The sequence below is a fragment of the Polaribacter sp. HaHaR_3_91 genome, assembly GCF_019278525.1.
Lineage (GTDB): Bacteria > Bacteroidota > Bacteroidia > Flavobacteriales > Flavobacteriaceae > Polaribacter.
The window spans coordinates 1,384,112-1,441,782 of the sequence record NZ_CP058986.1 but is presented as its reverse complement, the minus strand read 5'-3'; the positions used below and the strand labels follow the sequence as shown (position 1 = coordinate 1,441,782).

45 protein-coding genes and 2 tRNA genes (2 of these 47 running past the window's edge) are annotated in these 57,671 nt (G+C 31.3%); 20 read left to right on the top strand and 27 right to left on the bottom strand.

The genetic code is table 11. The annotated features are described in order from the left end of the window. The 6 genes from H0I27_RS05965 to H0I27_RS05940 all read left to right on the top strand — a co-directional run. Positions 1-2,499, top strand: partial view of an ATP-dependent Clp protease ATP-binding subunit gene (locus H0I27_RS05965; protein WP_218732943.1) — the 3' portion only. The gene continues 66 nt to the left of window position 1, outside the view; 2,499 of the gene's 2,565 nt are visible here — the last part of the coding sequence; its start codon lies beyond the left edge, outside the window; the stop codon is at positions 2,497-2,499. Positions 2,500-2,612: 113 nt separating this feature from the next. Further along, on the top strand, positions 2,613-3,083 hold the full coding sequence (locus H0I27_RS05960) for a hypothetical protein (RefSeq protein ID WP_218732942.1): 471 nt from the start codon (positions 2,613-2,615) through the stop codon (positions 3,081-3,083). Continuing rightward, complete coding sequence (locus H0I27_RS05955; RefSeq protein WP_218732941.1) at positions 3,080-4,462, top strand: M64 family metallopeptidase; 1,383 nt, start codon at positions 3,080-3,082, stop codon at positions 4,460-4,462. Before H0I27_RS05960 ends, H0I27_RS05955 begins: the two co-directional genes overlap by 4 nt. A 186-nt stretch (positions 4,463-4,648) precedes the next feature. Next, complete coding sequence (locus H0I27_RS05950; protein WP_218732940.1) at positions 4,649-5,809, top strand: DUF3095 family protein; 1,161 nt, start codon at positions 4,649-4,651, stop codon at positions 5,807-5,809. A 148-nt stretch (positions 5,810-5,957) separates the two neighbouring features. Continuing rightward, the gene (locus tag H0I27_RS05945) at positions 5,958-6,695 is read left to right on the top strand and encodes an NYN domain-containing protein (protein ID WP_218732939.1); all 738 of its coding nucleotides are present in this window, start codon (positions 5,958-5,960) and stop codon (positions 6,693-6,695) included. A gap of 369 nt (positions 6,696-7,064) precedes the next feature. Then, entirely contained in the window at positions 7,065-8,096 is a 1,032-nt protein-coding gene (locus H0I27_RS05940; protein WP_218732938.1) for a TlpA disulfide reductase family protein, read from the top strand. A gap of 73 nt (positions 8,097-8,169) precedes the next feature. On the opposite strand, the gene H0I27_RS05935 is transcribed toward H0I27_RS05940, so the two are convergent. The 7 genes from H0I27_RS05935 to H0I27_RS05905 all read right to left on the bottom strand — a co-directional run bounded on the left by H0I27_RS05935 (position 8,170) and on the right by H0I27_RS05905 (position 16,221). Next, positions 8,170-9,123: an acetyl-CoA carboxylase carboxyltransferase subunit alpha gene (locus H0I27_RS05935; protein ID WP_218732937.1), complete on the bottom strand. Its 954-nt coding sequence runs from the start codon at positions 9,121-9,123 to the stop codon at positions 8,170-8,172. 74 nt (positions 9,124-9,197) lie between these two features. Then, the gene (locus tag H0I27_RS05930; RefSeq protein ID WP_218732936.1) at positions 9,198-10,112 is read right to left on the bottom strand and encodes a DMT family transporter; all 915 of its coding nucleotides are present in this window, start codon (positions 10,110-10,112) and stop codon (positions 9,198-9,200) included. Next, on the bottom strand, positions 10,099-11,196 hold the full coding sequence (locus tag H0I27_RS05925; RefSeq protein ID WP_218732935.1) for an LptF/LptG family permease: 1,098 nt from the start codon (positions 11,194-11,196) through the stop codon (positions 10,099-10,101). Before H0I27_RS05925 ends, H0I27_RS05930 begins: the two co-directional genes overlap by 14 nt. A 39-nt stretch (positions 11,197-11,235) precedes the next feature. Continuing rightward, entirely contained in the window at positions 11,236-12,366 is a 1,131-nt protein-coding gene (gene tgt / locus H0I27_RS05920; protein ID WP_218732934.1) for a tRNA guanosine(34) transglycosylase Tgt, read from the bottom strand. Positions 12,367-12,687: 321 nt separating this feature from the next. Next, positions 12,688-13,578: a 23S rRNA pseudouridine(2604) synthase RluF gene (gene rluF, locus H0I27_RS05915; protein ID WP_218732933.1), complete on the bottom strand. Its 891-nt coding sequence runs from the start codon at positions 13,576-13,578 to the stop codon at positions 12,688-12,690. A gap of 77 nt (positions 13,579-13,655) precedes the next feature. After that, positions 13,656-14,900 carry an outer membrane protein transport protein gene (locus H0I27_RS05910; protein ID WP_218732932.1) on the bottom strand — a complete coding sequence of 415 codons (1,245 nt, stop codon included), beginning with the start codon at positions 14,898-14,900 and terminating at the stop codon, positions 13,656-13,658. A 1-nt stretch (position 14,901) separates the two neighbouring features. After that, positions 14,902-16,221: a DUF4270 family protein gene (locus tag H0I27_RS05905; protein ID WP_218732931.1), complete on the bottom strand. Its 1,320-nt coding sequence runs from the start codon at positions 16,219-16,221 to the stop codon at positions 14,902-14,904. A 248-nt stretch (positions 16,222-16,469) separates the two neighbouring features. Here H0I27_RS05905 and H0I27_RS05900 point away from each other — a divergent pair, with 248 nt between their 5' ends. The 3 genes from H0I27_RS05900 (at position 16,470) to H0I27_RS05890 (ending at position 19,380) form a co-directional block, all read left to right on the top strand. After that, positions 16,470-17,477, top strand: coding sequence for a kelch repeat-containing protein (locus H0I27_RS05900; RefSeq protein ID WP_254712619.1), 1,008 nt, complete (start codon positions 16,470-16,472; stop codon positions 17,475-17,477). Positions 17,478-17,625: 148 nt separating this feature from the next. Next, complete coding sequence (locus H0I27_RS05895; RefSeq protein ID WP_218732930.1) at positions 17,626-18,669, top strand: sensor histidine kinase; 1,044 nt, start codon at positions 17,626-17,628, stop codon at positions 18,667-18,669. A 3-nt stretch (positions 18,670-18,672) separates the two neighbouring features. Next, the gene (locus H0I27_RS05890) at positions 18,673-19,380 is read left to right on the top strand and encodes a LytTR family DNA-binding domain-containing protein (protein ID WP_218732929.1); all 708 of its coding nucleotides are present in this window, start codon (positions 18,673-18,675) and stop codon (positions 19,378-19,380) included. Between the two features lie 2 nt (positions 19,381-19,382). Here the strand turns inward: H0I27_RS05890 and H0I27_RS05885 are convergent, their stop codons facing one another. Further along, on the bottom strand, positions 19,383-19,985 hold the full coding sequence (locus H0I27_RS05885; protein WP_218732928.1) for an alpha-ketoglutarate-dependent dioxygenase AlkB: 603 nt from the start codon (positions 19,983-19,985) through the stop codon (positions 19,383-19,385). Between the two features lie 70 nt (positions 19,986-20,055). On the opposite strand from H0I27_RS05885, the gene H0I27_RS05880 reads away from it, so the two are divergent. The 8 genes from H0I27_RS05880 (at position 20,056) to H0I27_RS05845 (ending at position 29,334) form a co-directional block, all read left to right on the top strand. Continuing rightward, positions 20,056-20,934 (top strand): sugar phosphate nucleotidyltransferase, encoded by an 879-nt coding sequence (locus H0I27_RS05880; protein WP_218732927.1) that lies wholly within the window; start codon positions 20,056-20,058, stop codon positions 20,932-20,934. A gap of 442 nt (positions 20,935-21,376) precedes the next feature. Then, entirely contained in the window at positions 21,377-22,816 is a 1,440-nt protein-coding gene (gene aldA / locus H0I27_RS05875) for an aldehyde dehydrogenase (RefSeq protein WP_218732926.1), read from the top strand. A 99-nt stretch (positions 22,817-22,915) separates the two neighbouring features. After that, positions 22,916-24,214, top strand: a complete 1,299-nt coding sequence (fucP, locus tag H0I27_RS05870) for an L-fucose:H+ symporter permease (protein WP_218732925.1) — start codon at positions 22,916-22,918, stop codon at positions 24,212-24,214. Positions 24,215-24,218: 4 nt separating this feature from the next. Then, positions 24,219-25,367, top strand: coding sequence for an alpha-hydroxy acid oxidase (locus tag H0I27_RS05865; protein ID WP_218732924.1), 1,149 nt, complete (start codon positions 24,219-24,221; stop codon positions 25,365-25,367). Between the two features lie 118 nt (positions 25,368-25,485). Next, complete coding sequence (locus tag H0I27_RS05860; RefSeq protein WP_218732923.1) at positions 25,486-26,364, top strand: AraC family transcriptional regulator; 879 nt, start codon at positions 25,486-25,488, stop codon at positions 26,362-26,364. A gap of 253 nt (positions 26,365-26,617) precedes the next feature. Then, complete coding sequence (locus tag H0I27_RS05855; RefSeq protein WP_218732922.1) at positions 26,618-27,355, top strand: (Fe-S)-binding protein; 738 nt, start codon at positions 26,618-26,620, stop codon at positions 27,353-27,355. 11 nt (positions 27,356-27,366) lie between these two features. After that, the gene (locus H0I27_RS05850; protein ID WP_218732921.1) at positions 27,367-28,740 is read left to right on the top strand and encodes a lactate utilization protein B; all 1,374 of its coding nucleotides are present in this window, start codon (positions 27,367-27,369) and stop codon (positions 28,738-28,740) included. Between the two features lie 3 nt (positions 28,741-28,743). Further along, the gene (locus tag H0I27_RS05845; RefSeq protein ID WP_218732920.1) at positions 28,744-29,334 is read left to right on the top strand and encodes an LUD domain-containing protein; all 591 of its coding nucleotides are present in this window, start codon (positions 28,744-28,746) and stop codon (positions 29,332-29,334) included. A gap of 223 nt (positions 29,335-29,557) precedes the next feature. On the opposite strand, the gene H0I27_RS05840 is transcribed toward H0I27_RS05845, so the two are convergent. The 6 genes from H0I27_RS05840 to H0I27_RS05815 all read right to left on the bottom strand — a co-directional run bounded on the left by H0I27_RS05840 (position 29,558) and on the right by H0I27_RS05815 (position 38,207). Continuing rightward, a complete protein-coding gene (locus H0I27_RS05840; protein WP_218732919.1) occupies positions 29,558-29,989 on the bottom strand; it encodes a heavy-metal-associated domain-containing protein in 432 nt (143 codons plus the stop codon). A gap of 24 nt (positions 29,990-30,013) precedes the next feature. Next, a complete protein-coding gene (locus H0I27_RS05835; RefSeq protein ID WP_218732918.1) occupies positions 30,014-31,792 on the bottom strand; it encodes an efflux RND transporter periplasmic adaptor subunit in 1,779 nt (592 codons plus the stop codon). A 3-nt stretch (positions 31,793-31,795) separates the two neighbouring features. After that, positions 31,796-33,037, bottom strand: a complete 1,242-nt coding sequence (locus H0I27_RS05830) for a TolC family protein (protein ID WP_218732917.1) — start codon at positions 33,035-33,037, stop codon at positions 31,796-31,798. Between the two features lie 16 nt (positions 33,038-33,053). After that, complete coding sequence (locus H0I27_RS05825) at positions 33,054-36,800, bottom strand: efflux RND transporter permease subunit (RefSeq protein WP_218732916.1); 3,747 nt, start codon at positions 36,798-36,800, stop codon at positions 33,054-33,056. A 109-nt stretch (positions 36,801-36,909) separates the two neighbouring features. Beyond that, positions 36,910-37,323 (bottom strand): hypothetical protein, encoded by a 414-nt coding sequence (locus tag H0I27_RS05820; RefSeq protein ID WP_254713149.1) that lies wholly within the window; start codon positions 37,321-37,323, stop codon positions 36,910-36,912. A 796-nt stretch (positions 37,324-38,119) separates the two neighbouring features. Continuing rightward, positions 38,120-38,207: transfer RNA gene (locus tag H0I27_RS05815), tRNA-Ser, on the bottom strand. Between the two features lie 247 nt (positions 38,208-38,454). On the opposite strand from H0I27_RS05815, the gene aroC reads away from it, so the two are divergent. From aroC to H0I27_RS05800, 3 genes are all read left to right on the top strand, one after another. Next, entirely contained in the window at positions 38,455-39,519 is a 1,065-nt protein-coding gene (gene aroC, locus H0I27_RS05810) for a chorismate synthase (RefSeq protein WP_218732915.1), read from the top strand. Positions 39,520-39,594: 75 nt separating this feature from the next. Continuing rightward, positions 39,595-40,683: a heparan-alpha-glucosaminide N-acetyltransferase domain-containing protein gene (locus tag H0I27_RS05805; protein ID WP_218732914.1), complete on the top strand. Its 1,089-nt coding sequence runs from the start codon at positions 39,595-39,597 to the stop codon at positions 40,681-40,683. Between the two features lie 6 nt (positions 40,684-40,689). Next, a complete protein-coding gene (locus H0I27_RS05800; RefSeq protein WP_218732913.1) occupies positions 40,690-41,577 on the top strand; it encodes a carboxylesterase family protein in 888 nt (295 codons plus the stop codon). Between the two features lie 59 nt (positions 41,578-41,636). Here H0I27_RS05800 and H0I27_RS05795 read toward each other — a convergent pair whose 3' ends face one another. The 13 genes from H0I27_RS05795 to tuf form a co-directional block, all read right to left on the bottom strand. After that, complete coding sequence (locus H0I27_RS05795; RefSeq protein WP_218732912.1) at positions 41,637-42,659, bottom strand: phytase; 1,023 nt, start codon at positions 42,657-42,659, stop codon at positions 41,637-41,639. Positions 42,660-42,665: 6 nt separating this feature from the next. Beyond that, positions 42,666-45,515: a TonB-dependent receptor gene (locus H0I27_RS05790; RefSeq protein WP_218732911.1), complete on the bottom strand. Its 2,850-nt coding sequence runs from the start codon at positions 45,513-45,515 to the stop codon at positions 42,666-42,668. A gap of 225 nt (positions 45,516-45,740) precedes the next feature. After that, on the bottom strand, positions 45,741-46,052 hold the full coding sequence (locus H0I27_RS05785; protein WP_208888713.1) for a DUF3467 domain-containing protein: 312 nt from the start codon (positions 46,050-46,052) through the stop codon (positions 45,741-45,743). 197 nt (positions 46,053-46,249) lie between these two features. Then, on the bottom strand, positions 46,250-50,524 hold the full coding sequence (gene rpoC / locus H0I27_RS05780; RefSeq protein ID WP_218732910.1) for a DNA-directed RNA polymerase subunit beta': 4,275 nt from the start codon (positions 50,522-50,524) through the stop codon (positions 46,250-46,252). Between the two features lie 79 nt (positions 50,525-50,603). After that, positions 50,604-54,365: a DNA-directed RNA polymerase subunit beta gene (rpoB, locus tag H0I27_RS05775; protein WP_254712752.1), complete on the bottom strand. Its 3,762-nt coding sequence runs from the start codon at positions 54,363-54,365 to the stop codon at positions 50,604-50,606. A 195-nt stretch (positions 54,366-54,560) separates the two neighbouring features. Continuing rightward, the gene (gene rplL, locus H0I27_RS05770) at positions 54,561-54,935 is read right to left on the bottom strand and encodes a 50S ribosomal protein L7/L12 (protein ID WP_218732908.1); all 375 of its coding nucleotides are present in this window, start codon (positions 54,933-54,935) and stop codon (positions 54,561-54,563) included. 51 nt (positions 54,936-54,986) lie between these two features. After that, positions 54,987-55,505: a 50S ribosomal protein L10 gene (gene rplJ / locus H0I27_RS05765; protein ID WP_218732907.1), complete on the bottom strand. Its 519-nt coding sequence runs from the start codon at positions 55,503-55,505 to the stop codon at positions 54,987-54,989. A 19-nt stretch (positions 55,506-55,524) separates the two neighbouring features. Further along, positions 55,525-56,214 (bottom strand): 50S ribosomal protein L1, encoded by a 690-nt coding sequence (rplA, locus tag H0I27_RS05760; RefSeq protein ID WP_165732784.1) that lies wholly within the window; start codon positions 56,212-56,214, stop codon positions 55,525-55,527. Positions 56,215-56,234: 20 nt separating this feature from the next. Then, entirely contained in the window at positions 56,235-56,672 is a 438-nt protein-coding gene (rplK, locus tag H0I27_RS05755) for a 50S ribosomal protein L11 (RefSeq protein ID WP_218732906.1), read from the bottom strand. Between the two features lie 76 nt (positions 56,673-56,748). Continuing rightward, the gene (nusG, locus tag H0I27_RS05750; protein WP_068450834.1) at positions 56,749-57,300 is read right to left on the bottom strand and encodes a transcription termination/antitermination protein NusG; all 552 of its coding nucleotides are present in this window, start codon (positions 57,298-57,300) and stop codon (positions 56,749-56,751) included. 2 nt (positions 57,301-57,302) lie between these two features. Then, complete coding sequence (gene secE, locus H0I27_RS05745) at positions 57,303-57,500, bottom strand: preprotein translocase subunit SecE (RefSeq protein WP_068450831.1); 198 nt, start codon at positions 57,498-57,500, stop codon at positions 57,303-57,305. Positions 57,501-57,518: 18 nt separating this feature from the next. Continuing rightward, a tRNA-Trp gene (locus H0I27_RS05740) sits at positions 57,519-57,590 on the bottom strand. A gap of 75 nt (positions 57,591-57,665) precedes the next feature. Beyond that, a protein-coding gene (gene tuf / locus H0I27_RS05735; protein ID WP_218732905.1) for an elongation factor Tu crosses the window boundary here: on the bottom strand, positions 57,666-57,671 show its end. The gene runs 1,182 nt beyond the window's last position; the window shows 6 of its 1,188 coding nt (coding positions 1,183-1,188); the start codon falls outside the window, past its right edge; its stop codon occupies positions 57,666-57,668.

The window sequence follows — 57,671 nt, the reverse complement described above, 5'->3', positions numbered from 1 at the left end:
TTAGGGCAAGAATTTATTGGAACAGAACATCTTTTACTAGGTTTAATAAGACAAGGAGAAGGAAAAGCAATAGAAATATTAACAGCATTTGATGTTGATTTTGTTTTATTGCGTAAAAAATTAGAACAATTAAACCCTGTAACCCCAACGTTTACAGAAAGCACAGATAAGCCGAGTTTACGATTAACAAGACAAGCTGAAAAAGCCTTAAAAACAACTTTTTTAGAAGCTAAATTATATCAGAGCGAATCTATAGATACGGCACATTTATTACTTTGTATTTTAAGAAATGAAAACGACCCAACTACAAAGTTAATTCACAAATACCATGTAAATTATGATGAAGCTAAAACGCTTTACAAACAACTACATGTAGATGATATAGATTTACCGACAAACCCTATTGCAGAAACGCCTTCTGATGATGAATTTGCTTCAGAAAGATCGAATCCTTTTGACCAACCTCAAAAGGGAAAAACTGTAAAAAAATCGAAGACTCCGGTATTAGATAATTTCGGTAGAGATTTAACAGATTTAGCAGAAAAAGGAAAATTAGATCCGGTAGTTGGTAGACAAAAAGAAATAGAACGAGTTTCTCAAATTTTAAGTCGTAGAAAGAAAAACAATCCAATGTTAATTGGAGAACCAGGTGTTGGTAAATCTGCCATTGCAGAAGGTTTAGCTTTGCGAATTATTGAAAGAAAAGTGTCAAGAATTTTATTTGACAAACGTATTGTTTCTTTAGATTTAGCAAGCTTAGTTGCTGGCACAAAATACCGTGGTCAGTTTGAAGAACGCATGAAAGCCTTAATGAATGAACTTGAAAAAAATGATGATATCATTCTTTTTATAGATGAAATTCACACCATTGTTGGTGCTGGTGGAGCAACCGGTTCTTTAGATGCATCTAATATGCTAAAACCTGCTTTAGCTAGAGGAGAAATACAATGTATTGGTGCAACTACGTTGGATGAATTTAGAACGAATATCGAAAAAGATGGCGCGTTAGAACGTCGTTTTCAAAAGGTAATTGTAGATCCAACTTCAGTTGAAGAAACAATACAGATTTTACAAAATATAAAAAATAAATATGAAGAACATCACCATGTAAATTATACAGATGATGCTATTGAAGCTTGTGTAAAATTAACAAACAGATACATGACCGATAGATACCTACCAGACAAAGCTATTGATGCTTTAGATGAGGCCGGATCTAGAATTCATATTACAAACATCGTTGTTCCGCAACAAGTTTTAGAGTTAGAATCTAAGTTAGAAATTATTAGAGATCAAAAAACCAAAGCTGTAAACGGACAGAAATATGAAGAAGCTGCTAAGTTACGTGACGATGAAAAAAACATGGAAGCTGCTTTAAATTCTGCTCAAAACCAATGGGAAGAAGATTCTAAATTAAATAGAGAAATTGTAACTGAAGATAATGTTGCAGAAGTTGTTTCTATGATGACAGGAATTCCTGTAAATAGAGTTGCAGAAGCAGAAACTAATAGATTACACGAATTACCTGCCTTAATTAAAGGAAAAGTAATTGGACAAAATGAAGCGGTTACCAAAGTAGTAAAAGCAATACAGCGTAATAGAGTTGGGTTAAAAGACCCTAACAAACCAATTGGTTCTTTTATTTTCTTAGGACAAACTGGTGTTGGTAAAACACAATTAGCTAAAGTTTTAGCTCGTGAATTATTTGATTCTGACGATTCTTTAATTAGAATTGACATGAGTGAATACATGGAGAAGTTTGCTATCTCTCGTTTAATTGGAGCGCCTCCAGGATATGTTGGTTATGAAGAAGGCGGACAGTTAACTGAAAAAGTGAGAAGAAAACCATATTCTGTAGTTTTGTTAGACGAGATAGAAAAAGCGCATCCAGATGTGTTTAATATGTTGCTACAAATTTTAGATGACGGTCACATTACCGATAGTTTAGGTAGAAAAATCGATTTTAGAAATACCATAATTATTATGACTTCTAACATTGGTGCACGTCAATTAAAAGACTTTGGTGGTGGTGTAGGTTTTGGTACAGCTACTAAAGCAGCACAAGCAGATGAACACGCAAAATCCGTACTAGAAGGTGCTTTAAAGAAGTCTTTTGCTCCGGAGTTTTTAAACAGAATAGACGACGTAATTGTATTTAACGCTTTAGAAAGAGATGATATTCATAAAATTATAGATATCGAGTTAGATAAATTATTACATAGAATATCAGATTTAGGCTACACTTTAAATTTAAGCGAAAAAGCAAAAGATTACATTGCAGACAAAGGTTTTGATAAAAAATATGGAGCAAGACCACTTAAAAGAGCTATACAGAAATACATTGAAGATGCTTTAGCAGAAGAAATTGTAAACTCTAAACTCTATGAAGGTGACACTATAAATATGGATTTGGATGAGAAGGAAAACAAACTCACCATTACCATTGAAAAAGGTGAAAAGAAACCTGAAACAAGGACAGAGACCGAAAAGGAATCTTAAAAACTATAAAAATCCCAAACGAAAGTTTGGGATTTCTTTTTTCTATAAAAGAACATTTTACTCTCTATTGTCTTTTAATTGAAATAGGCTAACTTTGCTTATTTATAATTAAAATGAAATCTATTTACTTACTTTTATTTCTAGTTTTAGCAAGTTGTACTTCTATAAAAAAGAATACTACGAACAATTCTACCATTAAGGAAACTAAACCTATAGACTCTCAAATTATTTTCTTAACTTATAAAGTTTCTAAGGATAAAAATATAGAACTTACTTTTATTGATAAAATAATTACAGCAGGAAGTCTTAAAAAGAATTTCAAAAAAAGAACTAGTAGTAGTCCTGGAGATTTAATCTGTATTCAACAAGATGTAAATTCTGTAGCTATTGATAGTATTCAGATAGAAAATCCATTAATAAAAAACTTCGAGTACGCAGATGATTCTGGTAAATTAAGTCGAAAAACAATCGAATTAGACAGCACTACCCTATCTATTCGAATGGATTTAAAACCACAAACAAAATTTATAACACTTAAATTACTAAGAGAAACCAATAACAGTCTTTTAAAAATACAATTATGAAAAAAACACTACTCTTATCTATTCTATTTTTGTGCGCATCTGTTACCGCACAAACTTTTGATGTAACAACAATTACACAATCTGGCTCTAATGATAGTAGAATTAATGTTGTAATTCTATCAGACGGATATCAAAGTACAGAACTGAATCAATTTATAACAGATGCTACTAATTTTTCAAATGCTCTATTTGCAGAAACACCTTATAAAGAATATAAAAATTATTTTAATGTGCATGCCATAAAAGTACCATCTAATGAGAGTGGCGCAAAACACCCTCGTACAGCATCAGATGAAGCTACTTCTAACAATCAACCTGCAGCTACTATAGATAATTATTTTGAATCGACTTTTGATGCATATGACGTTCATCGACTTTTGGTTGCTAACAACGCTAAAGTAAACACTGTTTTAGCTAATAATTTCCCTAATTACGACATTGTTTTAGTGTTAGTAAACAGTCCGTATTATGGTGGTAGTGGTGGTGAAATTGCAGTAGCATCCTTACATGCGTCAGCTAACCAAATTGCTATACATGAACTAGGACACTCTTTTGCAAATCTTATTGATGAATATTACCCCGGAGATATTTATGTAAGAGAAGGCATAAACATGACCCAAGAGACGAACCCTACAAATGTAAAATGGAAAAATTGGATGAACCTAAATGGAGTTGGCATTTATCCGCATGGCACATCCGGAACGGCTGCAAGCTGGTATAAGCCTCATCAAAATTGTAAAATGGAATCTTTAAATAGTCCTTTTTGTTCAGTTTGTACAGAGGGAACTATAGAGCAAATACACTCTTTAACTTCGGTAATAGAAAACTATTCACCACAAAATACAGGTTCTATAGATTTATCTACACCTATAGATTTTACAATAAACACTATAAATCCACTTCCAAACACCTTAGACATTTCATGGACTTTAAACGGAACAGTAATAAATAGTGAAGACTATACGGTCTCTATTTCAAAAGAAGATTTAACGAGTGAAAATAATCAACTACTAGCAACTATTGAAGATAAAACTACATTACTTAAAGTTGACAATCATGAAACCGTACATTTTTCTACGACACTTTGGAATATCAATTCTAGTACTTTAAGTATCGATGATATCTCTACAAACAATTTTGACATCAAACTATTTCCAAACCCAACTCAGGATATTTTATATTTTGATGTTACCTACAATAATGAAGACTATAACGTGTTTATTAGTGATATTTCTGGAAAGCAATTGATTCAGAAAAAAATGAATAACGTAGGCGAAAATCAAAACATTCGAATAGGTGCATTGCATTCTGGAGTATATTTTATCAACTTTACGTTTGCAAACGGATTACATATCTCTAAGAAAATAATTAAAGAATAAAAACGTTCCTTTTTTAAAACATAAAATTAGTTTCAAAAAATCTCAAAATATACATTTTGAGATTTTTTTTTGTTTCAACCTTTTCATTATACTAACAAACCCACATCTTATTTAACTTCTTATTTATTTTAAAAAAAACTAACTTAGCAAACGACACATATATCTCATTAATCTGTATTTACAATAATGGAAAATATAAAATATTACACCCAATTAAAAAGTTCTAGTAAAACACTCGTTGATTTATTAGCAGATGAATCTGATTTCTCAGAATTACCAAATACTTGGCATGTAGTAGTTGTTGATATTAAAAATTCTACCAAAGCTGTTGATGAAGGAAAACATCATCAAATAAACTTAACAGCAACCGGAGCAATAATTTCTGTATTAAACACCATTAGAAAAGAGAAGAAAAACATAGAAATCCCATATTTTTTTGGAGGAGATGGCGCTACTTTTATTATACCAGCGTTACTTCTAAATAAAATTACCTTGGTTTTAGAAAATTACAGTCTTCATATTAAAAAAAACATCGATTTAATACTTAGGGTTGGACATATTTCTATAGAAGAATTATCAGAAAAAAAAGCTAATCTAAAAATAGTAAAACACCAACTAACAGATCAATTAGCAATTCCTATTATTTTAGGAAACGGTTTAAAAAAAGCAGAAGAAATCATTAAAAGTACTTTTACAAAAATAGAAGATATTGATTTTAAAAAAGACCTTTTAAACTTAGAAGGGATGGAATGTAGGTGGAAAGAAATAAACCCAAGACAAACCCAAAAGAAAGTGATTTGTTTATTGTTAGATACGGTAAACGAAAATGATCAAAGAGCTATTTATAGAGATGTACTTATAAAAATGGATACTATTTTTGGCACCTTCAACAATAGGCAACCTATAAAATCGAAAAATTTAAAATTAAATTTTAGCATTTCTAAAATATGGGAAGAAATGAAAGTTACACTTGCCAATAATAACTTTAAATATTTATTAAAAAATTGGTTTAAAACTTTGATTGGTAAATGGTACTTTAACATGTCTGAAGATGGAAAGCAATACTTAAATCAAATTGGTCAATTATCACATACTTTTATGTTAGACGGCATGATTAATACAATATTTACAGCAGAACAACCTAAAATAGATCTTTTTACAACCTACCTAAATCAACTAGAAAAAGAAAATAAAATTATTTATGGCATCCATGTAACACACGCTTCCGTAATGTCTTGTTACGTGTTAGATAGAAAAACAAAACACGCACACTTTGTAGATGGTACAGAAGGAGGCTACACATCTGCTGCAAAAATGTTTAAAGTAAAAATGAAAACTTTAAATTAGTTTTATTGTTCAATTATGACAAAAAACAAATATTTAGTACTTGTTGATTTTATCACCTCAAAAAACTAACTTTACTTTTTACTAATAATTAATAGAATAAAAAAAATACAGGATGTACTTCTGTTCTTTGTAATTACAAAATAAAAAAATGGCCCAAAACAATATAAATTTAGCAGTACTTATAGACGGAGACAACATACCGTCTGCTCACGTTAAGGAAATGATGGAAGAAATTGCAAAGTATGGCAACCCAACTATTAAAAGAATTTATGGAGATTGGACGAGTCCGCATTTGTCTAAATGGAAAAATTTACTGTTACAAAATGCTATTACTCCTATACAGCAATACGCATATACTACCGGAAAAAATGCCACCGACTCTGCCATGATCATTGATGCGATGGATATTCTATATTCAGAAAAAGTAAATGGTTTTTGCTTAGTTTCTAGTGATAGCGATTTTACAAAACTAGCAACTCGATTAAGAGAAGCAGGTCAGCAAGTTATTGGTATTGGAGAGAAAAAAACTCCAACGCCCTTTATTGTTGCTTGTGATAAATTTATCTATATAGAAATTCTTAGAAAGCAAACCGAAAAGAAAGAAAGTGTTAGCACAAAAGAAAATGAAAAAGATAGCGTTGACAAAATAACGTCAAAAGTAATTAAACTAATCTCTTCTACTATTTCAGATTTATCTGATGAAGAAGGTTGGGCATTTCTTGGTGATGTAGGTAGTTTACTTCAGAAAAAACAACCTAATTTCGATTCAAGAAATTATGGTTTTGACAAATTAACTCCGCTTATTAAGTCTATTGGTAAATTTGACTTAGACCAAAGAGAAAACTCCAAGAGCAGACACAAATTAATTTTTGTAAAAAATAAATAGTTTAAGGTTTTACTTAAGCAATTGCCTTAAACCAATAATTAAAAAAGCAACAAATTAAGAAATTGCAATAATATCATATTATAAAGCACCTTTTCTTCTACTATAAAACTCTAGATCTTATCAACTAAATAAGAACTAGAGTTTTTTTTTATTCTTTTCATTTCAGTATTCAAAAGTGCCAACTTTTTTATCCGAAGAAAAAAATCTTTAATTTTAGTAAAATCTAATAGAAGAGAATTTAAATAAAAAGGTTGCTAATTTTTTTAATTGCTATTCTAAAAGTAATTTCGATTGCATTCTTGTAAATTATTTAACTATTTTATTTACACATATACCATATATTTGTAATTAAATTTAAGCATAAAAAAAATGAAAAAATTAACACTTGCACTTTTTACACTATTAGCAATTGCTTCTTGTACAAAAGAACATTCTAAAGAATACGTTTCTTTATCTGGTAAATTAGAAAATAACACAGATTCTATTCTAACAATTTCTAGTAGAACAGGTATCCTTAAAACAATTACAATTAATAAAGATGGTTCTTTTAAAGACACCTTAAAAGTGCCAAAAGTAGATGTTTATACATTTCAAACTAGTGCTCAAAAAAGAGCTCCATTATATTTAAAAAATGGGTTTGACATTACGGTAAAAGGTGATTCTGAAGAATTCATGAAAAGTTTCAAGTATTCAGGAGCTGGATCTTCTAACTCTAATTTTATCATTGCACAATTAGAACAAAGTGAGAATATAGGAAACCCTGCAGATCTTTTTGCTTTAGACCAAGAAGCTTTCGAAGCTAAAATGACCTCATTAAAAAAAGATTTTGATAGTATTTTATCGTCTTATGATGATTTAGATAGTTCTTTAGTAGATATGGCTTCTAAACAAAACACACAAATGTTTGAGTACTTTGAAAAAACGTATGTATCAAATAAAAGTATGGGAAAAGGAAACGTTTCTCCTAAATTTGAAAATTATGTAGATGTTAAAGGTGGTAAAAAATCTTTAGATTCTTTTAAAGGAAAATATGTATATATAGATGTTTGGGCTACTTGGTGCGGACCTTGTATTAGAGAAATACCTTCTTTAAAAAGTATAGAAAAAGAATTTCATAATAAAAATATAGAATTTGTTAGTATTTCTACTGACGAGTCTAGAAGAAGTGGTGGTTCTTGGGAAGCTGCAGAAAAAAAATGGAGAGACTTTGTAAAAGACAAAGAATTAAGTGGTGTTCAACTTTGGGCAGGACAAGATTTTAGTTTTCAGCAAGCGTATCAAATTTCTGGTATTCCAAGATTTATTTTAATTGATCCACAAGGAAATATTGTAGAAGCAAATGCACCAAGACCTTCAGATCCTAGATTAAAATCTTTATTAGAGTCTTTAGATAATATATAATTAAATATAAATTCCTAAAAAAGGCGAAATCTACATGTAGATTTCGCCTTTTTTTGTGCTTAGTAATAAGAGATTACTCTTTGTAAACTCCCATTGCAGCATATTTATCCATTCTTTGAGAAACTAAATCCGTATCATTTAAATCTTTTAACTCATCAAATGCAGTAAGAATTTGTTCTTGTACCGCTTTAAAAGCTCCTTCTCTATCAGTATGCGCTCCACCTATTGGTTCAGCTATAATTCCGTCAATTAATTTTAACTTCTTCATATCTGTACCTGTTAACTTTAATGCAGCAGCAGCTTGTTCTTTATATTCCCAACTTCTCCATAAAATAGAAGAACAAGATTCCGGAGAAATAACAGTATACCAAGTATTTTCCATCATATAAACTCTATCACCTACTCCAATACCTACAGCACCACCAGAAGCTCCTTCTCCAATAACAACTGTAATAATTGGTGTTTTTAAACGAGTCATTTCTAAAATATTTCTAGCAATAGCTTCTCCTTGTCCACGCTCTTCTGCTTCTAAACCAGGATATGCACCAGGTGTATCTAATAAAGTAACCACAGGAATACCAAACTTCTCTGCCATTTTCATTAAACGCAACGCTTTTCTGTAACCTTCAGGGTTTGCCATCCCAAAGTTTCTATACTGACGCGTTTTTGTATTGTACCCTTTTTGTTGACCAATAAACATAAAAGACTGATCTCCAATTTTACCCAAACCACCAATCATGGCTTTATCATCCTTTACATTTCTATCTCCATGAAGCTCCATAAAGGTGTTTCCGCAAATAGCTTTAATATAATCTAAAGTATAAGGTCTATTAGGGTGTCTAGATAATTGAACTCTTTGCCAAGGTGTTAAGTTCTTATATATATCTTTCTTAGCTTTGTCTAATTTCTTTTCGATTTTCTTACAAGTAGCACTTACATCTACATCACTTTCTTTACCAATTATTTGGCATTTATCTAGTTGATCTAAAAGCTCTTTAATAGGCATTTCAAAATCTAAATATTCCATATTGTAATTATTTGATTTTAGTTGTTTGAATAGACAAACATACTATAAAATTAGTTGTTTTTTTTAAAAAGAAGTTACTTTTTTCTAACAGTCTTTGCTTTAATTTTATTTCTTATCACCGTTTTATTCTTTATAATTCCGTTTAATAAAACTACAAAGAGTACTATAAATGCTCCAAAATAAAATTCTGGATTCATTTTTTCTTTTTCACCAAATATAAATAATGCTAAAACAATTGCATAAATAGGTTCTAAATTAATGGTTAGCATTACCGTATATGGCGATATATATTTCATTATTTTAACAGAAGCTATAAATGCATACGCCGTACAGATACTACTTAAAATTAAAAGGTATATCCAATCTGAAGTTGGAATTATAAAAAAAGAGACAGAGAAACCATTTGTAACTAAAAGATAAACAGTTATAAAAAGCACCCCAAAAACTAATTGATATAATGATATTGTATTTGCAGCATATTCTTTAATAAAAAGACCATTAAACACAGAGAACAATGCACTTAAAAAAGATGCAATTAACGCATAGATAATTCCTAATTTATATTGACTCTCAAAATTAAAGATGATATAAAGCCCAAAAATAACAATTAAGCCCAACACCATTTCTAATGGATTAATTCTTCTTTTATAGAAAATAGGTTCTATTAAAGCGGCAAAAAATGCACCAGTACTTATAGTTACTAGCGCAACAGAAACATTAGAAACCTTTATGGCTTTAAAGAAAAAAATCCAATGTAGGGCAATGATAACTCCTGTTACAAAGAACTTTAAAAGTCCTTTTTTGTCAACTTTAAATGATTTTTTTTTGATAATAAAATAAAGTACAATAAAAAGTACCGCTAAAGACATTCTGTACCAAACTAACGGTATGGCATCTAAGCTAATTAATGCGCCTAAAATTGCAGTAAACCCCCAAATAAAAACGATAAGGTGTAACTGTAAATAATTGTTTAACTTATTTTCTTGCATTATAGTAGAGATAAATAGCTACGCAGCCAAAAACAATATTCGGAAGCCAAACATACAGTAGAGAGTTAACACCAGCAACAGCACCTAAAACCTCAGCTATTTTCATTAAGAAAACGTACATAAACATGAGCCCAATTCCTATAGCCAAATTGACTCCAGTACCACCTCTTCTTTTTCTAAAAGCCAAAGCAACAGCAATAATTGTTAAAATATAAGAAGCTATTGGTAAGCTTGTTCTTTTATAAAACTCTACTAGATATGCATTTAAGTTTTTAACACCTCTCTTTTTAGAAACACCAATAAATTCTTGTAATTCTCCAGAAGGCATTTCTTGTGCTAAGGCAGATTTATAAATTAAATCTCTTGGTGTAAAGTTAAAAACAGTATCTATTTTACTCCCTGAAAATATACTATCTCTGTCTTTAAAAATTTTACGTAATTTCCAATTAGATAAGGTAAAAGTAGAAGTAGAATCGGTTTTTTTATAACTTATTCTATCAGCAACTAGTTTCGATTTCATTTCTATACCATCATATACTTCTGATGTAAAATCATAACCTGAATTAGATTCTGTATCAAAACTACGTATAAAGATGTAGGTGCTATCTGTAAGTTGCAAACTAAATTCTCTTACATATTTTAACTCGTGCTTTTGCCTGTTACTTTTAATATACTCTCTTTCAAACTTTTTTCTTTCCTTACTACTATTAGGAACCACAAAATGATTCATTCCTAAAGAAATAATTGTTACTAAACTAGCTCCAACAAAATAAGGATATAAAAAACGTGTAAATGAAACTCTTGCATTTGTAATGGCAATAATTTCGGTATTATTAGATAGTTTAGAAGTAAATAAAATTACAGCAATAAATAATGCCAAAGGCATAAATGTATTGGCATAATAGATGATAAAATTCTTGTAATATTCATCTATAATTTGGTACAATCCTAAATCTGCATGCTCTAAAAAGTTATCAATCTTTTCTGATATATCTATGGCAATAGCAATAGGAATCAAGATTAATAAGGTGAACAAGAAAGTTACCAAAAATCGTTTTAATATGTACCAGTCTATTATTTTCAAAAGCGTAGCTTTATTTTGTAATTTAGAATATGTAAATAATTACAAACGTTTATCCATTTGTTTTACCATCATATCTTTCCACTCTCTAAAATCTCCTGCTAAGATATGTTTTCTTGCTTCGCGTGTTAACCAAACATAGAAACCTAAATTATGAATTGAGGCAATCTGTTTTCCTAACATTTCTTTTGCTGCAAATAAATGGCGTAAATAGGCTTTAGAATACATGGTGTCTACTCCTGTAATTCCCATATCGTCTATTGGACTAAAATCTTCTGCCCATTTTTTATTTTTAATATTGATAGAACCGTGTGCTGTAAACAACATTCCGTTTCTAGCATTTCTTGTTGGCATTACACAATCGAACATATCGATACCTAAAGCAATATTCTCTAAAATGTTAATTGGAGTACCAACTCCCATTAAATACCTTGGCTTATCTTCTGGTAAAATTTCTGTAACAACCTCCGTCATTGCATACATTTCTTCCGCAGGTTCCCCTACTGAAAGTCCGCCAATTGCATTTGCTTGCTGACCGGAATTTGCAATATATTCTGCAGATTGTCTACGTAAATCTTTATACGTACTACCTTGTACAATTGGCATAAAAGTTTGCTCGAAACCGTATTTATAAGGTAATTTATCTAAGTGGTTGATACATCTCGTTAACCATCTATGTGTCATATGCATAGATCGTTTTGCGTAATTATAATCACAAGGATATGGAGTACACTCATCAAATGCCATAATAATGTCTGCACCAATAGTTCTTTGCGTTTCCATTACATTTTCTGGTGTAAAATGATGCGTAGAACCATCTATATGACTTTTAAACTTTACTCCTTCTTCGTTTATTTTCCTTCTTCCAGAAAGAGAATATACTTGGTAACCACCAGAATCTGTAAGAATATTTCTATCCCAATTCATAAACTTGTGCAAACCACCTGCTTTTTCTAAAATATCTAAACCAGGACGTAAGTATAAGTGATATGTATTTCCTAAAATAATATCAGGATTTATGTCGTTTTTTAATTCTGTTTGATGTACTCCCTTTACGGTTCCAACAGTTCCCACAGGCATAAAAATAGGAGTTTCTATTACTCCGTGATCAGTAGTTATTACTCCTGCTCTTGCCTTACTTTTTGGGTCGGTAATTTTTAAGTCGAATTTCAATCGTTTAATTTTTGATGATTTTTGTAACTATAATTAATTACAAAACTTTAGAACCTATATAACTATCTGGTTCTCTCATTTATTTATTTTTTTAAATAAATTCCATTTCATTGCCTGCAAAGATACTATTATTTAAGAATTGATAAATAAAATGAACTGTTATAAAAAAGGCAAAAAGTTAAGGATTTATTTTTGTTGGTTAAAATGTGCGTTAAGGATTGCAGTGGCATCCTTTTTTAATAGTATTTATGCTTTTTGCATACATGCTATTAAAAAAGATATAGCGTAAAGCCTGACCTACAAGGTAACGCCCAAAAAAGATTACCAGCGTTTCTTTTTAGAGGAAGCACCAGCATTATTTCTTTTACTTTTTGGTGATGATTTTCTAAAAGAAGCACTTTTTTTATTGAAATCGTTTTTAGTAGGAGCTGCTTTTTTCTTAGAAACTTGCTTTTTAGGCTTCTCTTTTACTACAGATGCTTCTTGTGTTTTTGATGAACTCGAAATCATTTTATTAATTTCTTTCATTTCTTCATCTGTTAATTCTCGCCAATCTCCAGATTGTAGATAACCAAGTTCAACATTCATTATTCTAGTACGTTTTAACTTAGTTACTTCGTAATCTAAGTATTCGCACATTCTACGAATTTGACGGTTTAACCCTTGCGTTAAAATGATTTTAAAAATTTTATCGCTTACTTTTTCTACCAAACATTTTTTGGTCATAGTACCTAAAATAGGAATTCCACTCCCCATTTTATCAATAAAATCATCTGTGATAGATTTATCTACAGAAACAAAGTACTCTTTCTCGTGATTGTTACCTGCACGTAGAATCTTGTTAACGATATCTCCATCATTTGTTAAAAAAATTAATCCTTCAGACGGTTTATCTAAACGGCCAATAGGAAATAATCTTTCTGGGTAATTAACGTGTTTTACAATGTTATTTGGTTCTCTATCATCGGTAGTAGAAACAATACCTACTGGCTTATTTAAAGCAATATATAGCGTAACATTTTTAGGCTCTACTAATCGTCCGTCTAACTTTACAACATCTTTTTTAGCAACTCGGTTTCCTAATTGAGTTGGTTTACCGTTGATGGTAACTCTACCTTCATTTATAAATTTTTCCGCCTCTCTACGAGAGCACATACCAGAAGAACTGATATATTTATTAAGGTTTGTCGATTTTTGATTTGTAGTATCCAAAAGAAAATAATTTTGTGCAAAAATACAAATTATTTAAAGGGATTACCGCACTTATTTTAAATTACAAAGCTATTTGTTTAATCTATTTTCTTTTTATTAAACCATTGACCAACAAAGTTTAGGTTTAAAGTAATTTTATGAAAGTTTTCTTGAATTAAATTGCTATCTAAAGTACCTTCTCTACCGTAAGAATAAGAAATATTAAAATTATCATTACTATATTTTTTCATTGGTAAACCTAGTCCAAAAGACACAAAATAACTATCTATTTGTTGGTTAGAAATTTTTAAAAAACCTGTATTATAATTAATACCTGCTCTATATTTTACGTTAGACCAATAATTATATTTTGTTGATGTAGACACATATTCTACTCCAAAAGCATAGATAGATTGGTCTGCATAACTTTCGTTATTTTGCGGTTGAGAAGTATCGCTCCAAAGTAATTTTCGGTAATCTAAACTTGTTGTAATTTTTTTATTGATCACAGAAGTAAGTCCTACTCCGTAGGAAAATGGCAGTTCAAAATTCTCTAAATCATTTTCTACATCTTCTTCGATACTTATTGAGGTTCCGTTAGAAGATGTTTTATAAGATGTTCTTGTTTGTGTTCCTCCTAAAGATGAAGGCAATTCTAACGTAGCTCCAATAGTATTTTCTAAACCTTTAATTGATGGTAATTTATATTGAAGACCGGTTTTTAATTTTACTCCGCCGTAATGATTTTGATCACTGATAGAAACTAAAGAACCTGTATACGCTATACTTTCTTGATTGATAGACCCAAAAAGAAAAGCTACATCTACACCTAAAGATAAATTTTTAATCACTTTAAAACCTGTAGATAAATAAAATTTATTTAAACCTCCTTCTCCTGTAATTCTAGTAACATAAGTATCTGCAGAACCTTCAATAGCATTTTCTACATCTATATTATACCCTGTTTTTGTATACGGAAGCAAACCAATACTCATACCCCAACCTTGTTTTATAGGAAACGCAATAGCAAGGTGAGAGATGTTTCCATTGGTACTACTTTCACTAACACTATTTGTTTGTAAGGTAGAATATGTACCATTTAAACCAAATTCATATAAAAAAGATTTTGGTAAAATACTACTTAAACTCGCTGGGTTAAATAAATTTATTTCAAACGGATTAGCTTGTGCAATACCTGTGTTTCCTAAACCGGTTAAACCTCCTGTAGCTGTTTTATTTTCTACACCTAAACCAAATAATGAATAGGGTGTATTTGTATTACTTTGGGCAAACAAAGCGTGTCCTGAAACTACTAATACTAGTAATAATATCTTTTTTCTCATCTTAATAGTTTAAATATTTTACTGATAACTTTACTTCTCTATTAGTACTTGCGTTATTTTCTATAACAATGTTATTTACTTCTTTAGAATAGTTTTCCGACTGAATCATTAAGGCATAATTTAAATCGGTGTCTGAATATAAAATTTGCTCTACAAATCCACTTAAATTAACGTAGTAATAAGTGTCTTCATTAAATTCATCTGTATCTTCTATTAAAATTGCAGAAGCTATATTACCATCTATATCCGTAAGTTGTTGTATAATTCTATTTTTATGATCTACAATATAAACCGACAAGTATTCTGGTAGCGGATTGTCATCACTATAACTTCCTTTTAACGGGTTAAAGGTTAATTCGGCACTTAAAGTAGCAGCATTTTCATACAATTCAGAAAGTTTTTTAATAGACGGCATCTCTATTCTCGCTGTAATTCCTGTTCCAGATTGTGCAAACAATAAATTATCTGTAGTTGTACTCAGTTTTATTTCTTCACCATCTTCAAAATCACCTAAAACCGTACTAGACAAATCTGATTTTATTTCATTAAACTGCTGTGCTGCTGAAGAAATTACAAAATCTATGTAATAATCATTATCTTCACTGTCATCATCATTTATAGAATAATACAATCGCATCATAGAATTCCCTGTACCTGTTGTAGTTTGTGCATTAAAACCTAAAACATGGCTACTTACAGAAGTATCTGGTGCAATTACCAATCCTTTAAAATATTGTAGAAAATCGTCTGTATTATTAATATCATTGTCTACAATTTTATCAAAAATTTCTTTTCCTAAAACGTCATCCATTTTAACAAATAAAGAATCTGTAGATTTATTAGGTCTTGGCGTAAATGAAAGTTGTCCTAAAATAGCAGCATCGTATTCTAAGGAAGATGTATTATAAAAACTAGTAGCATCGTCTTCTGGCTCTACTGTTTCTGTAATTCTATGTAGTGTATAGGTTTGTACTTTTGTAGTATCTCCATAATAGTAATTATCATAATTTAAAATCATCCCTATAGAATCATACACCGCATCTGTACTTATAGAAAAATTAGAGGTTATTAATTCTAGATAAGATTTTGCAGATAAAGTACCCAAGTTTTCATCTACCACATTACCTACTAAAATTCTATTAGTGTTAGAAGTAATTATAGAATCTAATTTAAAAGTCCCTGTTTTTATAGAAAATGTATCTAAAACTCTAACCTGAATAGTGTTTTCAATAAAATCACCTCCTACTTCATAAGTAGTATCGTCGGTAGCGCAAGACGCTAAAAAGACCATACCTATAATACTAAAAATTAAATACCTCATTTTACTTTTTCAAGCAAAAATATTAGGAGAGCCGTCATCAGAAATCATAAAATATATAAACAGTCTTTTTTTATAGACTTACCACTAAAAAACACCGTTAAACCCTATAATTAACACCTTTTAAGAAAATTAACATTTGGTTTACATGTTTATCTATAAAATACCCTTGTTTGTCTATTTTGTAATGTTAGCTATTTATTAGCTTTTAAGTTTGCCTAATAATTAAGCAAATGAATAAATTAAATCTAATGAGAAAAACAAATTTAATACAAAGGAGTAGTATGCTCTTTTTAGCAACATTAATAATGTCTCTATTTTTTATAGGGTGTAGTGATGATGACGATGATGATGAGTACGGAAACTGGGTGGAGAGTTCTACTTTTGATGGTGATTCTAGAGCGAATTCTGTAAGTTTTACCATTGGTTCTAAAGGGTATTTAGTAACTGGTTATGATGGTGATGATTATTTAGCTGATACTTGGGAGTATAATTCTGATAGTGATTACTGGGTAAAGAAAGCTGCATTTCCTGGTACTGCAAGAAGTGGTGCTGTTGGTTTTACTATAAACGGTAAAGGATATTTAGGTACTGGTTATGACGGTGTAGATAAATTAAATGATTTTTGGGAATATGACCCAACGTCTGACACTTGGACTCAAAAAGCAGATTTTGAAGGTACTGCAAGATATGGTGCTATTGGTTTTGCTATTGGTAATGATGGATATATTGGAACCGGGTATGATGGTAGTGAGCAAAAAGATTTTTGGAAATACGATGTTGCTTCTAATACTTGGGAACAATCTGTAGGTTTTGGTGGACAAAAGCGTCAGAATGCCTCTGTTTTTACTATAGATGATGTTGCTTATATTGGTTTAGGAATTCATAATGGTGGTTACGAAGAAGATTTTTATGCTTTTAACGGAACTACCTGGACACGTTTAACAGATTTAGATGATGACGAAGATGATGATGACGATTATAGCATTCTTTTAAGCAGTGGTGCAGCATTTTCTTTAGACGGAAAAGGATATGTAACTACTGGTATTGCTGGTTCTATCAACACCAATGCTTGGGAATATAGCCCTGCAACAGATACTTGGGAAGAATTACCTGTATTTGAAGGATCTGCAAGACAAAACGCATCTACTTTTACTTTTGATACAAAAGCATTTGTATTAATGGGTAGAAGCGGTAGTTATTATTTTGATGATGTTTGGGAGTTTAGACCTTATGAATTAGAAAATGAAGATGATTAACACTTCTTACTTTTAAAAATATATTTAAGGTTGAAAATTAAGCTACTTATTCCTAGTAACTTAATTTTCAACCTTTTTTGTGATAAAAACAACAGTTTATTGGGAGAGTTTTAAGAAACGTCTCATATAATTTTGCATTTGTTAAATAATGAAAACATTGAGTCCTTTATTAAAAAAAAATAACACCATAATAATTGTCCATTGTCTTATATGGATTTTCTTTTTGGTGATAACCGCCATTCAGTCTTATGCTAGACTAAGCACAATTCCGAATGAGTTTTATATTTTAAACTTCACTTTTATTGCTGTTTTTTATTTGAATTATTTAGTGTTAATCCCTAAATTTTTACTGAATAAAAAAATTATTTTATACCTTCTAATTTCATTAGGAATTATATTTTCTATAACTTTTATAATAAAATTCTGTTTAAAATTTTCTTTAAGACCACCTTTTCCGGAAGGCCAATTTAATCCTAAATTTAGAGGACCTAGAGAAAGTAATTTCAATTTAAGACCACCTATTTTACTGCTGATATTTTTTGCTTTAAGTACTTGTGTAAAGCTAGTTGCAGAATGGTATAAATCTGAAAAAGAACGAACTATTGCCGCTTCTCAAAAAGTAAATTCTGAATTATCATTTTTAAAAGCACAGTTAAATCCTCATTTTTTATTCAATACATTAAATAGTATTTATTCTTTAGCTAATAAGAAATCTGATGACACTACCGTTGCCATTGTAACTCTTTCGGAACTCATGCGATATATGATTTATGAGGCCAATGAAAACTATATATGCCTAGAAAAAGAAATAGAATACATAAAAAATTATATCTCTTTACAGTTATTACGATTAAAGGATTCTAGTGGTGTAAAAATAAACGTGCATGGAAATTTAAACTACAGAATAGAACCTCTACTACTTATTTCTTTTATAGAAAACGCATTTAAATACGGAACAGATTATAAAGGAAAAACAGATATTACTATTAAAATTTCTACCAATGATGATCAATTACATTTAAATGTTTATAATTTATCATCACTACAAAACGCCTTAAACAAAGACTCTGGTATTGGTTTAGAAAACATACAAAACAGATTGAATTTATTGTACCCAAACGCGCATACTTTAGAGATTACGAATACTAAAAAATCATTTGAAGTAAATCTAAAAATCAACTTAAAAAAATAAAAAATGAAGTGTATAATTATTGATGATGAACCGCTAGCATTAGAATTATTAGAAGACTTTATTTCTAAAGTTCCGTTTTTAGAATTAATAGGTTCTTGCTCTAGTGGATTTGAAGCAACAACTATTTTACAATCACAAAAAATAGATTTAATTTTTTCTGATATAGAAATGCCAGATTTTTCTGGTATCGATTTTATAAAATCTTTAGACAACAAACCACTATTTATCTTTACAACTGCATACTCGCACTATGCCGTGGAAGGTTTTAACTTAAATGCCATCGATTACCTAGTAAAACCGATTCCTTTTCATCGTTTTTTAAAAGCGGCAACAAGAGCACAAAGTTTATTGAAGTCTAAAACGGAAGAAGAAACACTTGTTACAACCTTAGAAACAACTCCTGAGTTTATTTTTGTAAAATCTGAATATGAGAATTTAAAAATAAACTTAGCAGACATAAAATATATAGAGTCGTTAAAAGATTATATTAAAATTCATACCCATAGAGAAAAACCTATATTAACACTTAGCAGTCTTAAAAGTTTTGAAGAAAAATTAGGTAAAGTGAATTTTATCCGTGTTCATAAATCCTACATTGTTTCTATAAAACACATTTATTCTGTGCAAAGAAATAGAATTATTATTGATAATAACTGGATACCTATTGGATTAAATTATAGAGACGATTTTATCAAAAAAATTGATAATTAATATTACAATTCTATTGTTCTAAAAGTTAAATTAATTCTAGGTGAATTTACCTTTTTGGTTGGTGGTAATCTGTGTAGCCAATTGGTTTGTGTTCCTTTTTTCATAACCAATAAACTCCCTTTTTCTAGAATAATATCTATTCTTTGTTTGTTCTCTTTGTGTTTAAAAGAAAACTTACGATCTGCTCCTAAAGATAAAGAAGCAATAGCTCCGTTTTCCTTTAGCATTTTTTCTCCATCGGAATGATACGCCATTCCTTCATCACCAGAATGGTATAAATTTAACAAGCAAGAATTATACGTTTCACCACTCTCCTGCTCTACGATTTCTTTAAGAGCTAACAATTCTTTTGTAAAAATATTGGCGGTTTTTGTTATCTTAGAATAGGTATACGAATATTCAGACTCTCCGTACCAAGCTACTTTTCTTTTGGTCAATATCTTTTTACCAAAAATAATTGCTTCATCATTTTTAAAGTTAATGGTTTCCATTAATTTCTGATAATAAAACGCACATTGTTTTTTATCCAGAATTATTCCGTGATAATTTGTAACTCCATCATAAGGTAAAATATTTTGTATTGTTTCTGAAGAAAATAAATCCATGAAATAAAAATACAATTTTAACTTGAATTGATTACTTTTAAAAAGTCAAAAAAGAAAACCAATAATTTACATGCACAATAACTTGATAATATTAGCTGGCGGAGCCTCTTCTAGAATGAAGAAACCAGCAACTTCTAAAACCATAGATTCTATTGAAACTGCACAAGCTAACAACAGAAGTAAAAGTTTAATTAGCTTAGATAAAACAGGGAGACCGGTATTAGATTATCTGTTATATAATGCAAAAAAAGCGGGTTACAAAAACATCTATATTGTTATCAATGAAAAAGGAGGTTTGTTTAAAGAGTTCTACGGTAGTAAAGATAAAAATAACGATTTTAACGGATTAAACATTTCTTTTCCAATACAGTATGTTCCTAAAAACAGAGAAAAACCTTTTGGTACTGCAGACGCACTTTTACAAGCTGTAGAACAATTTCCCCAATTGAATAATCAATTTTATACGGTTTGTAATAGCGATAATTTATACTCTACAGAAGCACTTTATACATTAAGAAAAACTGAACACAAAAATGCTTTTATAAGTTATAATAGAGATGCTTTAGAATTTCCGTTAGAACGAATTTCTAAATTTGCATTGACAAAATTAGATGCTGAAAATAACCTCATCAACATTCTTGAAAAACCTTCGAAAGAAGAGGTGCCTAATTTTTATGACAGAGACGGAAAGCTAAGAGTGAGTATGAATATTTTTAAATTTGATGGCAAAGAATTTTATCCATTTTTAAAAAATTGTCCCGTGCACCCTATTAGAAATGAAAAAGAAATGCAAAGCTCTCTTTTAAATTACATTACAGAAACTATAAATAAAGTTGTAGGAATTCCGCTTTCGGAACACGTACCAGATTTATCTTCTAAAGATGATATTGCGATTGTAAAAGCATATCTAAAAAACCATTATGCTACCTTAGATTGGACTTCTATATAAGAAAATTGATAGTTACTAAACAATTAAACATTTTAAAAGAAGGCTCTCAATTAGAATAAGTATCATCAATAAAATAGAAAAAAATGATCTCGACACATTTTATTATCTATAAATAATTGGAATTACATTGTAACATATTAATTTAAACTAAAAACACAATTCAGACAAAAACATTCATAGAACATACACAAAATCAACTTTATAATATTCACAAAAAAACATCTCTACAAGTAATTATTATAGGGTTATTACACCTTTTTAAATATACTTATGTTTAAATTATACATATTATTGCATATTATGGATAAAATTTTACTCAGTTATATTTATAAGTTTGCTTAATGTCTTTTATGACCAATATGTTAGTAGCAGAAGAAGCTTAAAAATTATCTTATTTTTTTGACTTCATTTAATATAAAAACAATTAACTAAAAAATATTTTATGCAGCAATTTGAACAGTATATCAACGGAAAATTTGTAAAATCTACCTCTACAGAAGTAATTGAAATTTTAAATCCTTGTACCGAAGAGGTGTTAGCTTTAATGCCTATTGGAAGTGTAAAGGATGCTCAATTAGCTTTAGAAGCAGCACAAGCTTCTCAACATGCATGGAAATCTCTTCCAGCAATTCAAAGAGCTAACTATTTAAATAAAATGGCTAATGTAATTCGTGAGAATAGAATTTTCTTGGCAAAAACGTTAGCAGCAGAGCAAGCAAAAGTAATGGGTTTAGCACAAGTAGAAATTGATGTTACCGCAGATTACTTTGACTATTATGCAGGTTTTGCAAGAAGAATAGAAGGAGAAATTATACAAAGTGACCGTGCTAAAGAGCATATCTTTTTACACAAAGCACCTATTGGTGTTGCTGTAGGTATTTTGCCTTGGAACTTTCCGTTCTTTGTAATGGCTAGAAAAGTTGCTGGTTCTTTAATTACCGGAAATACATGTGTAATAAACCCAAGTTCTATTGCACCAAATACGGTAATGGCATTTGCTAAATTAATAGAAGCAATACAACTTCCTGCAGGTGTATTAAACTATGTTTGTGGTAAAGGTAGTATTGTTGGTAATGCACTTTCTAAAAGTCCTATTACTGGTATTATTAGCTTAACAGGTAGTGTTGGTGCTGGTCAAATGGTTATGGAAGCTGCATCTAAAAACATTACTAAAGTTTCTTTAGAGTTAGGTGGTAAAGCGCCAGCTATTGTATGTGCAGATGCTAATTTAGAATTGGCTGTTAATGCTGTTGTTACTTCTAGAATTACCTTTAGCGGACAAGTATGTAACTGTGCAGAACGTTTATATGTAGAAGAGTCTATACATGATCAATTTTTAGATATGGTTGCAGCAAAAATGAAAACTTTAAAAGTAGAAGATGCTTTTTCTGAGAATAACCCAGATATGAGTGCTTTGGTTTCTAAAGCGCAATTGGATAAAGTTTCTGAAATGGTAGAATATGCTAAAAAAGAAGGTGCAGAAGTTGTTGTAGGAGGAACTAGAACTCCTGGATTTGATAAAGGTTATTTTTACCAACCAACTTTATTAACCAACGTAACTCAAAACATGCAAATTATTCAAGAAGAAGTTTTCGGACCAGTTTTACCTGTGATGAAATTTAGTACTCTTGACGAAGCAATTGCTTTAGCAAATGACTGTGAATTTGGATTAACATCATCTATATTCTCAGAAAACTTTAACAAAGTAATGCATGCTGCAGAAGAATTACAATACGGAGAAACGTACATTAACAGAGAGCATTTTGAAGCAATTCAAGGTTTCCACGCTGGTTGGAAAAAATCTGGTTTAGGTGGTGCAGATGGTAAACATGGAATGGAAGAATATTTACAAACAAAAGTTATCTATGCTCAATATAGGTAGTATTTCATAATATTACAAAAGCACTTTTAATTTAAAGATCTCCCCCCAATATAGATCTTTTAAAAGTGCTTTTTTTATACACACAACAAAACTTTATTTATGGCTGAGTCAAAAAAAATCCCCGTAGTTTCCAAGGAAGTTTTAATTCCTTTCATCATCATTACCTCTTTATTTTCACTCTGGGGTTTTGCCAATGATATTACAAATCCCATGGTTGCTGCGTTTGGTACCGTTATGGAAATATCTACTGCAAAAGCTGCTTTAGTACAACTTGCCTTTTATGGTGGGTACGCAACAATGGCAATTCCTGCTGCTTTATTTGTAAGAAAATACAGCTATAAAAAAGGAATTCTTTTAGGATTAACATTATACGCAATTGGAGCTTTATTATTTTTTCCGGCAGCGCAATTTGAAGTCTTCGGTTTCTTTTTAGGATCACTTTATATTTTAACATTCGGATTGGCGTTTTTAGAAACCACAGCAAATCCGTATATCCTTTCTATGGGTGATGAAAGAACGGCTACACAACGTTTAAATTTAGCACAAGCTTTTAATCCTATTGGGTCTTTATTCGGAATGTTTGTAGCATCTAAATTTATTTTGGTCGCTTTAGATTCTGATAAAAGAAATGAAGCAGGTGAGTTAATTTTTAGTACACTAGATGAAGCTCAAAAAGCAATTATTAGAACACACGATTTAGCTATTATTAGAAATCCATATGTAATATTAGGTTTTGTTGTAATAGCAATGTTGGTTTTAATTGCAGTTACTAAAATGCCTAAAAGAAACACTAATGCAACGTACTCTAGTGCCGCAGATTCTTTTAAAAGATTGTTTAAAAACGGAAAATACAAAGAAGGTGTTTTAGCACAAATGTTTTATGTAGCAGCACAAATTATGTGTTGGACATTTATTATCCAGTATGCCGGAAACTTAGGAATCCCTAAATCTACAGCGCAAAACTTTAATATTGTTGCCATGTCTATTTTCTTAGGAAGTAGGTTTATAAGTACTTTTATGATGAAATACATCAACGCAAAAAAACTACTAATGATTTTCGCACTTGGTGCAATGGTTACCACTGCCGGAGTTATTTTAATTGAAGGAATGGCTGGTTTATATATGCTAGTTGCAACCTCAGCATTTATGTCTTTAATGTTCCCTACAATTTACGGAATTGCTTTAGACGGATTAAGTGAAGAGGATTCGGCTCTTGGAGCTGCAGGTTTGGTTATGGCAATTGTAGGTGGCGCTTTAATGCCAATATTACAAGGTTCAATGATAGATATGGAAAAAATTGGTCCATTTACGGGAGTCAACTTTTCATTTATTTTACCTTTTATCTGTTTCTGTTTTATAGCACTTTATGGATACAGAACAATGAAAATTTATAAATAAAAAAATGGAAATAAAAATAAACCCTAAATATCCTTCTGTAACAGATTTAAGAAAAAGAGCAATGGTTAAAATGCCAAAATTTGCTTTTGAGTATTTAGATGGTGGATGTAACGAAGATATTAATTTAGATAAAAATCGTACTGACCTTCAGAAAATAGAGTTAATGCCTCAATATTTATCAAAGTTTGATAAATCTAATTTAAAAACAGAATTATTTGGTCATGAATATGATGCCCCTTTTGGAATTTCACCAGTTGGACTTCAAGGGCTAATGTGGCCAAATTCTCCAGAAATTTTAGCAAAAGCAGCCTTTGATCATAATGTTCCTTTTATCTTAAGTACTGTTACTACTTCTAGTATTGAGCGCGTAGCAGAATTAACAGAAGGAAAATCTTGGTTTCAATTATACCATCCTGCAGAAGAAAGTGTTAAAAGAGATTTGTTAGATAGAGCTGCAAATGCAGGAACAGATGTCTTAGTTATTTTAGCAGATGTACCTACATTTGGTTATAGACCAAGAGATGTTAGAAACGGCTTAGCAATGCCTCCATCTATGAGTGTAAAAAATATTCTTGAAGTATTTAAAAAACCAGATTGGGCTATACAGACTTTAATTCATGGACAACCTGCTTTTAAAACCATGGAAAAGTATATGCCTAAAGGATTAAATTTAAAAAAATTAGGTGAATTTATGGATGTAACTTTTTCAGGTCGATTAAATGAAGACCGAATTGCTTCTATAAGAGACCAATGGAAAGGTAAATTAGTCATAAAAGGTGTTGTAAATGAAATGGATGCACAAAAAGCCATTAACTTAGGTGTAGATGGATTAATTGTATCTAATCATGGAGGAAGGCAACTAGACGCTGGTCAATCTTCTATTGTACCAATGACGCATTTGGCTAAAAAGTTTAAGAATGAAATAAAAATAATGGTCGATTCAGGCCTGCGTGGAGGTCCAGATATTGCAAGAGCGATGGCTAACGGAGCAGAATTTACATTTATGGGACGTAGTTTTATGTATGGTGTTGGTGCATTAGGAAAAGAAGGTGGTAACCATACCATTTCTTTAATGAAACGAGAATTTCAGCAAGTTATGGAGCAATTATGCTGCGAACATGTTAAAAACTTGCCGAACCATTTAATAAAATAGCAAACAATAATGACTACATTTTTCTTATACTAATATTTTATTTTTTTAATTATAACAGAAATTTAGTACCTTTATTAGGGTATTAAATTTCTGTTTTTTTATACAAAATATTTTTTTCATGAAATTACACCGCTTAGATAGAAGCAGTATTAGTAATAGCTCTTTAACTACAAAAGTAAATGAATACCCTTATTTTTTAAAAATATGGCATTATCATGCCGAATTCGAATTAGTGGTGATCTTAAAAAGTGAAGGTACTTGTTTCATTGGTGATAGTATTGAAAAGTTTAATGTTGGAGATGTAATCCTAATTGGTAAAAACCTACCTCACATGTGGGTGAATAGTGATGATTATTTTAATCAAAACGCCACCAAATTAGTAAAAGCTATTGCGATTCATTTTAAGCAAAACTATTTGGGAGATTCATTTTTTGAAGCTTCAGAAATGAAGCATATATTAGCCCTTTTTGAAAGAGCTAAGTATGGTATAAAGTTCTTAAATGTAGATACTAGCCTTATCACCGATATTAAAAAAATGCTTGATTTAGAAGGATTTAATAAAACAATCTCATTTTTAATTATATTAGATAAACTAGCAAAACACACATCTACAAAAAAATTAGCCAGTGATGGGTTTGTTAATTCTTTTAAATCTACTAAAAGTGATATACAAGATAAAGTACAAGCTTACATATTTAAAAACTTCAATAAAGAAATTAATTTAGAAACCGCTGCTTCTATTGCTAACATGAATACAGCTGCTTTTAGTCGCTATTTTAAACGTATAAATAAAAAAACGTTCTCTAGATACGTTACAGAAATAAGAATAGGATACGCTTGTAAAATGTTAATGGAAGACAAATTTAATATTGCCGGAATTTGTTATGAATCTGGCTTTAAAAATATATCTAATTTTAATCGTCAATTTAAAATAGTGATGAATGCCACTCCTTCTAACTATTTAAAAAAGTATAGATCCAAAATTTCCGGGCAGTAATTAATTAGTGCTAACGTTATTTCATTAGCTTTTACAATATATAGTGTTAAACATTAAATTTAAAAGGAAAAACCCTCTCTTTTTATCTAGTTAATCCTAGATAAAAACTTAAATATTTATGCTTTTATTTGCTTTATCTGATATCAATCTAAATAATAAGGCAAAATAAGTATCATTAATGGTCAAAATTTAGGAAGACTCCAATAATCAGTTTTTGTACTATTGTATCTATAAATATTAATATCATTTCCACATGAAAGTAGGTCTATTTATCCCCTGTTACATTAATCAGTTATACCCACAAGTTGGAATTGCAACTATAGAACTTTTAGAAAAATTAAATGTTGATGTTGGATATCCGTCAGGGCAAACCTGTTGTGGTCAACCTATGGCAAACTCAGGTTACGAATATGAATCTGTTGGTGCATGTAATAACTTTGTAGACAATTTTAAAGAGTTCGATTATATTGTTACTCCGTCTGGAAGTTGTGCATATCATGTAAAAAAACACTACAATATCATTCCTCAAACAACGGAAGTTACAAAAGTAAGAGACAATGTATATGAATTGTGCGATTTTATTTTAAATATCTTAAAAATTAAAGACGTAGGTGCTACTTTTTCTCACAAAATTGGCGTTCATAAAAGTTGCCATGGATTAAGAGGTTTGCGTTTAGGTTCTTGCTCGGAAGTGGTTGGTAAAAAATATTCTTATATAGAAGAATTGTTACAAGAAGTAAAAGGAGCAGAATTAGTCACCTTAAAAAGAAGCGACGAATGTTGTGGTTTTGGAGGCACCTTTGCAGTTACAGAAGAGGCCGTTTCTGTTAAAATGGGAAAAGACAAAATTAAAGACCATTTAGAAAGTGGTGCAGAAGTAATTACTGCTACAGACACTTCTTGCTTAATGCATTTAGAAGGATTAATTAATAGAAACAAACAACCTTTAAAAGTTTTGCACATCGCAGAAATTTTAAATAGCAACCTATAAAATACTATAAAATGAGTCATTCTAAATTAGCAAGTATTTTTAATAAAGATGAAAAAAGGGTTGATTGGCACGACAAAGCCTTGTGGTTTGTCCGTCATAAAAGAGATCTATCTGTTCATAATGTAAAAGGTTGGGAAGAACTAAGAAACCTAGGCCATGGAATTAAAGCTCACATGCTGTCCAACTTGGACAACTATTTAATTCAGTTCGAAGAAAATGCCAAAAAGAACGGTGTAGAAGTTCATTGGGCTGCAAATGCAGAAGAACACAATAAAATTGTACTTCAAATTCTTAAAGACAATAATGCTAAAAAAATTGTAAAAAGTAAATCGATGTTAACCGAAGAATGTCATTTAAATCCAACTTTGGAGGCAGATGGAATTGAGGTAATAGATACCGATTTAGGAGAACGCATAGTACAATTAGCAAAAGAAACACCAAGTCATATTGTATTGCCTGCCATACATAAAAACAGGCATGAAGTAGATGAATTGTTTCAAGAACATTTAGGCACAAAACCTTGCGATGGAGCCCCACAATACCTAACTGGTGAAGCAAGAAAACACTTACGAACCAAATTTATTCAAGCAGATGCAGCTCTTACAGGTGTTAACTTTGCTGTTGCAGAAACTGGTGGCTTTGTAGTTTGTACCAACGAGGGAAATGCTGATATGGGCGCACATTTAGCTCCTGTACATATTGCTTGTATGGGTGTAGAAAAAATAATACCAAAGCAAGAACACTTAGGTGTATTTTTAAGATTATTGGCAAGGTCTGCAACCGGACAACCAATAACCACCTATTCATCTCACTTTAAAAAACCAAGAAAAGGTGCAAAAATGCACATTGTAATTGTAGACAACGGACGATCTGAACAATTAAGTAGACCCGATTTTAGAGCCTCTTTACACTGTATTCGTTGTGGTGCTTGTATGAACACCTGCCCTATTTACAGAAGAAGTGGCGGCCATAGTTATGATGCTACCATTCCAGGACCAATTGGTTCTATTTTATCACCAGGAAAAGATTTAACAAAACACAGTACACTTCCGTTTGCATCCACCTTATGTGGTTCTTGTTCCGATGTGTGCCCTGTAAAAATAGATATTCATTCGCAGTTGTATAAATGGCGACAAATAATCACCAAAGAAACACCTCAACCGTTTGTTAAAAAGCAAGCTATGAAGGCAATGGGAAATATTTTTGCACACCCTAATCGTTTTGAAACTGTCGGTAAAATTGCACGTTGGTCTTTAAGAAACTTACCAAAAGCAATGATTAACTCCAAACCAAATGTTTGGGGGCATACCAGAGATTTACCTTTGGGCCCAGAGAAAAGTTTCGATCAATGGTTTAAAGATAGAGAAAACGAGAAAAAAAGTTAAATTATGAGTAGCAGAAATCAAATATTAGACCGAATTAAAGCCAATAAACCGGCACTTATCAATTTACCAAACATCAATATTTCTCTTTTTGACGAAGGCTTAGATCTTCTTAAAGAATTTACTAAAAAAGTAGAAGTCGTTGGTGGTAACGTTATTTCTGTAAACTCTAATCAAGAGATTATTGAGCAAATAGATAAAACATTTACAGATGCCAAAGTAAAGTATTCTAATTTAGCAGATACCGCTTCTTTTAACACTATAAAATTAGCCACCTTACAGAAGCCACATGATTTAGAAGATTTAGATATTTTAATTTTAGAAAGTAAATTAGCCGTTGCAGAAAATGGTGCTATTTGGATCTCAGATTCAGAGATTCCTGTGCGTGTATTACCATTTATTACAAAGCATTTAATGCTCGTTATTTCACAAAAAGACATTGTGCCATATATGCATCAAGCGTATGAAAAATTAACCAACATAAAGGCCGATTTTGGTGTGTTTATTGCAGGCCCTTCTAAAACGGCAGATATAGAACAATCTTTAGTAATTGGTGCCCACGGTGCCTTAAGCCTTACTGTATTTTTAAAAGATTAAAATTTAATTTACAATGGCTTCCCCATGCAAAAAAAACTGTTTATTGAATAAAAATAGCTAATTAAATATATACAAACACTAGCTCTACTTTATTACATCAAAACAGGATTAAACGATAAAAGTCTAATCCTGTAATTTTGAGTTACACAGCAAAGTGCGAGTGTAATTTATCTAATATAAAACTGACGATATTAGAAGTAAAATCTAAAAGTACTCTTTTAGATTAATTGTGATTAGTATGACCACCTGCTGTTTCTTCTCCAGATTGATTCATAGCCATTTCGTGATCATACTTGCAACAAGCAGGCAAACCTTTGTATGCGTCTTCGCTTCCAGATTCTTTTTCTGTATCATAACCAGAAGCTGCAATAGCTTTATGAATGGCAGTAGCATCTGTTTTTGTATCATCAAAAGATACATCAATTTTCTTTTTATTTACATTCCAATTTGCATTTATAACACCATCAAGAGCGTTTGCGGCTTTTTCTATAGTTTGTTTACACATACCACAGTTTCCACGTACTCCAAAAGAAACATCAGCATTAGCAATTCCTTTATTTATTGTTGTTTTTTCTACATTTTGCTTGGCTTCATTTTTACAACTTGTAAAACTTATTGTAGCTATTATAGCAAGACTTAAAATTACTTTTTTCATTGTTTAAAGATTTGATTGTTTTTATTATTTTATGACTTGTTTTACGTCTCCGCAAGTTAACATAGCACCACCAAAATACGGGTTTACTACTTTTTCTGTTGTACTTAACCAATAAGCACCTTTATTATTATCAGACATTGGGCAAAATAAAAGATATACTTCTTTATTAACGCCAAAAACTTCTAAAATATTTATCATATTAGATGATAAGTGCTTAAAGTAAGTTCTTTGCATTGTTATATCTGCAGTATTTAACATCAAATTAGCCATTGCTTTTATTTCTTTTTCTGATGACATCCAATGTTGGTGTGCTTTTTTATCATTTAACAACTTCATATCAACTTTAGTTACATTTTTTAATAATAATTTAGATTGATTTTTAAGTTCTTTAATGTCATTTATTGCTAACGCATTTTTTATTTTAATATAATCATTAAAAACGACCTGCAATTGGTTTTTAAATTCCTTAGAGACCTCTATTCTTTCATTTTTATTTAAAGGTTTTTTAACCTCGGAAGAGTTATTATTCATACCTAAATGACCTTCATGCCCCGTCATTACTTTGCCTCCTTTTTTATTCATCATCGATTTTTTGCCTTGTAATTGAGCAGCAGCATCTACTGTAAAGGTACCGTTGGTTACAATTTCATCTCCATTATTTAAACCTTCCATAACCTGATAATTATCTCCAAATTGGTTCCCTAATGTAATTTCTTGGATTTGAAAAACAGGTTCATTTGCATTCGATTTTAGATACACAACAGAGCGTTTTCCTGTCCATAAAATTGCCGAAGCAGGTATGGTTAATACTTCTTCTTTATCAGAAGAATCAACTGCTTTAATTTTACCTTCTACAAACATGCCTGGTTTAAAAAGCTCGTTTTTATTATTTAATACGACTCTTAATTTTACCGTTCTTGTTTTACTATCTAAAATAGGATCTATAAAATCTACTTTGCCTTTAAATTCTTTATTAGAATATGCCTTAGTGGTTACCACAATATTCTGCCCTTTTTTAAATTGACTAATTTGATTTTCATAGACATCAAAATTTGCCCAAACGCTGTTTAAATTTGATACTTTAAAAATAGGTTTTCCGTCCATAATATGAGAACCTACATTTATAGCGATTTCGGTAACTACACCAGAAACATGCGAATAAATGGTGAAGCTATTTTTTACTTGTCCGGTTTGTTCTACCTCCTCTAATTGCTTACCATGGATCATCCAATTTTTAAACTTGTTTTTAACGGCATTATACAATTGTGGTTGCGATGCTTTTAATTTATAAGCTGTAATTAATTCTTGCTGTGCAGCAATTAATGCTGGTGAATAAATTTGAGCAACTGCTTGTCCTTTATGTACACGTTCTCCTAAAGAATTTACAAACAGTTTTTCAACTCTACCGTTAAAATGGGCAGGCATTGTTGCTGTTTCATCCTCATTCTCGGTAATTTTTCCTGATAAAATAAAACCTAAATTTTCATTAGAAACACTTTCTCCTACTATTGATGTTTGAATATTGGCCAAAGCCATCGCGTTTTTAGAAAGCTTAAATTGATCTGCTAATAATCCTTCTTCACTGCTTGCAGCAGGAATTAAATCCATTCCGCAAATAGGGCAGTCTCCAGCCTCTGGTTGCATAATTTGAGGATGCATGGAGCAAGTCCACATTTGATTTGTTTCTGTAGCTTCATTATGTTTGTGCACTGTCTCTGTAGATGTAGTATTACCTCCAAAAAACATCCAACCTAAAAGGAAACCAACAGCTAACACAGCTATATAAATGATATATTTTTTCATAATTTAATTGATTAAATAATTGATGATTGTGGTTTGAACATAATAGTTCTTTACAGCTTCAATCTGATTCATTTGAAATTTTAATTGCAATTCTTGAATGTCTAAAACGTCATTAAAATCAATCGTTCCGGTTTCATAACTTCTAATTAAAATATCTTCTGCATCTTTGGCTTGCTGTATATTTTTAACTTGTGTTTTATACGTGATGCTTGCAGAAATTCGATCGGTTACAGCTTTATCTAATAGCGTTTCTAAAGTATTTAAACGTTCTTGTTTTTGTGCTTCAATTTCTTGTTGTTGCAACTCATTTTGCTTCGTTTTCGATTTATATTTCTTATTAAAAAGCGGAATAGATAACGACACAGTTGGCATCAAAATATCTTTTCCTTTTTCACTAAAAGTAATGTCAGGTCCTGCATTAATATTGATGTAATCGAATCCGAAACCAAAGGAAGGGTGACTTTCTTTTTGATTCATCAATTCGGATTGTGCTACAGATTGAAACAGTTTGTCGTATTTCAGCAATTCAGGATGCAAAGCAAGGTTTTTTGTATTGATTTCAAAATCTTCGGAAGGCATTATTAATGCATCAACAACATCAATTTTAATCGTATTTTCTCTATTTAAAAGCTTATTAAAAGCGGTTTGTTCTGCTAAATACTGTTGTTCTAAAACCAATTTGAGTTGTTCTAATTCATTCTGACGCATTTGCAATCTTAAAACATCTACTGCAGAAGCTTTACCGACTTCAATCGATTTTAATGCCAATATTTCATAAGTTTTAAGCAGTTTGCTGTTTTCTACTAAAATAGCTTGTTTGCCTTTATTTACATATAATTTATAATACGATTGAGATACGGAAACCATCAGTTTTCGTTTGGCTATTACAATATCTTCGTACTTTGTATCGGCCAAAGAACTCGCATAATTTTCACGAGATGTGATGGTTCCAAACCAAGGCAACATTTGTTTTGCTGATACTTTAAAACGCTGTGTTCCTGTTCGTGTTTCTGGCTCTAACACAAAATAACCAGCACTAAATTCTGTGTTTGGTAAGGTATTTACTTCATTTACTTTTTCTGAAGCAATTCGATACTGTAACTCAAATTTTTGAATTTCAAGATTATTTTCTAAAGCGATGTTAATGTAGGTTTCTAGCTCTTGAGAATTTCCTTGTAGAACAAAGAATAAAGAACAAAGAAACAAGACTACTTTATGTGTTATATGATTTTTATAGTTTTTCATTGTATATTTTTTATTTCTATTTTCTAAGCTCTTTTCTCTCTATTCTTTTTAAAAGAAACTCTTCTCTCCAGCTATATAAAACCGGAACAATAAAGTAGGAGGTAATGTCAATAACCATTCCTCCAAAAATCGGTATTGCCATCGGAATCATAATATCACTTCCTTTTCCTGTGGATGTTAAAACGGGTAATAATGCCAAAATAGTAGTTACTGTTGTCATTAAACACGGACGAATACGTTTCTTAGCAGCTTCTAAAGCAGCAACTCTAATACTCATTTTATCTGATGGTTTTTCACGATCAAAAGTCTGAGTTAAGTAAGTTGCCATGACAACTCCGTCATCTGTTGCAATACCAAATAAGGCAATAAAACCAACCCAAACGGCCACACTTAAATTGATGGTTTTCATATTGAAAAGGTCTCGCATATTCTCGCCAAAGAAGCTAAAATTGAAAAACCAATCTTGTCCGTATAACCAAATCATAATAAAACCACCGGCAAATGCAACTGCAATTCCGGTAAATACCATTAATGATGTGGTTACCGATTTAAACTGAAAATACAGTATCAAGAAAATAATAGCCAATGCTAAAGGAACTACCACTGCTAATGTTTTTTCTGCTCGTAATTGGTTCTCATAAGTACCCGTGAATTTATAACTGATGCCTTTTGGAACCGTTAATTCCCCGGAATCTATTTTTTGTTGAAACAAAGCTTGCGCATTTTCTACCACATCTACTTCTGCAAAACCATCTATTTTATCAAACAAAACATAGCCCACTAAAAAAGTATCTTCACTTTTAATCACTTGCGGACCTTGTTCATATTTAATCGTCGCTAATTCACTTAAGGGTACAGGACTTCCTTTTTCTACAGGAATATAAATATCTTTAATATCTTCTGGGTTGCCACGTAATTCTCTTGGGTAACGTACGCGAACGCCGTAACGTTCTCTACCTTCAACCGTTTGGGTTAAAGCCATACCACCAATAGCAACTTTTAGTATACTTTGTACATCCTCTATAGAAATGCCATAGCGTGCTATTTTTTCTCTATCAATATCAATTAATAAATAAGGCTTCCCAACAATTCTATCCGCAAATACAGCTTCTATTTTAACGCCTTCGGCTTGTTTTAAAAGACTTTCTAATTGCAACCCAAAAGCTTCAATTTGTTTTAAATCTTGTCCCTTTACTTTAATTCCCATGGGCGCTCGCATACCTGTTTGTAACATGATCAATCGCGTTTCTATGGGCTGTAATTTCGGTGCAGAAGTAACACCTGGTAACTTGGTAACTTTAATGATTTCTTTCCAAATATCATCTGGACTTTTAATTTCTGGTCGCCAGTTTCTATAGAATTCTCCGTCGTTGTCTTCTATTAATTGAGCGTTTTCAACGGATGTTCCTGAAGTAATAAAACGTTTTGTTTTTAACTCAAAAAAACCATCAGTATTTACTTTATAACGTTGTCTTTTTCCTTCGGAATTACGCATGTATTCCGGTTTATACTGAATCATGTTTTCGTACATCGACAAAGGAGCAGGATCTAAAGAAGATTCTGTTCTACCAGCTTTACCAACCACTGTTTCAATTTCTGGAATGGTCGCAACCGCCATATCTAATTGCTGCAACACACGTTTATTTTCTTCAACTCCAGCATGCGGAAGAGAAGTAGGCATGAGTAGAAAAGAGCCTTCATTTAAAGAAGGCATAAATTCTTTTCCTGTGTTGTTCATAATCCAAAACCCAGAAATAAGAACCGTTATCGGAACCATTAAAAACAACATCTTATTCGCTAAAGCCCATTGTAAAATTCGGCCATAATATTTTCTAAAAACTGAGAATATTCCTAAAATTCCGAAGCAAATAATAGACACAAAAATTAAGTTTATAAAAATACTACGATTAAAACCTAAAGGTCTCCAATATTCTGCCAATAGAAATACAATGGCAATTGATGAGATAATGATATTAAGAAGATTTACTTTTTTAGCATCTAGCTTTCCTAAAACACCTAATAAGGCAGAAATTCCAAAAGCGATTACTATAAGACCTAAATAATGACCGCTTATCACAATTACAATTCCTGCAAGAATTAAAGCAGTACTTACAATGTATTTAAACGAGTTTTTTAGCGTTGTTTTACGGAATAAAAAAGCTGCTAAAGGCGGAATTATAAACAAAGCAATCACTAAAGAAGCTGATAGTGCCATTGTTTTAGTAAACGCTAAAGGTCTAAACAATTTACCTTCTGCACCAATCATTGTAAATACAGGCACAAAACTGATAATAGTCGTTAAAACAGCAGTTAAAATAGCGCCAGAAACTTCTGCAGTAGCGTTGTAAATAACTTCGTTTATGGATAGTTTCTTGTTATGAGATTCCTCGTCGCTCGTGCCTTGCTCTGTCGAAATGACATTCTCTTGTTCGTCGAGATGGCGAATCATGTTTTCGGCGAGAATAACTCCAACATCAACCATGGTACCAATAGCGATTGCAATACCAGATAATGCCACTATATTGGCATCAACATTAAAGAGTTTCATGGTAACAAACACCATTAAAATAGCAACAGGTAACAAGCCCGAAATTAAAATAGAAGCTCTTAAATTAAAAACCATCACAATAATTACCAAAATAGTAATTAAAATTTCTAAGGTTAAAGCTTCACTAAGCGTGTCTAAAGTTTCTACAATTAATTCTGATCGATCATAAAAAGGAACGATTGTTAATTGAGATGTACGTCCGTCTGCTAAAACTTTAGATGGTAAACCACCTTTTAATTCTTCTATTTGGGCTTTTACATTCGTAATCACTTCCATAGGGTTTGCGCCATATCTAGCTACGACAACACCACCAACAACTTCTGCGCCTTCTTTGTCTAATATCCCGCGTCTAGCGGCAGGACCTAAAGAAACTTTAGCAATGTCTTTAATTTTAATCGCCGTATAATCTTTAGAAGTAACGACTGCATTTTCTATATCTTCAATTGATTTTACATAGCCTAAACCACGAACTAAATATTCAACTTTATTAATTTCTAATGTCTGTGCACCAATATCTTTATTGCTTTCTTTAACCGCTTTTACAACTTGATTCAATCCAATGCTGTATTGGCGCATCAATTCTGGGTTGACATCAATTTGATATTCTTGCACATACCCACCAATAGAAGCAACTTCAGAAACCCCACTTGCAGAAGACAAACCGTATTTTATATAGTAATCTTGTATGCTGCGTAATTCCTGTAAATCCCAACCACCAGTTACGTTTCCATCTTTATCTCTACCTTCTAAAGTATACCAATAAATCTGACCTAAACCTGTAGCATCTGGCCCTAAAGCAGGATTTATTCCTTCTGGTAATAAATTACTTGGTAACGAATTTAGTTTTTCTAAAATTCGGCTTCTGCTCCAATAAAACTCAATGTCTTCTTCAAAAATGATATAAATACTAGAGAAGCCAAACATCGATGAACTACGAATGGTTTTGACTCCAGGAATACCAAGTAAAGAAGAGGTTAATGGATAGGTAATTTGGTCTTCAATATCTTGTGGAGAACGACCATCCCACTTTGTGAATACAATTTGTTGATTTTCGCCAATATCCGGAATGGCATCTACAGCCACAGGATTGCTTGGTAAAAAGCCAGTATCCCAATTAAAAGGAGCGTTTACAGTTCCCCATCCAATAAAAAGGGCCAATAATAAAACCAATACGATTTTATTTTCTATTAAATATTTAATAATCTTATTTAGCATAAAGCCTGATATTTAAAACAATTAGAAAGTGATGTTAGAAAAACATCGAATACAAGAAATCATCCTAATGAAATAAATCATAGGATAATACAGTCTATTGTTAAAAAAATCAGATTAAATAAGTCTCGTCTAGCTTAAAGAGTTCTTTGTCTATGAGAGGTGGTTGATACGCTTCGTATGAAGATACATTATTTTCTAAACCTTCAAAAAGATTGATATACGTGTAAACAAATGAAGCTATAAAAAGTTGTTGTTCAAAAGAAATAGTATCTACTTGTAGTTGTAATTCGTCTTGACCATCTACAACTATTTGTTCATCATTACAGCAATCTTTTTTTGTAATTGAACAGTCTTTGGTGGCAGGTTTTTGCATATCCATGCCACAACCTTCTGCCTTTTGAAGCATAGCAGTTTCCACTAAAGTATCACCACAATAATGCATACTAACAGTGAATGACATCGTAGAAAATAGAACTACAACAGCCATTACAATTGACATTATTTTATGTGAAATTTGCTTCATATTAATGGCAAAGGTATACAAAATTTGATAATAAATTTTTACTTTAGAAAAGTTTAACTGAAAAACAAGGCAACTGACTTTCATAAATGAATCCCTATATTTTATTTAAAATCAGACATCATTCATTTAGAGAATTTAACGCAAGGAAAACAATTACATTGCTTAGAAAGCAACAAAACAAGCCCAATATATTTACAACCATTAAAAACTCACACTAACATAGGTTAAAAAATTAGCAAAAGGAAATATCAAATACAGAACATGTTAAAGAAATAATATAAATTTAGAAGAACTAAAATTTTATACAAAAACAGTTCAAATTATCCCCCCTTCTAAACGGATAAAAAGTATTTTGAACAGAGACTAACAATAGTTTTTACATTTAACCTGTTTTTTTTAGATCCTACAAAGTAACACCTCAATAACTATATAATTGCTTTTTTAAAATTCATTTCAGAATTATAACGAAGTGTACTTCTTTATGTATCGGTAGACGTCAATTTTTACTTACCAACAAGTTTCTCTATATTTAAAATTGATCCTTTTAAGCTTACTCCACAATCTTATACTTTAACAATATTTCCGAGACTCTATTGTGTCTCAAAATAACTAGGGTAACTCATAAGGTAACTATCACATGCGTTTTTAAGTACATGTATAAGATATTATCTATTTAATCTAAAAATTCTTAACCCTAATAAATTATCAGGTGAAATCAGTGTTTATAAAAGTTTAAGGTTTTTTACCATCCAAGAATGTGGTGTATAAAAAAAGCCTTACATAAATGTAAGGCTTTTGGCGGAGAAAGAGGGATTCGAACCCCCGGACCTGTTACAGTCAACAGTTTTCAAGACTGCCGCATTCGACCGCTCTGCCATTTCTCCAGTGCGTCTCATCAAGTATTCCCTGATTGCGGCTGCAAATATAGAAAGGTTTTTTAGTTTACAAAAACAAATAACGATTTATTTTTATTTTTTTTTTGAATATCATACATAAAACATCATATCACCCTATAAATCAAGTCTTTTAAATTATTATTTTTTTTTTAGAAATCGTCACAAAAAAGTCTAAATAAAGAATTCTTGTATAGTAGTTCATTATATTTGCCCTTATTATTCTAATTATATAATTATGTCATTTAATTCCTTTGGAAATTTATTAAAAGTAACAACGTATGGAGAATCTCACGGAACTGCTATTGGTGGCGTCATAGATGGATTCCCTGCAGGATTAGAGGTAGATTTTGAAGCTATTCAAAATGAGTTAGATAGACGTAAACCTGGGCAATCTAAAATTGTTACCCAGCGTAAAGAACCAGATACTGTGGAATTTCATTCAGGTATTTTTGAAGGTAAAACTACAGGTACTTCTATTGGTTTTATTATTAGAAACACCAATCAAAAATCTAAAGATTACAACCACAATACCAATGTATATAGACCTTCTCATGCAGATTTTACGTATGATAAGAAATTTGGAAACAGAGATTATAGAGGTGGCGGAAGAAGTTCTGCCCGCGAAACTGCCAATTGGGTAGTTGCTGGTGCTTTAGCAAAACAGTTAATTGCTAGCATGAATATAAATGCCTTTACATCTTCTGTTGGCGATATTTTTATAGACAAACCGTATCAAGATTTAGATTTTTCTAAAACAGAAAGTAATATTGTTCGTTGTCCGGATGAAGTTTCTGCAGAGAAAATGATAAACAGAATACAAGAAATTAGAAAAGCTGGTGATACAATTGGTGGTACCGTAACTTGTGTTGCTCAAAATGTACCTGTAGGTTTAGGAGAACCAATATTTCAGAAATTACACGCACAATTAGGTAGCGCAATGTTATCTATAAATGCCGTAAAAGGTTTTGAATTTGGTAGTGGATTTTGTGGCGCAAAAATGAAAGGTTCAGATCATAACGATGTTTTTAATGCAGACGGTTCTACACAATCTAATTTATCTGGTGGTATACAAGGTGGAATAAGCAATGGTATGGATATCTATTTTAGAGTTGCTTTTAAACCTGTTGCAACTATTATGAGCTCTCAACAAACTATTAACTCAGAATATGAAGTTACAGAGATTACAGGTAAAGGACGTCATGACCCTTGTGTTGTACCTAGAGCTGTACCAATTGTAGAAGCAATGACTGCTTTAGTATTAGCTGATTTTTGGTTGTTAAATAAAACGAGACAGATATAATTTACGTACTATTTAAAAGATTGAAATAGAATACTTGTAAATTTATTTACCTTTAACGGAAAAACTTTTTTTTCTGTGGATATTAAACGACTATATTTTATTGATATTATTAGGGCTTTTGCTATCTTAATGATGCTACAAGGGCACTTTATAGATACGTTACTAGCTAACTCGTATAGAGATTTAAATGATCCTACTTTTATGCTATGGTCTTATTTTAGAGGCATTACTGCCCCAACTTTTTTTACTATTTCGGGATTAATTTTCACCTATCTTTTGTTAAATTCAAAAGAAAAAGGATTAGAAAAAGAAAGAATGATAAAAGGAATTACCAGAGGGGGCTTTTTAATAGCTATTGGTTACTTACTAAGAGTTCCGCTTTTTAGTTGGTTAACAGGTACATTTAATACTTCTTTTTTAGCTATTGATGTGCTACAAATAATAGGCCTAAGCTTAATATTAATTATTAGTTTTTATTTTATCAGTAACAAAAAAACAATACTTTTTTCTATAATTACATTCATCTTTGGTATTACTATATTTATAACAGAACCTCTGTATAGAGGTTTAAACATAACGGCTATTCCACTTTTTATAAATAATTATATTTCTAAAAGTAATGGATCTATATTTACAATTATTCCCTGGTCTGGTTTTGTCTGTTTTGGTGCATTTTTAGCAACAATTTTTCATAAAAATGTATTCAAAAAAAGTTTTAAAAAAATAATCATTTCTTTTTTTATATGTTTTGGTTTTATTCTAATATTTTGTTCTTCAAAAATACTTGTATATTTTTCAAAGTTAACAGACTCTCAACTATTAATGGATGCTGCTAGTTATAATTATCTGTTTACTAGATTTGGAAATGTATTATTAATTTTTGCTTTCTTCTTTAGTTTAGAGAAATATTTAAAGTCTTCCCTAATTTTAAAAATAGGTCAAAAAACATTATCCATTTATGTAATTCATTTCATTATTATTTATGGAAGCTTTACGGGATTAGGATTAAAAAAAATTATCGGTAAAAGTCTAAACCCAACAGAAGCAATTATTGGAGCTATACTATTCTTAATTGTAGTTTGCTTATTGTCTTTTTATTACGCGAAAACAAATACTTTTTTATATTTAAAATTGAGAAAAGTTTTTAATAAAATTAAAAAATAACCTAAAATGAAAATGCTACTTTCTTTAATTTTATTATTAGTATTTTTCGATGGTTTTTCTCAAGAAAGGTATTTAGAAAAGTTTTCAAAATATAAAGAGAAAACATACACTTACCATCAATTAAAAGAAGAGGAAAGTTTAAAGTTAAATTTTTATAAACCTAAAAAAGCAAAAGGGAAAACTCCATTATTAATATATGTTCATGGAGGTGGATTTTCAGGAGGAAGTAGAAATGATAAAAAGTCTAGAGATTTTGCGGAAGAAATGGTTCAATATGGTTATGCTGTAGCATCCATATCTTATAGGTTAACCATGAAAGGTAAAGGTTTTGGATGCGCTACAAACTCATCATTAAAAATAGCTGCTTTTAATGAAGTCTCTAAAGATATAAGTTATGCTGTACAATATTTAATAGCACATAAAAACAAGTTTAAAATAGATATAGATAACATTATTTTGGTGGGTTCTAGTGCTGGTGCAGAAGCTATTTTAAATTTAGCCTATGTTTATGATAACAAAATTTTAAACAAGAATTTTAAATTTGCTGGTATCATTGCAATGGCTGGTGCAATAACTTCTATTGATAATATAACTTCAGATAATGCAATTCCTACTCAATTATTTCATGGAGTAAAAGATAATTTAGTTCCTTATTATATCGCTTCTCACCATTATTGTAAGTTAGCATCTCCTGGTTTTTTAAACTTGTTTGGTTCTAGAGCGATTGCAAATAAACTAAAGGCTATTAATAAGTCATATTACTTATATAGTATAAAGGAAGGAAGCCATAACTGGAATTCTAAGCCCATATATGAGTGTACAAAAGAAATTATAGATTTTTTATATTATGATGTTTTAAAAAGAAATAACCGGCAAATTGAAACTACTTTTTAATTTGATATAAAAAAAGCGAAACTATTAAGTTTCGCTTTTAATTTATAATTTTTATTTTTTTACTTTAATAATTTATCCAAATCATAAAAATAAAAATCTTTAGCATCATTCATTGCTACAAATAGCCCACTTTTAAAAGTGTCGTTTAAAGGTACGGTAACCACATCACATCCATCTGTTTCAGTAGTTGATAGATTAACTGCTTTTACAAACTCATTTGTTTGCCTATCAAACAAATTAAATTGTCCCTGTTGTTGATCCGAAACAATAATATACCCTTTCTCATTCTCAAATTTAGCAATTGCAATACCTTCTATATCTCTTTCAAAAAGTTCACTTCCAAAACAAGCAATTTCTTTATTTCCTTTAGAAGGTTCTGCATAATATTTACGAATACAATGTCCTTCATCAGAATAATAAACATAACCCATTTCTGCATCAACAGCAATGGCTTCAATTTCTTTTTCACCACTAAAATCCCCGAACTTTCTAACCAAAGTAGCGGTTACTTTACTATTTTCTGAAACCAATTTATATTGATATAAATAGCCTTCTTTAGGTCCTGTTTTTCTACCAACTATTGCATAAAAACTACCATCAATCGGACTTTTATAGATAGCAATTCCCATTGGTAATTTGTTTTCTGAAAAAGTTTCATCTTCAAAAACTGGAAATCCTCCTTGATCTAAAGGCTTCATATCGGGTACAGAAAACATTCTAATTTGCTGTTCTTCTCTTTCTGTAAAGATCAAAATATCTACTTTTACAGAATCATTTACCTGAAAACCATATTCTAAATCTACATTGTTAGGTCTTTTTATATTTCTGATGGTTTTATCTTCTATAATTTTACCTTGTAAATCATACGCATAAATTGCTCCATTGGTTTCTTTATCTGTTCCAAAAACAATACTTTTTGTTGCATCTGTTGGATGAATCCAAATGGCAGGATCATCTGTATCATTTATAGATTTTTCTGTAATTACATCTGGTGCTATTGCAGGTAATTTACTACCAGTAGTACACGATAACAATGTTAATGTTCCTAAAAATAGGATGCTATTTTTTATTGATAATTTCATTATTTACTATTTTTTAAATAAATCATATTTTAAACCAAATGTAATTCTTCTACCATAGTATTCCATTTGCATTGTTCTACCACTTTCTCCTTGGTAATAACGTAATGGTTGGTTGGTAAGGTTATTTACACTGGCATAAATACTTAAATTCTTATTAATGGTATAACCTGTGCTAAAATCTAAGAAAAATTGTTTGTCGTAATAACGATCCTCAAATGCATTCCCTCCTATTTCATCTACATAAGCATCAGAAAAATTACCAGAAAGTCTTGCATTAAATTTTTGATCTGCATATCCTAAAGAAGCATTCACCATATTTGGTGTTGTATTTGGTAAATCTATATCTTCTCTTTCTTCACCGTCTTCATTACGAATTCCGTTTGCATCCGAAGTTAAAAAAGTATAATTTGCATACACACTAAAGTTTTTAAGAAAGCCTGGTAAGAAATCTAATTTTCTTTGAATTGCTAATTCTGCTCCAAAAATAGTTGCTTTATCTCCATTTAAAGGTTGATAAACTTCAAAACCAGTAGTTCCTGGTCCAAAAGTATCTGTAGTAGTTTCCGATTGAAAAGTATAGGTAAAATCTTTAATGTTTTTGTAGAATAAACCTCCAGATAAAATACCTACGTTCTCAAAATAAGTTTCTGCCATCACATCAAAATTCATAGAAGTTGTTGGCTTTAAATCTGGATTTCCTAAGAAGACTTCTTCATCACCGGTTACAACATCCAAAGTTGGTGTAATATCTACGTAATTTGGTCTTGCCAACGTATTGGTCCAAGCAAACCTTACTACCGTTTTATCAGAAACATCATATTTAAAATGTACACCTGGCATTAAGTTAGAATAAGAACTTTCTTCGGTTAAAGTACCGTCTAAAGTATCTTCATCTAAAATATTATTTCCTGTTGCCGTTAATTTTGTGTGCTCTAATCTTAAACCAACCAATACACTTAGCTTGTCAGACAATCTTTGATTGGTCATAAGGTAACCAGCAAATACATTTTCCTTTACATTATAATTTGCTCTTAAAAACTCATCACTTATAGTTTCTCCGTTGGTTAAATCTAAGCTACCTAACCACTCCTCATCTGCAAATAAACCTGCTTGGTATTGACTACCTGCTAAATAATCTGAATTCGAATAATCTTTGGTTGGTATAGATGATAAGGTAGGATAATCATCTTCTAAATCATATTCAAAAAAATCATTATCTCTTAATTTTGTTTTAAAGCGACCTCTAAATCCAAATTTTATAAATCCGTCTCCATGACCAAAGAAATCAGATGGTAATTCAAAATTAACAAAAGTATTAAAGTCTTTTTCCTCTGTATATTGATTTTCTTCTGTGATTTCACCGAATTCAAAACTAGAAAGATCATTAAAATCTGATGAATTTACAGCAGTAAACAAAGGGAATCTAGTATCAGAAATATCATTATTAATACTATATTCAGTTTCAAACTCCGCGTATCGCTCATTTAATCTTTCTTCGGATGCTTTAGCAAAAGAAGTCATCCAATCGATTTTTAATTTACCTGCAGCATGATTACCACCAAGTGTGTAATTTTGCATCTTTTGATCTTCTAAGCGTCTATTTTTATTTCGATCGTTATCAATACCACCTTTAGATTGTCTTTTAACTTCTACAGGAAACATTGTTGGGGTATTATCTGTAATGGAAAAATCTCCAAGTTCTATATCTTCTGCGTCTAAAATACCATGTTCTAATCTAAAACGATTTTCTCTATCGTCTCTCCAGTTATACATCGATTTAAAATAGATGTTATTGTCATCATTAATTTGATAATCAAAATTTGCAGAAAAACTTCTACGAACTCTTTGTACTAAATAGGTACGTTCTTCAAAAACATTTGCATACGGATTTACCTCCATTTCAACTTCTTCTCCAGCATCATTTGTATAGGCAAATTCATCAGTCCATTCTGCCTCTACATCATGAGAGCCAAAATCATTATCATTAATAGTTGCAGAAATCATCCAACCAAATTTTTTGTTTTTAGAACGATCTCCTACTAAAAAAGAACCATTTAAAATTCTTTTGTTTGTAATTGTATTTACACCAGAACCTGCTGTAGCAGATAACCTAAAACCTTGCGGAGAAGTTCTTGTAATTAAATTAACAGAACCACCTAAAGCATCTGCATCCATATCTGGCGTTACCGCTTTGTTAACTTGTATAGACTGTATCATGTCCGACGGAATTAAATCCATCTGTACATTTCTGTTATCTCCTTCTGCAGACGGAATTCTACTTCCGTTTAGAGTTACTGAGTTTAATTGTGGAGAAAGACCTCTAATAATAATATTTCTAGCTTCTCCTTGATCCACTTGCATCGTAATACCTGGAATTCTTTTAACTGCATCCCCAATATTTGCATCCGGAAATTTACCAATCTGATCTGTAGCAACTACATTAGTAATATTTAAATTATTTTTCTGAGTATTTAATGCTTTAGATTGGCTACCTAAGCTATAAGATGTAATTAAAACATCATCCAATAGAATACTTTCTGAAATAAGTGCTATTTTTACGGAAGTAGTTTCATTTTCTTTTACAATAACTTCTTGTAAAATATCTTTAAAACCTAAATAAGTTATTCTTATAGTGTGCGTACCAGCCGGTACACCAACTATGGTGAACTTTCCATCAAAATTAGAAATATCACCTTTTTTTAGCAATTCTATTAAAACATTTGCACCAGGCACATAAAGTCCATCTTTATCAGTAATAAGACCTTGTATTTTACTGGTTTGTGCAAATGAATTAAACGCACTTAACGACAGAAACATCGTTAATAAAAATAAATTAAAATTATAAAATTGTTTCATTATTTAGTTTTTTTATAACGCAAAAGTAAATTTTGATTTACTTAACATTATTAACTAATTAAAAACAAAAAGCTAATTTTATACTTAGTTTTAACCTGAATTAACGTTAACTTTAAAATGAATTAATCTAAATTTTAAACAATAAAACAAAAAAAATCAATTCACTTACTATAGAAATATAAGCAAAAAAAAAGACCACTTTAAAAGCAGTCTTTATCCTATTTATTAAGCCTGTCCTGTAGGACCAAAATTCATTGGAATTGGAGGTTGCTCGTAATCTTTAATTTCACCATGTTGTTCTTCAAACTTTCTAACATTGTCTGCTAAAGCTTGTGTTAACCTCTTAGCATGTTGCGGAGTTAAAATAATTCTAGATTTTACTTTTGCCTTAGGTACACCTGGCATAATATTAATAAAATCTACAATAAATTCTGACATAGAATGATTAATAATTGCTAGGTTAGAATACGTTCCTTCTGCAATTTCTTGATCTAACTCAATATTTATTTGTCCGTCTTTGTTTTGATTTTCTTCCATAATTAAAATTGTGTATTTGTTAATTCTAGTACATGTAAAATCGTAAAAAAAATTGAATTACCCCCGTAAAATTTCACCTTTATATTTATCAAAAGGTATAAAAAGAAAAAAGTTGAATTGAATAGTGCACCTGAGATACCCTAAACAATTCAACTTTTTAATAATTAAACTTTTAAACGTTTACACGTTTCGTTTATTTAGAAACTTTTTTCTATTTCGTCTTTAGGACCAACTAGAATGTTTTCATAAGCTCTCATACCTGTACCTGCTGGAATTCTCTTACCAACAATTACATTTTCTTTTAAGCCTTCTAATGTATCTATTTTACCACTAACAGCAGCCTCGTTTAATACTTTTGTAGTTTCCTGGAAAGAAGCTGCAGAAATAAACGATTTTGTTTGAAGTGATGCTCTTGTAATACCTTGTAAAACTTGCTCTGCCGTTGCCGGTTTAGCCTCTCTTGCCGTTACTAAGTTCTGATCATTTCTTCTTAATAAAGAATTTTCATCTCTTAGTTGACGAGCAGTAATAATCTGACCTGCACTTAAGTTTTCTGAATCTCCAGCGTCTTCAACAACCTTCATTCCAAAAATATCATCGTTGTCTTTGATAAAGTCAATTTTATGAACTAATTGATTCTCTAATAATAAAGTATCACCAGAATCTATAATTTTAACTTTACGCATCATTTGACGAACAACAACCTCAAAATGCTTGTCATTAATTTTTACACCTTGTAAACGATATACTTCTTGAATTTCGTTTACCAAGTACATTTGTACTGCAGATGGACCTTGAATTCTTAAAATATCTGAAGGAGTTGTAGCTCCGTCTGATAATGGCATACCAGCTTTAATAAAGTCATTTTCTTGAACTAAGATTTGATTAGAAAGTTTTACTAAATACTTACTAATATCTCCAGTTTTAGATTCAACGATAATTTCTCTATTTCCACGTTTAATTTTACCGAAAGAAACAACACCATCAATCTCAGAAACAACAGATGGATTAGAAGGATTACGTGCTTCGAATAATTCTGTTACACGTGGTAAACCTCCTGTAATATCCCCAGCTTTACCAGATTTTCTTGGTATTTTAACTAAAGTATGACCACTTTCTACTTTATCTCCATCAGTAACCATTAAGTGTGCACCTAAAGGTAAACTATAAGAACGTAAAGCATTACCGTCATTATCTTCAATAATTAAAGATGGAATGATTTTTTTGTTTTTCGAATCGATCATTACAATCTCTTGGAAACCTGTTTGCTCATCTACTTCTACAGAGTAATTGATACCTTGTATTAAATTATCAAACTTAACTTTTCCTCCAAATTCAGAAACAATAACCCCGTTAAATGGATCCCATTGTACAATAGCATCTCCTTTTTTAATGGATTTTATTTCTTTATCAAAAATAATAGATCCATAAGGAAGGATATTTGTACTTTGAGTAATTCCTGTTTTCTTATCTATAATTTTAATCTCAGCGGTTCTAGATATTACGATGTCAATATCTTTACCTTCATTGTCTTTACCAACAACTGTACGTAAATCATCGATAACAACTTTACCATCAAACTTAGCAATTAATTTATTCTCTTCAGAAATATTACCTGCAACCCCACCAACGTGGAATGTACGTAATGTTAACTGTGTACCTGGCTCTCCAATAGATTGTGCAGCAATTACACCAACTGCCTCACCAATTTGTACTTTGTTAAGGGTAGATAAACTCTGTCCGTAACATTTTGCACAAATACCTTTTGTAGATTCACAAGTTAAAGCAGATCTTACTTCTACAGCATCAATACCAGACTTTTCAACAGCAACAGCTAATTGATAAGAAATTGGTTGATTCGCTTTTAAAAGAACCTCTTCTGTTAACGGGTGATATACGTCGTTTAATGAAACTCTACCTTCAATTCTCTCTGATAAAGATTCTACAATCTCATCATTTTTCTTTAAAGGAGCTACTTCTAAACCTCTTAATGTACCACAATCTTCTTCGTTAATAATAACATCTTGAGAAACATCTACTAATCTACGAGTTAAGTAACCAGCATCTGCCGTTTTTAACGCCGTATCCGCAAGTCCCTTACGAGCACCGTGAGTAGAAATAAAGTATTCAAGAATTGATAAACCTTCCTTAAAGTTAGAAAGAATCGGATTCTCAATAATTTCTCCACCACCTGCAGTAGATTTCTTAGGTTTTGCCATTAATCCACGCATACCTGTTAACTGACGAATCTGCTCCTTAGAACCCCTTGCACCAGAATCAAGCATCATGTATACCGAGTTGAAACCTTGTTGATCTTCACGTAAACGTTTCATAGATAATTCAGTTAAATCGTTATTGGTTCTACCCCAAATATCAATTACCTGATTATAACGCTCTTTTTGCGTTAACATACCCATGTTATAATTCCCTACAATGATATCCACCTCTTTGTTGGCTTCATCAATCATAGATTGTTTTTCTTTAGGAATAATAATATCCCCTAATGAGAATGATAAACCACCTTGGAAGGCAAATTTATATCCCATATTTTTTATATTGTCTAAGAATTCTCCTGTTGTAGGGATATCAGTAGCTTTTAAAATACCACCAATAATTCCACGTAAGTTTTTCTTAGTTAATACCTCATTAATGTAACCAGCTTTCGCAGGAACAACCTCGTTAAATAATACTCTACCAACAGTAGTTTTAATTATTTTTCTAACTTGTTCTCCGTTCTCATCAACATCGTAAGTTCTTACTTTAATTCCAGCATTTAAGTCTACCATTTCTTCGTTAAAAGCAATCGTTACTTCTTCTGGTGAATAAAAAGTTAATCCTTCTCCTTTAATTTTCACTTCTGGAGTAGAGATTCTCTCTTTAGTCATATAGTATAAACCAAGTACCATATCCTGAGAAGGAACTGTTACTGGTGCACCATTTGCAGGATTTAAGATATTATGAGAAGCCAACATTAATAATTGTGCTTCTAAAATAGCTTCTGGTCCTAATGGTAAGTGAACCGCCATTTGATCTCCATCAAAATCCGCATTAAATGCAGAACATGCTAATGGGTGTAATTGGATTGCTTTTCCTTCAATTAATTTTGGTTGAAAAGCTTGTATACCTAGTCTGTGTAATGTAGGAGCCCTGTTTAATAAAACTGGATGTCCTTTAATTACATTTTCTAAAATATCCCAAACAACTGGTTCTTTTCTATCTATTATTTTCTTTGCAGATTTTACTGTTTTTACAATTCCTCTTTCAATTAGTTTTCTAATTACAAAAGGTTTGTAAAGTTCAGCTGCCATGTCTTTTGGCAATCCACACTCAGATAATTTCATTTCTGGTCCAACAACAATTACAGAACGTGCAGAATAATCAACACGCTTTCCTAATAAATTCTGACGGAAACGTCCTTGTTTACCTTTTAATGAATCTGATAAAGATTTTAAAGGTCTGTTAGATTCAGTTTTTACTGCAGATGATTTACGTGTGTTGTCAAATAAAGAATCTACAGACTCTTGTAACATACGCTTCTCATTACGTAAAATAACTTCTGGAGCTTTTATTTCAACCAATCTTTTTAAACGATTGTTTCTAATAATAACTCTTCTATAAAGATCATTTAAATCTGAAGTTGCAAAACGTCCACCATCTAAAGGAACCAAAGGTCTTAATTCTGGTGGAATAACTGGTACAGCTTTCATAATCATCCATTCTGGATGATTCTCTCTATTTTTCTGAGAGTCTCTAAATGCTTCAACAACATTTAAACGTTTTAATGCTTCAGTTTTACGTTGTTTAGACGTTTCTGTATTTGCTTTGTGTCTTAATTCAAAAGACAACCCATCTAAATCGATGCGCGCTAATAAATCAATTAAACATTCAGCACCCATTTTAGCGATAAACTTGTTTGGGTCAGAATCATCTAAGTATTGGTTGTCTTGTGGTAACTCATCAGCAATATCTAAATATTCTTCTTCCGTTAAGAAATCCATTTTTTGTAATGGCTCTCCTTCCACATTCTTTGCAATACCTGGTTGAATTACTACATAACGTTCGTAGTAAATAATCATATCTAACTTCTTAGATGGCAAACCTAAAAGGTAACCCATTTTGTTAGGTAATGATCTAAAATACCAAATATGAGCAACAGGCACAACTAAGTTGATATGCCCTACTCTTTCTCTACGTACTTTCTTTTCAGTTACTTCTACACCACATCTATCACAAACGATACCTTTGTAGCGAATTCTTTTGTACTTTCCACAAGCACATTCATAATCCTTTACAGGACCAAAAATACGCTCACAAAATAAACCATCTCTTTCTGGCTTGTGCGTACGGTAATTTATAGTTTCTGGTTTTAAAACTTCACCTTTAGAAATTTCTAAAATAGCTTCTGGTGATGATAAACCAATTGAGATTTTGTTAAACTTTTTTACAGTGTATTTCTCTTGTTTTCTTGCCATGTCTTTTGATAAGTATTCAGTTGGCAGTATTCAATTACCAGTTACAAAATTGTAACTGGTAATTGGTTACTGAAAAAATTTATTCTTCTAATCTAACGTCTAAACCTAAACCTTTAAGTTCATGCATTAATACGTTAAACGACTCTGGTAAACCTGGTTCTGGCATAGCTTCACCTTTCACGATACTTTCGTATGTTTTAGCTCTTCCCATAACATCATCCGATTTCACAGTTAAGATTTCTCTTAAGATACTTGATGCACCATAAGCCTCAAGTGCCCAAACTTCCATCTCTCCAAAACGCTGACCCCCAAATTGTGCTTTACCACCTAAAGGTTGTTGTGTAATTAATGAATATGGTCCAATAGAACGCGCATGCATTTTATCTTCAATCATGTGACCTAACTTAATCATATAAATGATACCAACTGTTGCTGGTTGATCGAAACGTTTTCCTGTTCCACCATCATATAAATAAGTATGTCCAAATCTTGGTACACCTGCTGTATCGGTAATCTCATTAATCTGGTCTAAAGATGCTCCATCAAAAATTGGTGTTGCATATTTAGTGTTTAATTTTTGACCTGCCCAACCAAGAACAGTTTCATAAATCTGACCAATGTTCATACGAGAAGGTACCCCTAATGGATTTAATACGATATCAACTGGAGTTCCGTCCTCTAAGAAAGGCATATCTTCTGCACGTACAATACGAGCAACAATACCTTTATTTCCGTGACGTCCCGCCATTTTATCACCTACTTTTAACTTACGTTTCTTAGCGATATAAACTTTAGCAAGCTTTAAAATTCCTGCTGGCAATTCATCTCCAACAGAGATAGTAAATTTTTGACGACGTAAAGAACCTTGTAAATCATTTACTTTAATTTTGTAATTATGAACTAATTCACCTACAAAACTATTTAAGTCTTTATCCGTTGTCCAAGAACCTGTTAAGTGAATATAATCATCAACAGAATTTAACATTTTAAGTGTGTATTTTTTACCTTTTGGTAAAACTTCTTCACCTAAATCATTGTAAACTCCTTGCGAAGTTTTTCCACTGATAAGTAAAAACAACTTGTCTATTAAAACATCTTTTAAACCTTCGAATTTAGATACAAAAGAAGCTTCTAACTTAGCTACTGCTTCTTTATCTCTTAATCTCTTGTTTTTATCTTTAACAGCTCTTCTAAATAATTTTTTATCAATTACTACACCTCTTAATGATGGAGAAGCTTTTAACGATGCATCTTTTACATCACCTGCTTTATCACCAAAAATAGCACGTAATAATTTTTCTTCTGGAGTAGGATCTGATTCTCCTTTTGGTGTAATTTTACCAATTAAGATATCACCAGGATTCACTTCTGCTCCAATTCTAATCATTCCATTTTCATCTAAATCTTTGGTAGCTTCTTCAGAAACGTTAGGGATATCATTAGTTAACTCTTCAGTTCCTAATTTTGTATCTCTTACGTCTAAAGAATACTCATCAATATGAATAGATGTAAATATATCTTCACGAACAACTTTTTCAGAAATTACAATCGCATCCTCAAAGTTATACCCTTTCCAAGGCATAAAGGCTACTTTCATGTTTCTACCTAAAGCTAATTCTCCTTTTTGTGTTGCATAACCTTCACAAAGAACTTGTCCTTCTTCAACTCTATCTCCTTTTTCAACAATCGGTTTTAGGTTGATGTTTGTTCCTTGATTCGTTTTTCTAAATTTAATTAAGTTATAAGAAACTTCATCAGATTCAAAACTAACAAGTTTTTCCTCTTCTGTTCTATCATACTTAATTGTAATTTTATTAGCATCTACATAAGTAACTTCTCCAGCTCCTTCAGCATTAATTAAGATACGAGAATCTTTTGCAACTCTACGCTCTAAACCTGTACCTACAATTGGAGATTCTGGTCTTAATAATGGTACTGCCTGACGCATCATGTTAGATCCCATCAACGCTCTATTCGCATCATCATGTTCCAAGAAAGGAATTAAAGATGCAGAAATTGAAGCAATCTGATTAGGAGCAACATCCATAAAGTTAATGTCTTCAGGACCAACAACTGGGAAATCACCACCTTCACGTGAAATCATTCTTTCAGCTACAAAGCGTCCATCAGAATCTAATTCTAAGTTAGATTGAGCAAATTTCATTCCCTCTTCTTCCTCAGCACTTAAATATGTTGGCTCTTCAGTTCCAACAACACCTTCTACAACTTTTCTGTATGGCGTCTCAATAAATCCTAAATTATTCACTTTTGCAAAAACAGAAAGTGAAGAAATTAAACCAATATTTGGTCCCTCAGGAGTTTCAATTGGACATAAACGACCATAGTGAGTATAATGAACATCACGTACCTCAAAACCAGCTCTTTCTCTAGATAAACCACCCGGTCCTAGTGCAGATAATCTACGCTTGTGAGTAATCTCTGCTAAAGGATTGGTTTGATCCATAAACTGAGACAATTGGTTGGTACCAAAGAATGAGTTAATTACAGATGATAATGTTTTAGCATTAATTAAATCGATAGGTGTAAACACCTCGTTATCACGTACATTCATACGCTCACGAATTGTTCTAGCCATACGAGCTAAACCAACACCAAACTGACCTGCTAATTGCTCACCAACAGTTCTTACACGTCTGTTAGATAAGTGATCAATATCATCTACCTCTGCTTTAGAGTTGATTAACTCAATTAAATATTTAATAATCGTTATAATATCTAATTTTGTTAATACTTTTTGATCAATAGGTTCATTTAACTGAAGTTTAGTGTTCATTCTAAAACGACCAACTTCACCTAAATTATATCTTTGTTCAGAAAAGAATAACTTATCAATAATACCTCTTGCTGTCTCCTCATCTGGCGGTTCTGCATTACGTAATTGTCTATAGATATGTTCTACTGCCTCTTTTTCGGAATTCGTAGGATCTTTCTGTAAAGTATTATGAATAATAGCATAATCTGCCATATCGTTATCTTCTTTATGAAGTAAAACGGTTTTAGCACCTGCGTCTATTATTTCATCAATATGTTCTTTATCTAAAATGGTATCACGATCAAAAATTATTTCATTTCTTTCGATAGATACAACTTCACCAGTATCTTCATCCACAAAATCTTCATGCCAAGTTTTTAAAACTCTAGCAGCTAATTTGCGACCTAATACTTTTTTTAATCCAGCTTTAGAAACCTTCACCTCTTCCGCAAGGTCAAATATCTCTAAAATATCTTTATCTCTTTCAAAACCGATTGCTCTGAATAATGTTGTTACTGGTAATTTTTTCTTTCTATCAATGTAAGCATACATTACTTGATTGATATCGGTAGCAAATTCTATCCAAGAACCTTTAAAAGGAATTACCCTTGCTGAATATAATTTTGTACCATTTGCATGGAAAGATTGTCCGAAGAATACACCAGGAGACCTGTGTAATTGTGAAACAACAACACGCTCTGCACCATTAATAACAAAGGTACCAGAGTTAGTCATATAAGGTATTGTACCAAGATATACATCTTGCACAATAGTTTCGAAATCTTCATGTTCTGGATCTGTACAGTACAATTTTAGACGTGCTTTTAAAGGCACACTGTGCGTTAAACCTCTTTCAATACACTCTTGTATAGAGTATCTTGGTGGGTCTACGAAGTAATCTAAAAATTCTAAAACGAATTGATTTCTTGTATCTGTAATTGGAAAGTTATCCATGAAGGTTTTGTACAAACCTTCTTCACCTCTTTCTTCTGCCTTAGTTTGAAGTTGGAAAAAATCTTGAAAAGATTTTACCTGAATATCCAAAAAGTCTGGATATTCCTTTATCATTTGAGAAGTAGCGAAGTTGATTCTTTCAGTAGTGTTTTTCGTTGCCAAAAGAGAATATTTTTTTGATTAAAATCTGAAATAAAAATAAAAAACGAATATATACACAAAATGGTTTAGGTCTAAAAACGTTAGTTCTTAGTACCTAAACCTAAATTTGTTTTCCCGTTTCGATTACTCGAACTCGGGACAAAATGCTTACTTAAGCTCTACCTCAGCTCCAGCTTCTTCTAAAGATTTTTTAAGACCTTCAGCCTCATCTTTAGAAACACCTTCTTTTACTGCTGCTGGTGCGCTATCTACGATACCTTTAGCTTCTTTTAATCCTAAACCAGTTAATTCTTTAACTAATTTTACAACTGCTAATTTAGAAGAACCTGCTGCTGTTAAGATAACATCAAATTCAGTTTGTTCATCTGCTGCTTCTTCTCCTCCTGCTGCTGGACCTGCTACTGCTACTGCTGCTGCTGCTGGCTCAATACCATATTCATCTTTTAAAATAGTAGCTAATTCATTAACTTCTTTTACTGTTAAGTTAACTAATTGCTCTGCGAAATCTTTTAATTCTGCCATTTTAATTGTTTTTAAAAATTTTGTTTATTTATAGTTTATTTGTGCGCGTACTTATTTTTCAGATAAAGTCTTAAGAATACCTGAAATTGTTTGTCCACCAGATTGTAATGCTGAAATAACATTTTTAGCTGGAGACTGTAATAATCCAATGATTTCACCAATAAGCTCTTCTCTAGATTTAATATCTACTAAAGCATCTAATTGATCATCACCAATGTAAACAGATTCTTCTGCAAATGCACCTTTTAAAACAGGCTTATCTTTAGTTTTCTTTCTGAATTCTTTGATTAATTTAGCTGGAGCATTAGCTGCTTCAGAAATCATCATTGATGTATTACCTTTTAATACTGTTGGTAAGTCTCCAAATTCTTTATCTGAAGCTTCCATTGCTTTTGCAAGTAATGTGTTTTTAACAACTGATAACTGAATTCCTGCTTTAAAACAAGCTCTACGTAAGTTAGAGGTAGTTTGTGCATTTAACCCAGAAATATCTGCTAAATATAACGTATTTGTATCTGCTAATACTGCTGTTAAATCTTGTATTACTTGTGATTTCTCTTCTCTAGTCATAATTATAAGTTTTAACGTATTAAACAGCTTTCACCTCAACAGCAATACTAGGACTCATAGTACTAGACATAAAAACGCTTTTTACATACGTTCCTTTTGCAGTTGTTGGTTTCAATTTAATAATAGTTTGTATTAATTCGTTTGCATTTTCCTCAATTTTCTTCGCATCAAAAGATACTTTTCCAATTGCAGCATGAACGATACCAGTTTTATCAACTTTAAAATCGATTTTACCAGCTTTTACATCTGTAACAGCTTTTGCAACATCCATTGTTACTGTACCAGTCTTTGGGTTTGGCATTAAACCTCTAGGACCTAAAATTCTTCCTAAAGGACCTAATTTCCCCATTACACTTGGCATGGTAATAATTACGTCTACATCTGTCCAACCTCCTTTAATTTTCTGAAGGTATTCATCTAATCCAACATAATCTGCACCTGCTGCTGTAGCTTCGGCTTCTTTATCTGGAGTTACTAATGCTAAAACTTTTACATCTTTTCCTGTTCCGTGAGGTAATGTTACTACACCACGAACCATTTGATTAGCTTTACGAGGATCTACTCCTAAACGTATTGCTAAATCTACTGATGCATCAAACTTTACATTAGTAATGTCTTTGACTAGCGCTGAAGCCGCTGCTAAATCATAAGATTTAGAGCTATCTAACTTTGCGTGAGCTTCTTTTTGCTTTTTTGTTAATTTTGCCATTTTACTACTTTTTATAAAGTTTATGCTGGTGCATTACCTTTTACTGTTAATCCCATAGAACGAGCCGTACCTGCAATCATTCGCATTGCTGAAGAAATTTCAAAGGCATTTAAATCTACCATTTTGTCTTCTGCAATAATTTGAATTTGATCCCAAGTAACTGATGCTACTTTCTTTCTGTTTGGTTCTCCTGAACCTTTTTTAATTTTGGCTGCTTCTAGTAACTGAACTGCTGCAGGAGGAGTTTTAACAAGAAAATCGAATGATTTATCTTTGAAAACAGTAATAACAACAGGTAAAACTTTACCTTGTTTGTCTTGCGTTCTTGCATTAAACTGTTTACAGAACTCCATAATGTTAACACCAGCAGCTCCTAAAGCAGGTCCAACCGGCGGCGATGGATTCGCTGAGCCTCCCTTTACTTGTAACTTAACTACTTTACTAACTTCTTTTGCCATTTTAAAAATGTTTAATGATTTATTTTAAGTTGGAAGCCAAAAAATAAATCGATATCAATATATATTTGTGTAACAATTATATTTTTTCTACTTGCATATAACTTAATTCTAATGGTGTTTTTCTTCCGAATATTTTCACCATTACCTCAAGCTTACGCTTTTCTTCATTCACTTTCTCAATAGTTCCGTCAAATCCATTAAAAGGACCATCTACAACTTTTACAGTTTCACCGATATTAAAAGGAATTGCAATATTTTCATCTTGGATTGATAGTTCATCAACTTTACCTAACATTCTGTTAACTTCAGATTTACGCATAGGAACAGGCTCACCACCTTTAACTTCTCCTAAAAACCCAATAACACCTGTTATACCTTTAATTACGTGAGGAACTTCTCCAGATAGATTAGCTTCAACCATAATATAACCAGGAAAGTATACTCTTTCTCTGTTTACTTTTTTCCCATTTCTAATCTGAATAACTTTTTCAGTTGGTACAATTACCTGACTAACATAATCTGATAATCCTACTCTAGAAATTTCTGTTTCTATGTAAGCTTTTACTTTATTTTCTTGTCCTCCAATGGCTCTAACAACATACCACTTCATTACTGAATCAGCTGCCATAATTAGTTAGATTTAAACATTCCAAAAAAGTTATCTAATCCTGTTTGAAAAACATAATCTATACCAGCTACAGCTAAAGCAAATACAATCGTAAAAACAGCAACAGTTACTGTAGTTTTTTGAGCTTCTTCTTTAGTTACCCACGTCATGTGATTGCTTAATTCGTCAAAAGAATCTTTGATGTATTGTATAAAGTTCATTTTTCTTATATTTAATTGCACGGGCGGAGAGATTCGAACTCCCGACAGCTGGTTTTGGAGACCAGTGCTCTACCGCTGAACTACGCCCGTATTTTAATTCAATATTAAAGGCGTTCCGTTAGAAACGGAACACCCTTAGAATTTATTTATTAAAAACTAATAATCTTAGTC

Coding starts and splice junctions, on each gene's coding strand:
- H0I27_RS05960 (WP_218732942.1), top strand. CDS start 2,613: ATGAAATCTATTTACTTACTTTTATTTCTAGTTTTAGCAAGTTGTACT.
- H0I27_RS05955 (WP_218732941.1), top strand. CDS start 3,080: ATGAAAAAAACACTACTCTTATCTATTCTATTTTTGTGCGCATCTGTT.
- H0I27_RS05950 (WP_218732940.1), top strand. CDS start 4,649: ATGGAAAATATAAAATATTACACCCAATTAAAAAGTTCTAGTAAAACA.
- H0I27_RS05945 (WP_218732939.1), top strand. CDS start 5,958: ATGGCCCAAAACAATATAAATTTAGCAGTACTTATAGACGGAGACAAC.
- H0I27_RS05940 (WP_218732938.1), top strand. CDS start 7,065: ATGAAAAAATTAACACTTGCACTTTTTACACTATTAGCAATTGCTTCT.
- H0I27_RS05935 (WP_218732937.1), bottom strand. CDS start 9,123: ATGGAATATTTAGATTTTGAAATGCCTATTAAAGAGCTTTTAGATCAA.
- H0I27_RS05930 (WP_218732936.1), bottom strand. CDS start 10,112: ATGCAAGAAAATAAGTTAAACAATTATTTACAGTTACACCTTATCGTT.
- H0I27_RS05910 (WP_218732932.1), bottom strand. CDS start 14,900: ATGAGAAAAAAGATATTATTACTAGTATTAGTAGTTTCAGGACACGCT.
- H0I27_RS05905 (WP_218732931.1), bottom strand. CDS start 16,221: ATGAGGTATTTAATTTTTAGTATTATAGGTATGGTCTTTTTAGCGTCT.
- H0I27_RS05900 (WP_254712619.1), top strand. CDS start 16,470: ATGAGAAAAACAAATTTAATACAAAGGAGTAGTATGCTCTTTTTAGCA.
- H0I27_RS05895 (WP_218732930.1), top strand. CDS start 17,626: ATGAAAACATTGAGTCCTTTATTAAAAAAAAATAACACCATAATAATT.
- H0I27_RS05890 (WP_218732929.1), top strand. CDS start 18,673: ATGAAGTGTATAATTATTGATGATGAACCGCTAGCATTAGAATTATTA.
- H0I27_RS05885 (WP_218732928.1), bottom strand. CDS start 19,985: ATGGATTTATTTTCTTCAGAAACAATACAAAATATTTTACCTTATGAT.
- H0I27_RS05880 (WP_218732927.1), top strand. CDS start 20,056: ATGCACAATAACTTGATAATATTAGCTGGCGGAGCCTCTTCTAGAATG.
- aldA (WP_218732926.1), top strand. CDS start 21,377: ATGCAGCAATTTGAACAGTATATCAACGGAAAATTTGTAAAATCTACC.
- fucP (WP_218732925.1), top strand. CDS start 22,916: ATGGCTGAGTCAAAAAAAATCCCCGTAGTTTCCAAGGAAGTTTTAATT.
- H0I27_RS05865 (WP_218732924.1), top strand. CDS start 24,219: ATGGAAATAAAAATAAACCCTAAATATCCTTCTGTAACAGATTTAAGA.
- H0I27_RS05860 (WP_218732923.1), top strand. CDS start 25,486: ATGAAATTACACCGCTTAGATAGAAGCAGTATTAGTAATAGCTCTTTA.
- H0I27_RS05855 (WP_218732922.1), top strand. CDS start 26,618: ATGAAAGTAGGTCTATTTATCCCCTGTTACATTAATCAGTTATACCCA.
- H0I27_RS05850 (WP_218732921.1), top strand. CDS start 27,367: ATGAGTCATTCTAAATTAGCAAGTATTTTTAATAAAGATGAAAAAAGG.
- H0I27_RS05845 (WP_218732920.1), top strand. CDS start 28,744: ATGAGTAGCAGAAATCAAATATTAGACCGAATTAAAGCCAATAAACCG.
- H0I27_RS05840 (WP_218732919.1), bottom strand. CDS start 29,989: ATGAAAAAAGTAATTTTAAGTCTTGCTATAATAGCTACAATAAGTTTT.
- H0I27_RS05835 (WP_218732918.1), bottom strand. CDS start 31,792: ATGAAAAAATATATCATTTATATAGCTGTGTTAGCTGTTGGTTTCCTT.
- H0I27_RS05830 (WP_218732917.1), bottom strand. CDS start 33,037: ATGAAAAACTATAAAAATCATATAACACATAAAGTAGTCTTGTTTCTT.
- H0I27_RS05825 (WP_218732916.1), bottom strand. CDS start 36,800: ATGCTAAATAAGATTATTAAATATTTAATAGAAAATAAAATCGTATTG.
- H0I27_RS05820 (WP_254713149.1), bottom strand. CDS start 37,323: ATGAAGCAAATTTCACATAAAATAATGTCAATTGTAATGGCTGTTGTA.
- aroC (WP_218732915.1), top strand. CDS start 38,455: ATGTCATTTAATTCCTTTGGAAATTTATTAAAAGTAACAACGTATGGA.
- H0I27_RS05800 (WP_218732913.1), top strand. CDS start 40,690: ATGAAAATGCTACTTTCTTTAATTTTATTATTAGTATTTTTCGATGGT.
- H0I27_RS05795 (WP_218732912.1), bottom strand. CDS start 42,659: ATGAAATTATCAATAAAAAATAGCATCCTATTTTTAGGAACATTAACA.
- H0I27_RS05790 (WP_218732911.1), bottom strand. CDS start 45,515: ATGAAACAATTTTATAATTTTAATTTATTTTTATTAACGATGTTTCTG.
- H0I27_RS05785 (WP_208888713.1), bottom strand. CDS start 46,052: ATGGAAGAAAATCAAAACAAAGACGGACAAATAAATATTGAGTTAGAT.
- rpoC (WP_218732910.1), bottom strand. CDS start 50,524: ATGGCAAGAAAACAAGAGAAATACACTGTAAAAAAGTTTAACAAAATC.
- rpoB (WP_254712752.1), bottom strand. CDS start 54,365: ATGATAAAGGAATATCCAGACTTTTTGGATATTCAGGTAAAATCTTTT.
- rplL (WP_218732908.1), bottom strand. CDS start 54,935: ATGGCAGAATTAAAAGATTTCGCAGAGCAATTAGTTAACTTAACAGTA.
- rplJ (WP_218732907.1), bottom strand. CDS start 55,505: ATGACTAGAGAAGAGAAATCACAAGTAATACAAGATTTAACAGCAGTA.
- rplA (WP_165732784.1), bottom strand. CDS start 56,214: ATGGCAAAATTAACAAAAAAGCAAAAAGAAGCTCACGCAAAGTTAGAT.
- rplK (WP_218732906.1), bottom strand. CDS start 56,672: ATGGCAAAAGAAGTTAGTAAAGTAGTTAAGTTACAAGTAAAGGGAGGC.
- nusG (WP_068450834.1), bottom strand. CDS start 57,300: ATGGCAGCTGATTCAGTAATGAAGTGGTATGTTGTTAGAGCCATTGGA.
- secE (WP_068450831.1), bottom strand. CDS start 57,500: ATGAACTTTATACAATACATCAAAGATTCTTTTGACGAATTAAGCAAT.